Annotated in this window: 59 protein-coding genes, 1 tRNA gene and 2 pseudogenes (2 of these 62 cut by a window edge); 42 read left to right on the plus strand and 20 right to left on the minus strand. The window is 58.5% G+C overall.

Features of this window, described 5'->3' with window-relative positions:
* From atpD to GSF27_RS02210, 10 genes are all read left to right on the plus strand, one after another.
* Positions 1-1,169, plus strand: the 3' portion of a protein-coding gene (gene atpD, locus GSF27_RS02165) for a F0F1 ATP synthase subunit beta (protein WP_160965245.1). 280 nt of this gene lie to the left of the window's left edge; 1,169 of the gene's 1,449 nt are visible here — the last part of the coding sequence; its start codon lies off the left edge, out of view; its stop codon occupies positions 1,167-1,169.
* Positions 1,166-1,591, plus strand: a complete 426-nt coding sequence (locus GSF27_RS02170; protein ID WP_160965247.1) for a F0F1 ATP synthase subunit epsilon — start codon at positions 1,166-1,168, stop codon at positions 1,589-1,591. Before atpD ends, GSF27_RS02170 begins: the two co-directional genes overlap by 4 nt.
* Positions 1,588-1,860 carry an AtpZ/AtpI family protein gene (locus tag GSF27_RS02175; RefSeq protein ID WP_160965249.1) on the plus strand — a complete coding sequence of 91 codons (273 nt, stop codon included), beginning with the start codon at positions 1,588-1,590 and terminating at the stop codon, positions 1,858-1,860. The genes GSF27_RS02170 and GSF27_RS02175 overlap by 4 nt, the downstream gene beginning before the upstream one ends.
* Before the next feature lie 3 nt (positions 1,861-1,863).
* Complete coding sequence (locus tag GSF27_RS02180) at positions 1,864-2,547, plus strand: F0F1 ATP synthase subunit A (RefSeq protein ID WP_160965251.1); 684 nt, start codon at positions 1,864-1,866, stop codon at positions 2,545-2,547.
* Positions 2,548-2,550: 3 nt separating this feature from the next.
* Complete coding sequence (gene atpE / locus GSF27_RS02185) at positions 2,551-2,820, plus strand: ATP synthase F0 subunit C (protein ID WP_160965253.1); 270 nt, start codon at positions 2,551-2,553, stop codon at positions 2,818-2,820.
* 57 nt (positions 2,821-2,877) lie between these two features.
* Entirely contained in the window at positions 2,878-3,624 is a 747-nt protein-coding gene (locus GSF27_RS02190) for a F0F1 ATP synthase subunit delta (RefSeq protein WP_160965255.1), read from the plus strand.
* Positions 3,617-5,110, plus strand: coding sequence for a F0F1 ATP synthase subunit alpha (locus GSF27_RS02195; RefSeq protein WP_160965257.1), 1,494 nt, complete (start codon positions 3,617-3,619; stop codon positions 5,108-5,110). Before GSF27_RS02190 ends, GSF27_RS02195 begins: the two co-directional genes overlap by 8 nt.
* Entirely contained in the window at positions 5,107-6,009 is a 903-nt protein-coding gene (locus tag GSF27_RS02200; RefSeq protein ID WP_160965259.1) for a FoF1 ATP synthase subunit gamma, read from the plus strand. The genes GSF27_RS02195 and GSF27_RS02200 overlap by 4 nt, the downstream gene beginning before the upstream one ends.
* 141 nt (positions 6,010-6,150) lie before the next feature.
* Entirely contained in the window at positions 6,151-7,269 is a 1,119-nt protein-coding gene (locus GSF27_RS02205; protein ID WP_160965261.1) for an efflux RND transporter periplasmic adaptor subunit, read from the plus strand.
* On the plus strand, positions 7,266-10,370 hold the full coding sequence (locus tag GSF27_RS02210; RefSeq protein WP_160965263.1) for an efflux RND transporter permease subunit: 3,105 nt from the start codon (positions 7,266-7,268) through the stop codon (positions 10,368-10,370). The genes GSF27_RS02205 and GSF27_RS02210 overlap by 4 nt, the downstream gene beginning before the upstream one ends.
* A 104-nt stretch (positions 10,371-10,474) precedes the next feature.
* Here the strand turns inward: GSF27_RS02210 and GSF27_RS02215 are convergent, their stop codons facing one another.
* Positions 10,475-11,821 (minus strand): DEAD/DEAH box helicase, encoded by a 1,347-nt coding sequence (locus GSF27_RS02215; RefSeq protein ID WP_202410238.1) that lies wholly within the window; start codon positions 11,819-11,821, stop codon positions 10,475-10,477.
* 87 nt (positions 11,822-11,908) lie between these two features.
* Positions 11,909-12,190, minus strand: a complete 282-nt coding sequence (locus GSF27_RS02220; protein WP_160965265.1) for a hypothetical protein — start codon at positions 12,188-12,190, stop codon at positions 11,909-11,911.
* A gap of 153 nt (positions 12,191-12,343) precedes the next feature.
* Here GSF27_RS02220 and GSF27_RS02225 point away from each other — a divergent pair, with 153 nt between their 5' ends.
* Positions 12,344-13,264: an MBL fold metallo-hydrolase gene (locus GSF27_RS02225; protein ID WP_160965267.1), complete on the plus strand. Its 921-nt coding sequence runs from the start codon at positions 12,344-12,346 to the stop codon at positions 13,262-13,264.
* Positions 13,265-13,333: 69 nt separating this feature from the next.
* Entirely contained in the window at positions 13,334-14,185 is an 852-nt protein-coding gene (locus tag GSF27_RS02230) for a co-chaperone YbbN (protein ID WP_160965269.1), read from the plus strand.
* A gap of 54 nt (positions 14,186-14,239) precedes the next feature.
* Here GSF27_RS02230 and GSF27_RS02235 read toward each other — a convergent pair whose 3' ends face one another.
* Both GSF27_RS02235 and GSF27_RS02240 read right to left on the minus strand, forming a co-directional pair.
* On the minus strand, positions 14,240-15,004 hold the full coding sequence (locus GSF27_RS02235) for a hypothetical protein (protein WP_160965271.1): 765 nt from the start codon (positions 15,002-15,004) through the stop codon (positions 14,240-14,242).
* Positions 15,005-15,155: 151 nt separating this feature from the next.
* Entirely contained in the window at positions 15,156-15,737 is a 582-nt protein-coding gene (locus tag GSF27_RS02240; RefSeq protein WP_370462549.1) for a nucleoside triphosphate pyrophosphatase, read from the minus strand.
* Positions 15,738-15,867: 130 nt separating this feature from the next.
* Between GSF27_RS02240 and GSF27_RS02245 the strand changes: the two genes are divergently transcribed.
* From GSF27_RS02245 to tmk, 10 genes are all read left to right on the plus strand, one after another.
* Entirely contained in the window at positions 15,868-16,404 is a 537-nt protein-coding gene (locus tag GSF27_RS02245; protein WP_160965275.1) for a YceD family protein, read from the plus strand.
* 43 nt (positions 16,405-16,447) lie between these two features.
* Entirely contained in the window at positions 16,448-16,630 is a 183-nt protein-coding gene (rpmF, locus tag GSF27_RS02250; protein ID WP_160965277.1) for a 50S ribosomal protein L32, read from the plus strand.
* Between the two features lie 24 nt (positions 16,631-16,654).
* A complete protein-coding gene (gene plsX / locus GSF27_RS02255) occupies positions 16,655-17,647 on the plus strand; it encodes a phosphate acyltransferase PlsX (RefSeq protein WP_160965279.1) in 993 nt (330 codons plus the stop codon).
* 80 nt (positions 17,648-17,727) lie between these two features.
* Positions 17,728-18,669, plus strand: coding sequence for an ACP S-malonyltransferase (gene fabD / locus GSF27_RS02260; RefSeq protein WP_160965281.1), 942 nt, complete (start codon positions 17,728-17,730; stop codon positions 18,667-18,669).
* 33 nt (positions 18,670-18,702) lie between these two features.
* Entirely contained in the window at positions 18,703-19,443 is a 741-nt protein-coding gene (fabG, locus tag GSF27_RS02265; protein ID WP_160965283.1) for a 3-oxoacyl-ACP reductase FabG, read from the plus strand.
* Positions 19,444-19,632: 189 nt separating this feature from the next.
* Positions 19,633-19,869: an acyl carrier protein gene (gene acpP / locus GSF27_RS02270; RefSeq protein WP_160965285.1), complete on the plus strand. Its 237-nt coding sequence runs from the start codon at positions 19,633-19,635 to the stop codon at positions 19,867-19,869.
* A gap of 202 nt (positions 19,870-20,071) precedes the next feature.
* Positions 20,072-21,313, plus strand: coding sequence for a beta-ketoacyl-ACP synthase II (fabF, locus tag GSF27_RS02275; protein ID WP_160965287.1), 1,242 nt, complete (start codon positions 20,072-20,074; stop codon positions 21,311-21,313).
* Between the two features lie 41 nt (positions 21,314-21,354).
* A complete protein-coding gene (gene pabC, locus GSF27_RS02280; protein ID WP_160965289.1) occupies positions 21,355-22,200 on the plus strand; it encodes an aminodeoxychorismate lyase in 846 nt (281 codons plus the stop codon).
* Positions 22,200-23,225 (plus strand): endolytic transglycosylase MltG, encoded by a 1,026-nt coding sequence (mltG, locus tag GSF27_RS02285; protein ID WP_160967432.1) that lies wholly within the window; start codon positions 22,200-22,202, stop codon positions 23,223-23,225. Before pabC ends, mltG begins: the two co-directional genes overlap by 1 nt.
* 50 nt (positions 23,226-23,275) lie before the next feature.
* Entirely contained in the window at positions 23,276-23,914 is a 639-nt protein-coding gene (gene tmk / locus GSF27_RS02290; protein ID WP_160965291.1) for a dTMP kinase, read from the plus strand.
* Between the two features lie 15 nt (positions 23,915-23,929).
* Here the strand turns inward: tmk and GSF27_RS02295 are convergent, their stop codons facing one another.
* Entirely contained in the window at positions 23,930-24,580 is a 651-nt protein-coding gene (locus tag GSF27_RS02295; protein WP_160965293.1) for a pseudouridine synthase, read from the minus strand.
* 167 nt (positions 24,581-24,747) lie between these two features.
* On the opposite strand from GSF27_RS02295, the gene GSF27_RS02300 reads away from it, so the two are divergent.
* The 3 genes from GSF27_RS02300 (at position 24,748) to GSF27_RS02310 (ending at position 27,133) form a co-directional block, all read left to right on the plus strand.
* Positions 24,748-25,803 carry a DNA polymerase III subunit delta' gene (locus tag GSF27_RS02300; RefSeq protein WP_160965295.1) on the plus strand — a complete coding sequence of 352 codons (1,056 nt, stop codon included), beginning with the start codon at positions 24,748-24,750 and terminating at the stop codon, positions 25,801-25,803.
* A 76-nt stretch (positions 25,804-25,879) separates the two neighbouring features.
* Complete coding sequence (locus GSF27_RS02305; RefSeq protein WP_160965297.1) at positions 25,880-26,233, plus strand: PilZ domain-containing protein; 354 nt, start codon at positions 25,880-25,882, stop codon at positions 26,231-26,233.
* A 117-nt stretch (positions 26,234-26,350) separates the two neighbouring features.
* Entirely contained in the window at positions 26,351-27,133 is a 783-nt protein-coding gene (locus tag GSF27_RS02310) for a TatD family hydrolase (protein WP_160965299.1), read from the plus strand.
* 8 nt (positions 27,134-27,141) lie between these two features.
* On the opposite strand, the gene GSF27_RS02315 is transcribed toward GSF27_RS02310, so the two are convergent.
* Together GSF27_RS02315 and GSF27_RS02320 are read right to left on the minus strand one after the other, a co-directional pair.
* Entirely contained in the window at positions 27,142-28,215 is a 1,074-nt protein-coding gene (locus tag GSF27_RS02315; RefSeq protein WP_160965301.1) for an MJ1255/VC2487 family glycosyltransferase, read from the minus strand.
* Positions 28,212-28,736, minus strand: a complete 525-nt coding sequence (locus GSF27_RS02320; protein WP_160965303.1) for a phosphatase PAP2 family protein — start codon at positions 28,734-28,736, stop codon at positions 28,212-28,214. The genes GSF27_RS02315 and GSF27_RS02320 overlap by 4 nt, the downstream gene beginning before the upstream one ends.
* A 203-nt stretch (positions 28,737-28,939) precedes the next feature.
* Between GSF27_RS02320 and GSF27_RS02325 the strand changes: the two genes are divergently transcribed.
* From GSF27_RS02325 to cysB, 10 genes and pseudogenes are all read left to right on the plus strand, one after another.
* Entirely contained in the window at positions 28,940-29,560 is a 621-nt protein-coding gene (locus tag GSF27_RS02325) for a dUTP diphosphatase (protein ID WP_160965305.1), read from the plus strand.
* A gap of 217 nt (positions 29,561-29,777) precedes the next feature.
* Positions 29,778-30,758, plus strand: coding sequence for a malate dehydrogenase (locus GSF27_RS02330; protein WP_160965307.1), 981 nt, complete (start codon positions 29,778-29,780; stop codon positions 30,756-30,758).
* A 161-nt stretch (positions 30,759-30,919) separates the two neighbouring features.
* The gene (bcp, locus tag GSF27_RS02335; RefSeq protein ID WP_160965309.1) at positions 30,920-31,393 is read left to right on the plus strand and encodes a thioredoxin-dependent thiol peroxidase; all 474 of its coding nucleotides are present in this window, start codon (positions 30,920-30,922) and stop codon (positions 31,391-31,393) included.
* Positions 31,394-32,456: 1,063 nt separating this feature from the next.
* Positions 32,457-32,669, plus strand: a pseudogene (locus GSF27_RS17800) (hypothetical protein); the annotation flags it as partial.
* 63 nt (positions 32,670-32,732) lie between these two features.
* Positions 32,733-33,176 (plus strand): AraC family transcriptional regulator, encoded by a 444-nt coding sequence (locus GSF27_RS17805; RefSeq protein WP_237457401.1) that lies wholly within the window; start codon positions 32,733-32,735, stop codon positions 33,174-33,176.
* Positions 33,177-33,261: 85 nt separating this feature from the next.
* On the plus strand, positions 33,262-33,594 hold the full coding sequence (gene yajC / locus GSF27_RS02345; RefSeq protein WP_160965313.1) for a preprotein translocase subunit YajC: 333 nt from the start codon (positions 33,262-33,264) through the stop codon (positions 33,592-33,594).
* Positions 33,595-33,710: 116 nt separating this feature from the next.
* Positions 33,711-34,724: a 1-aminocyclopropane-1-carboxylate deaminase/D-cysteine desulfhydrase gene (locus GSF27_RS02350; protein ID WP_160965315.1), complete on the plus strand. Its 1,014-nt coding sequence runs from the start codon at positions 33,711-33,713 to the stop codon at positions 34,722-34,724.
* A gap of 59 nt (positions 34,725-34,783) precedes the next feature.
* Positions 34,784-35,770 (plus strand): quinone oxidoreductase, encoded by a 987-nt coding sequence (locus GSF27_RS02355; RefSeq protein WP_160965317.1) that lies wholly within the window; start codon positions 34,784-34,786, stop codon positions 35,768-35,770.
* 22 nt (positions 35,771-35,792) lie between these two features.
* A complete protein-coding gene (locus GSF27_RS02360; RefSeq protein WP_160965319.1) occupies positions 35,793-36,713 on the plus strand; it encodes a 5'-nucleotidase in 921 nt (306 codons plus the stop codon).
* A 276-nt stretch (positions 36,714-36,989) separates the two neighbouring features.
* The gene (gene cysB / locus GSF27_RS02365; RefSeq protein WP_160965331.1) at positions 36,990-37,964 is read left to right on the plus strand and encodes an HTH-type transcriptional regulator CysB; all 975 of its coding nucleotides are present in this window, start codon (positions 36,990-36,992) and stop codon (positions 37,962-37,964) included.
* 189 nt (positions 37,965-38,153) lie between these two features.
* Here the strand turns inward: cysB and GSF27_RS02370 are convergent, their stop codons facing one another.
* Together GSF27_RS02370 and GSF27_RS02375 are read right to left on the minus strand one after the other, a co-directional pair.
* The gene (locus GSF27_RS02370) at positions 38,154-38,489 is read right to left on the minus strand and encodes a hypothetical protein (RefSeq protein ID WP_160965333.1); all 336 of its coding nucleotides are present in this window, start codon (positions 38,487-38,489) and stop codon (positions 38,154-38,156) included.
* 32 nt (positions 38,490-38,521) lie between these two features.
* Positions 38,522-39,247 (minus strand): phosphoadenylyl-sulfate reductase, encoded by a 726-nt coding sequence (locus GSF27_RS02375; protein ID WP_160965335.1) that lies wholly within the window; start codon positions 39,245-39,247, stop codon positions 38,522-38,524.
* A gap of 455 nt (positions 39,248-39,702) precedes the next feature.
* Between GSF27_RS02375 and thrH the strand changes: the two genes are divergently transcribed.
* Positions 39,703-40,320 (plus strand): bifunctional phosphoserine phosphatase/homoserine phosphotransferase ThrH, encoded by a 618-nt coding sequence (thrH, locus tag GSF27_RS02380; protein WP_160965337.1) that lies wholly within the window; start codon positions 39,703-39,705, stop codon positions 40,318-40,320.
* 78 nt (positions 40,321-40,398) lie between these two features.
* Here the strand turns inward: thrH and pabB are convergent, their stop codons facing one another.
* Positions 40,399-41,799, minus strand: coding sequence for an aminodeoxychorismate synthase component I (pabB, locus tag GSF27_RS02385; RefSeq protein ID WP_237457333.1), 1,401 nt, complete (start codon positions 41,797-41,799; stop codon positions 40,399-40,401).
* A 209-nt stretch (positions 41,800-42,008) separates the two neighbouring features.
* Here pabB and GSF27_RS02390 point away from each other — a divergent pair, with 209 nt between their 5' ends.
* From GSF27_RS02390 to GSF27_RS02405, 4 genes and pseudogenes are all read left to right on the plus strand, one after another.
* On the plus strand, positions 42,009-42,947 hold the full coding sequence (locus GSF27_RS02390) for a hypothetical protein (RefSeq protein ID WP_160965341.1): 939 nt from the start codon (positions 42,009-42,011) through the stop codon (positions 42,945-42,947).
* Entirely contained in the window at positions 42,907-43,239 is a 333-nt protein-coding gene (locus GSF27_RS02395; protein ID WP_160965343.1) for a Rieske (2Fe-2S) protein, read from the plus strand. The genes GSF27_RS02390 and GSF27_RS02395 overlap by 41 nt, the downstream gene beginning before the upstream one ends.
* Before the next feature lie 102 nt (positions 43,240-43,341).
* Positions 43,342-43,830: a ribonuclease E activity regulator RraA gene (rraA, locus tag GSF27_RS02400; protein WP_160965345.1), complete on the plus strand. Its 489-nt coding sequence runs from the start codon at positions 43,342-43,344 to the stop codon at positions 43,828-43,830.
* Positions 43,831-43,872: 42 nt separating this feature from the next.
* A pseudogene (locus tag GSF27_RS02405) lies at positions 43,873-44,272 on the plus strand (secondary thiamine-phosphate synthase enzyme YjbQ).
* Positions 44,273-44,278: 6 nt separating this feature from the next.
* On the opposite strand, the gene GSF27_RS02410 reads toward GSF27_RS02405, so the two are convergent.
* The 6 genes from GSF27_RS02410 to rne form a co-directional block, all read right to left on the minus strand.
* Entirely contained in the window at positions 44,279-44,572 is a 294-nt protein-coding gene (locus tag GSF27_RS02410; RefSeq protein ID WP_160965347.1) for a hypothetical protein, read from the minus strand.
* The gene (locus GSF27_RS02415) at positions 44,569-44,868 is read right to left on the minus strand and encodes a hypothetical protein (protein WP_160965349.1); all 300 of its coding nucleotides are present in this window, start codon (positions 44,866-44,868) and stop codon (positions 44,569-44,571) included. Before GSF27_RS02415 ends, GSF27_RS02410 begins: the two co-directional genes overlap by 4 nt.
* A gap of 15 nt (positions 44,869-44,883) precedes the next feature.
* A complete protein-coding gene (locus tag GSF27_RS02420; RefSeq protein ID WP_160965351.1) occupies positions 44,884-45,231 on the minus strand; it encodes a DsrE family protein in 348 nt (115 codons plus the stop codon).
* Between the two features lie 61 nt (positions 45,232-45,292).
* Positions 45,293-45,967 (minus strand): Bax inhibitor-1/YccA family protein, encoded by a 675-nt coding sequence (locus tag GSF27_RS02425; protein WP_160965353.1) that lies wholly within the window; start codon positions 45,965-45,967, stop codon positions 45,293-45,295.
* Between the two features lie 407 nt (positions 45,968-46,374).
* Positions 46,375-46,462 (minus strand) — tRNA-Ser (locus GSF27_RS02430).
* A 156-nt stretch (positions 46,463-46,618) separates the two neighbouring features.
* Positions 46,619-49,804, minus strand: a complete 3,186-nt coding sequence (gene rne / locus GSF27_RS02435) for a ribonuclease E (RefSeq protein WP_160965355.1) — start codon at positions 49,802-49,804, stop codon at positions 46,619-46,621.
* A 1,042-nt stretch (positions 49,805-50,846) separates the two neighbouring features.
* Between rne and rluC the strand changes: the two genes are divergently transcribed.
* Together rluC and GSF27_RS02445 are read left to right on the plus strand one after the other, a co-directional pair.
* A complete protein-coding gene (gene rluC, locus GSF27_RS02440) occupies positions 50,847-51,791 on the plus strand; it encodes a 23S rRNA pseudouridine(955/2504/2580) synthase RluC (RefSeq protein WP_160965357.1) in 945 nt (314 codons plus the stop codon).
* Between the two features lie 12 nt (positions 51,792-51,803).
* Entirely contained in the window at positions 51,804-52,448 is a 645-nt protein-coding gene (locus GSF27_RS02445; RefSeq protein WP_160965359.1) for an HAD-IA family hydrolase, read from the plus strand.
* On the opposite strand, the gene GSF27_RS02450 is transcribed toward GSF27_RS02445, so the two are convergent.
* The 4 genes from GSF27_RS02450 to purB form a co-directional block, all read right to left on the minus strand.
* A complete protein-coding gene (locus GSF27_RS02450) occupies positions 52,445-53,341 on the minus strand; it encodes a hypothetical protein (RefSeq protein WP_160965361.1) in 897 nt (298 codons plus the stop codon). The two genes, GSF27_RS02445 and GSF27_RS02450, sit on opposite strands and share 4 nt — an antisense overlap.
* Before the next feature lie 20 nt (positions 53,342-53,361).
* A complete protein-coding gene (locus tag GSF27_RS02455) occupies positions 53,362-53,877 on the minus strand; it encodes a hypothetical protein (RefSeq protein ID WP_160965363.1) in 516 nt (171 codons plus the stop codon).
* A 184-nt stretch (positions 53,878-54,061) separates the two neighbouring features.
* Positions 54,062-55,234 (minus strand): cupin domain-containing protein, encoded by a 1,173-nt coding sequence (locus GSF27_RS02460; protein ID WP_160965365.1) that lies wholly within the window; start codon positions 55,232-55,234, stop codon positions 54,062-54,064.
* 89 nt (positions 55,235-55,323) lie between these two features.
* Positions 55,324-55,887, minus strand: partial view of an adenylosuccinate lyase gene (gene purB, locus GSF27_RS02465; RefSeq protein WP_160965367.1) — the end only. 816 nt of this gene lie beyond the right edge of the window; 564 of the gene's 1,380 nt are visible here — the last part of the coding sequence; its start codon lies off the right edge, out of view; its stop codon occupies positions 55,324-55,326.

A 55,887-nucleotide genomic window follows, 5' to 3' on the forward strand; every position in this document is an offset into this window, starting at 1 on the left:
CCGATTGTCTCGGCCGTCTGCTCAACGCCTTCGGCGAGCCTCTGGATGGCGGCGAGCCGTTAGATGCCACAGGCTATCGCAATATTCACAGCCGCCTGCCGCCACTCAGCGACGCCGTTGGTGTGGGTGAGGTATTGCCAACCGGTATCAAGGTGGTGGACCTGTTGTGCCCGTTTGTAAAAGGCGGCAAGACAGGTCTCTTTGGCGGCGCCGGGGTGGGCAAAACCGTATTGATTATGGAGTTCATGCACGCAGTCGCCACCTTGCACGAGGGGGTGTCGGTTTTCGCCGGGGTCGGAGAGCGCTTGCGGGAAGGGCATGAACTCTGGCACGAAATGCGCGCGGCGGGTGTTTTGCCCCAATCACTGCTGGTGTTCGGGCAGATGGATGAACCTTCCGGCATCCGCTTTCGGGTGGGGCTGTCGGCACTGAGTTACGCGGAGTACCTGCGGGACACCCTGTCCCGGGAGGTGCTGCTGGTGATGGATAATGTCTTCCGCTTTGTACAGGCGGGCAGTGAGGTCTCCAGTTTGCTGGGGCGCATGCCGGCTACCGTCGGTTACCAGCCAACCCTGATCAGCGAGGTGGCGGAGATGCAGGACCGCATTCTCTCTACCCGCCAGGGTGCCATCACCTCGGTGCAGGCGGTCTATGTGCCGGCCGATGATATGACCGACCCGGCGGTGACCGCCATTCTCAGTCATCTGGACACCACCGTAATTCTCTCCCGTGACCAGGCGGGTAAGGGGATTTATCCGGCGGTGGATCCGCTGCGTTCCGGCAGTCGGCTGATGGATCGTAATACCCTGGGTGCCCGCCACTACGATATCGCTGAAGGGGTGAGGGAGCATCTCGCCCGCTACCGGGAACTGGAAGACATCATCACCATGCTGGGTATGGGCGAGTTGTCCGCTGCCGACCGGCAGATGGTGGCTCGCGCACGCAAGCTGCAACACTACCTGACGCAGCCGTTTGCTGCCGCCGCATCCCATACCGGTATCGCTGGTGTCAGTGTGCCGGTGGCGCAGACCCTGGACGATTGTGAAGCCTTTCTGCTCGGACGCTTTGATGATGTGCCCGAAGCCCGTTGCTATATGCGTGGTGCCATGGGCGATCCCGGCAAGCCCGGTGTCTCTGCCGAAGCGCCAGGCGCGGGAGTCGTGTCGTGAATACATTTACCCTGCAGTTACAGGACGCCACCCACACGGAAACGTTTGCCGAGGTACAGGCCTTTGTCGGCGAGGATGCCTCCGGCAGCTTCTCCCTGCTGGCGGGCCACGCCCGTTTTACCACGGTGCTGGAAACCGGGCTGGCGCGGTTCCGGTTGGCGTCGGCCGGGACCGGTATGGCGGACTGGTACTACCTGGCGGTGCCCGGCGCGGTACTGCATTTTTCCGGCAACTGCCTGACCATCAGCAGCCGGCGCTATCTGCTGGATCGTGACTATCGACGCATCAGTGACGCCCTGCAGCAAAAGTTGTTGCAGGAAGAGGGCGAGCTGCAGGAGATGAAGCACAGTCTGCGGCAGCTGGAAAATGAGTTTCTACGCCGTATGTGGGAAGTGGGCCGCCAGGGTGGATCGCTGTCATGAAGGATGAAGAGGAGCTGCGCCAGCGGGTGGAACAGCAGTCGCAGCGGATGCAAAAGGCGCAGCGCGAACATCCGACCCTGATGAGCCAGACGGTTTATGCCGGAACCCTGGGGCTGTTACTGGTGTTGCCCATTGTGGGAGGCGCTTATCTTGGCCATTGGCTCGACAGCTTGCAGCAGGGTTACTCCAGCCGCTGGACTATCAGTCTGATATTGACCGGGGTGGTGCTGGGTGCGGTTAATGTCTATCTGTTTATCAACAAGGAATAGCTCATGGATGCAGGCGAGATGAGCATCGCGGTAATCTGGCAGCTGGGACCTGTGGCGATCACCAATACCGTAGTCACCACCTGGGCGATTATGGCGCTGCTGGCCCTGGCGTGCTGGCTGTTGTCGCGGCGCCTGCAGCTGCAGCCCGGACCGCTGCAGACAGCGGTGGAGGGGGTGATTGTTGCTATCGACCAGGCCATTCGGGAAGTTGCTCCGGATCACTCGCGGCTGTTGCTGCCGTTTGTCGGCAGCCTGTGGATCTTCCTGGTGGTTGCCAATCTTTGCAGCCTGATTCCCGGGGTGCACTCACCTACGCGCGATCTCTCCACTACCAGCGGCCTGGCACTGCTGGTCTTTTTCTACGCTCACTGGAGCGGTATCCGCGCGCAGGGTGTCGGTGCCTACCTGAAACACTATCTTGCACCCAGTCCGGTTATGTTGCCGTTTCATATTATCAGTGAGTTGAGCCGCACCATCGCCCTGGCGGTGCGCCTGTTCGGCAACATGATGAGCCTGGAGATGGCGGCTTTACTGATACTGATGGTGGCCGGCTTCCTGGCGCCGGTACCCATTCTTATGTTGCATGTGATTGAGGCGCTGGTGCAGGCCTACATCTTCGGCATGCTGGCGCTGATCTATGTCGCCGGCGGCATGCAGTCCATTTCCTCATCGTCCGGCAAGGAGTAAACCATGGCTGATCTCTCTACATTTTCCCAGGCCTCTACAGTGGTCGCCATTATTGGCATCGCGATCGGGGTGTTGGGGCCGGCCATTGCCATGGGGCTGGCCATCAGCCGCGCGCTGGATGCGCTGGCACGGCAGCCGGAAGCGGAGAAATCCATTATGCGCACACTGTTTATCGGGCTCGCCATGATCGAGTCACTGGCCATTTATGTGTTGGTGATTGTCTTGATCATCCTGTTCCGCAATCCGCTGCTCGAGTATCTGCTGCCGCAGTAGCGACACACCAATAAATGGCATGGAAACCGTAATGGCTGACGCGGGGAGTCGATCGGAGTGGAACTGAACTGGAGCACTTTCGTGCTCGAAATTATTAATTTCCTGGTGCTGATCTGGATACTGAAGCACTTCCTGTACCGCCCGGTGCTGGCGATCATCGCCCGGCGGCAGGAGTCAGTGGCACAACAGCAACAGCAGGCCGAGGCATTGCGCACCGAGGCCACTGCTATGCAGGAAGAGTATCAGCAGCGCCTGTCGCAGTGGCAACAGGAGCAGCAACAGGCGCGTAACGAGCTGCAGCAATCCCTGGCCGCCGAACGGCAGCAACAGCGCGACCGGTTGCAGCAGGAGCTGGACGTTATGCGCCATGGCGCCGAGGTGGCGGAGCAGCGCCAGCGGCAGGATCGCCTGCGTCAGCAGGAGCAGGTCGCCATGCAGCAAGGGGCACAGTTCGCGGCTCAACTGCTGCGGCTGGGGGCCGGGCCGGAGACAGAAAAGCGCCTCACGGAGCTGCTGATCCATCAGCTGCTGGAGCTGGATCCGGAGCAGCGCTCAAGACTGCAGCGTCACAATGGAGAGCGCAGTAACGCGGCCACAATTGCCAGTGCCTGGAGCCTCGGCGACGACCAGCGTGAGCGCCTGGGGGCAGCCTTGCAGCAGTGCCTGCCGGAAATCACCGAGTGGGATTGGCAGCGGGACCCTGAATTGCTGGCGGGCGTGCGCATCACGGTTGGTGCCTGGGAGCTGGGATTTAACCTGGCCGATGAATTGAGCGGCTTTGCCGAATTGGGTGAGCATGGCTGACACGGTAAACGAGCGCGGCTTGCTGCAACAGCAACAGGCGTGGCTGCAGGAGTACACGCCGCAACTGCGGCTGCGTGAGCGTGGGCGTGTGGTGTCGGTGGGTGATGGCATTGCCTGGATCAGCGGCTTGCCCTCTGCGGCCATGGACGACCTGCTGTTGTTTGCCGATGGCAGCCGGGGCATGGTGTTTGATATTACCGAGACCATGATTGGTGCGGTGCTGTTGAGTGATACCGAAGCCTTGACGGCGGGCACCGGTGTGCAGCGCAGCGGCTCGGTGCTGAGTATTGGTGCCGGTGACGAAATGCTGGGGAGGGTGGTGGATCCGCTGGGCACGCCACTGGATAACCGACCTCCGCCGGCCGCGGTAAAACAGCAACCTCTGGAAAGCCCGTCGCCGCCAATTATTGCTCGTGAATTTGTTCAGCAACCGCTCTACACCGGCAGCAAGATGCTGGACACCATGGTGCCCATTGGCCGCGGCCAGAGGCAGCTGCTGATCGGCGACGAGGGCACGGGTCGCTCTTCACTTGCACTGGATACGGTGATTCGCCAGCGTGGTCAGGATGTGTTGTGTGTCTATGTCCTGATTGGCCAAAAGCGCTCCACGGTGGTGAATACCATTGAACTGCTGCGCGCGCAGGGGGCCATGGAATACACCACTGTGGTGGTGGCTGAAGCCAGCACTCTGCCTGGCCTGCAACACCTGGCACCGTTCGCCGGTTGCGCACTGGCCGAGTACTGGATGCAGCAGGGGCGGGATGTGCTGGTGGTGTATGACGATCTCTCCACTCACGCGCTGACCTACCGGGAACTGTCGTTGTTGTTGCGCCGTCCGCCGGGGCGGGAGGCTTATCCCGGGGATATTTTTTCCCTCCATGCGCGGCTGCTGGAACGGGCTACCTGTCTGAACGCCAGCCATGGCGGTGGCAGTATTACCGCCTTGCCCATTATCGAGACCCGGCTGGGGGAAATTGCCGCTTATATTCCCACCAACCTTATCTCCATCACTGATGGTCAGGTCTATCTGGACCAGCGACTGTTTGCTTCCGGCTTTCGTCCCGCCATCGATATTGCCCGATCCGTGTCGCGTATCGGCGGCAGCGCCCAGCACCCGATCATCAAAAAGGAAGCTGGCCGCATGAAACTGGATTACCTGCAGTTTCTTGAGCTGGAGGTGTTTACCCGCTTTGGCGCCCGACTTGATCCAGGTATGGAGGCATCTATCCGCCGTGGCCGGATATTGCGTGAGATCCTGAAACAGGATCGACTGGCGCCACTCAGTGCTGCGCAGCAATTGGCGTGGATGGTGGCGTTTAACGACGGGCACTTTGATCAGTTGCCACTGAGCGGGGTGAGCGCGGCGCTGCAGTCGCTGCTGTTGGCGGTGGCCGGGCAGGAGGAGTTGGGGCTCGACAGCCCACGACAACTGTGGGAACAGGCCGTGGCCCGCTGGCTTGGCGCCGGAGAGGTCGCTGAGTCGTGAGCCAGAGGCGTGAGTTGCAACAGCACCGGGAGAGCCTCGGGGAGATTCGTGAAATCATGAACTCCATGAAAACCCTGGCCTATATGGAATCGCGCAAACTGGAGCGTTATATCGAGGCCCAGCAGGCGGTGGTTACCGGCATTGAAACCGCGGCAGCAGATCTGCTTCACAGCTACCCGGGAATGCTGCCGCCGGCGTCTGGCAAACCTGTGCGCGCGTGGTTAGTGATCGGCAGCGAGCGCGGGTTTTGTGGCGACTTTAACCAGCAACTGTTGGCACAGCTGCAAGAGCAACTTGCAGGGCCGGTCGCGGGTATTGCTGATGGCGACGCAGCGGGCGACCTGATACTGGTGGTGGGGCAAAAGCTGCAGTCTCTGTTGCAGGATGACCCGCGTCTTGTGGTTGCAGTTGAAGGTGCCAGCATGGCGGAAGATCTGGCGTCGCTCTTGCAGCAGTTGGTGCCACACCTGCGCGAGCTGCAAGGGGCTCACCCGGGCCTGGAATTGCGCGCGCTGTACCACAGCGGCAAAGGGGATGTGGTGGTGAAGCCTGTGCTACCGCCTTTTGTTGGCCTGGCGCAGACCGGAGTCCTTAATAATATCCCACCGCTGCTGAATCTCTCTCCGCCGGTGGTGCTGGGTGGATTGGCGGAGCACTACCTGTTTGCGCTGATGTTTCAAATGCTTTACGCGTCGCTGCACGCCGAAAATCACCAGCGCCTGATTCACATGGAAGGCGCGGTAAAGCACCTGGACGAGCGTGCTGCCGAGCTGTTACGACAGGGCAATGTTTTGCGTCAGGAGGAGATCACCGAAGAGATTGAGGTAATCCTCCTCAATGCGGCCAACCTGGGAGGTTGTTGTCCCGAGCAGGAGCGGTTGCAACGACAAATGCCCTAGTGTGTCCTGCGGATTTCTTGCCTTCCGGATTGGTGTCAGACTCCTGACATAAGTTTACTTGCCGCCGCCGGCTGCTGACCGATATCATCCTGTTCATTTTGTGCAAATTCCTTTTTTGTACACAGAATACGGATGCTTCTGATGAAAACCCCAACTCGCTGGTTGATCACTGGTGCTGCTTGTCTGCTGCTGGTCAGCGGTCTTGGCCTATATAAATACCTGCAGATACAGGCCATGATCGCTTACGGAAAATCTTTTCCGGAGCCTTCGGAGAGTGTAGAGGCGGTGGAGGCCAGGGTGCAGCGGCTGCCACAAACCGTCACCAGTATTGGTGAGATTGTCGCGCCACTATCCCTGCAGCTTCGCAGTGAAGTAGCCGGTCGTATCGCTGCCGTCAAAGCCGTACCGGGTGCGCGGGTTAAACAGGGCGATCTGCTGGTGCAACTGGATGTCAGCGAAGAGCAGGCGCGTCTGCAGGCCGCCCAGGCCCGTGTCAACCTGGCTCGCGTGGACCTCGATCGGGTAAAGCGGTTGAGCAAGCAAAAAACAGTCAGCGAAGAGACTGTGGACCAGGCGGAAGCCAATTTTGCCATTGCCCAGGCGGATGTTATGGCACTGCAGGCGATCATTGCCAAGAAGAGTCTGCGGGCGCCGTTTGATGCCATTGTTGGTCTGCACGAGTTTGAAGTGGGCGAGTACCTGAAGAGCGATACCGAAATTGTCACCCTGCTGGGGATTACGGATTACCACTGGGTGGATTTTCATCTGCCTGTCTCCCAGGCGCAGGTGCAGATCGGCAGCCGGGTGGAGGTTGAACTGCCCGGAGTGGCGGAGAGTCGCAGTGCAGAAGTGATTGCCAGAGACAGTGTGGCTTCGGCCTCGTCCCGCAACGTAACCTTGCGTGCCCGCCTTGATGGTGACTTGCCGGTGCCGGTTAACTCGGTAGTGCGGGTGAAGGTGGAGCTCGGTTCCATCGAAGCGGTGACGGTGCCACGCACGGCACTCTCATTTGAACCCCAGCGCACCTATGTCTATGTACTTGAGCCCGACAGCGAGCACACTGACGCCTGGCGTGCGCGGCAGCGCACTGTCCTGGTGGGAGAAAGGGGAGAGGAGAGTGTCACTGTGGTCTCCGGGTTGCGTGCCGGCGAACTGGTGGCTGCCAGGGGCTCCTTTAAACTGTTACCGGATATCCTGACCTACGTGCGTGAGCGTCCGCAGCCGGGACAGGCGGCAAAGGTTGAGGGCGCAGCGCCATGAGCGGGCGGGAAGGTCGTCCCAACCTGATGGATATCTTTGTCACCCGGCCGATCCTGGCGGTGGTGCTGTGTGTCGCCCTGGTGCTGGCAGGTCTCAAGGCAGCCCAATCGATTCCTACCCTGCAATACCCGCAGATGGAGAGTTCTTCGCTGGTGATCAGCACCCCGTATCTGGGGGCTTCGGCAGACACTGTGAAGGGTTTTGTCACCGAACCCATCGAACGGGTGGCGGTCACGGTGCCCGGCGTTGACTATGTGGATTCCACCACCATTCCCGGTCACAGCACGGTAACCGTATGGCTGAAGTTAAATGAGAATTCCACCTCGGCGCTGGCGGAACTGACCTCGCGTCTGGGGCAGATCCGCTACCAGTTACCGGCGGGTGCGGAAGATCCCAATATCCGGGTGCAGAGGGCAGATCGCCAGGGCGCAGTCTTCTACCTGGATGTGTTGACCACCAATTTCAGCAGGGCAGAAGTGACAGACTATATGTCCCGTCACGTTACCCCGATTCTTTCTTCCATTCCTGGCGTACAGCGGGTGGGCATTGAAGGTGGGCGCGATCCTGCCATGCGGGTATGGATCGATCCACTGAAGATGGCGGAGTTCAATGTCAGCTCGCAGGATATCCAGGCGGCCCTGGCAGGTAACAACATTATTGCCACCATGGGCGTGAGCGAGAACGGCAAACAGCGCTACAGTCTGCTGGCCAATACCACCATGCAGACCGTGGCAGACTTTGAATCCCTGGTGGTGCGGGAGACACCGGATGGCCTGGTTTACCTGCGCGATGTTGCCCGGGTGGAGCTGGGGGAGGATGAGGGCGAGGTCACCGCCCGTCACAGCCAGAATATCGCCGTCTACCTGTCCATCTGGCCGTTGCCAGGCGCCAACGAGCTGGAAATCGGTGATGCCGTTTACCGGCAATTGGAGGAGATTAACAAAGCCCTGCCGGAGGGGATGCGGGTACACATCGGTTACGACGGCACCCTCTATATGCGAGATGCCATCCGCGAGATTTTCACCACCCTGGCGGAGACCATTGTGTTGGTAGGCATCGTGGTGTTGGCCCTGATGGGATCGGTGCGCACGGCATTGGTGCCGCTGGTGACTATTCCCATTTCGCTGCTGGGTGCCGTGGCGGTTATCACCGTGATGGGCTTTTCCCTTAACCTGCTTACCATTCTCGCCATCGTGCTGTCGGTGGGGCTGGTGGTGGATGATGCCATTGTGGTGGTGGAAAACGTTGCCCGCTATATGCGCGAAGGAATGAGTCGCACCCAGGCAGCGCTGGCCAGCTCACGCCAATTGATGTCTCCCATTATCGGTATGACCATAACCCTTGCTGCGGTTTATGCCCCCATCGGGTTGCTGTCGGGGCTGACCGGCATGCTGTTCAAGGAATTTGCTTTTACCCTGTCAGTGGCGGTGCTGATCTCAGGTGTGGTGGCGTTGACCCTGTCACCGGTGATGAGTGCCTACGCCAATCAGGAGGCGGGGCGTGAGGTGCCCATGACCCGATGGGTCAATGACAGGTTCGACTTCCTGCACCGTTTCTATGGTCGCCTGCTGTTGCACATCCTCAGCTGGCGAACGCAGGTATTGGTGGCAGGCTTGTTCGTCACCTTACTGGCGGTCCCGTTCTACCTTTTCTCCATGAAGGAGCTGGCACCGATCGAGGATCAGGGCTCTATCAACCTGTTTATCGAGTCGCCGCCCAACGCGTCTATCGATTACACCGTCGACTATATGCATGACGGGGTTGAAAAGTTGATGCAGGTGCCCGGGGCCAAATACGTCTGGCAGATCCTCAGACCCAATGCCGGTTTCGGTGGTTTGATTCTGGAGGATTTGTCGCAGCGGGAAAAAAATGTGGTGGCAATGCGGCCGGAGGTGTTTATGGCAACACAGACACTGACCGGCATTCGTGTCTATCCGATTCTGTTTTCCGCGCTGCCCACCGCCGGGCGCTTTGATGTGGAAATGGTGGTGCTCTCCACTGACTCGCCGGGAGAGATGGTGGGTTACGCTGACGAGATCGCGTCGCGCACCTTGCAGACCGGCAAGTTTATGTTTTCCTCCACGGAACTGAAGCTGGATTCACCGCAGGTGGAGTTCCTGCTGGATCGTGAGCGGATTGCCGACCTGGGTATGGACCTGGCCAGTGTCAGTCGCCAGTTGTCGGTATTGATGTCGGGTAATTACGTTAATCGTTTTGATATGGATGGCCGCGCCTACCGGGTAATCCCCATGGTGGAGGGGCAGGACCGGGCCACGCCGGAGGCGCTGCTGGACCTGCAGTTGCGAACGCCCGCCGGTGAGCTGGTGCCGCTGTCGGCCATTGCCACCATCAGGCAAAGCGTGACGCCGCGCCAATACGGCAAGTTCCAGCAGAAAAACTCATTCCGAATCTATGGCGGTGTGTTGCCGGGTACCACCAAGGAGCAGGGACTCAGTATCGTCGAGGAGATTGCGCGGGATGTCCTGCCGCCCGGCTATACCATCGATTACGGCGGTGAGTCACGCCAGATCCGGCAGGAGGGCAACACGCTGGTGGGCGCACTGGGTATCGCGTTGTTGTTTGTCTACTTTGTACTGGCGGTGCAGTTCAACAGCTTCCGTGACCCGCTGGTGGTGCTGGTGGGCTCGGTGCCACTGGCCTTGACCGGCGCATTGCTGTTCCCGTATCTGGGCTGGACCACCATCAACATCTATTCCCAGATCGGGTTTATTACTCTGGTGGGACTGGTGGCGAAAAATGGCATCCTGATTGTGGAGTTTGCCAACCATCTGCAGAGTGCCGGGCTCAGTAAACTGGAAGCGATCCGCGGGGCCGCGGAAACCCGCCTGCGTCCCGTGCTGATGACTACGGCGGCGACAGTGCTGGGTCACTTCCCGCTGGTGCTGGTAAGTGGCGCTGGCGCCGAGGCGCGTAACAGTATTGGTATTATCCTGGTAGCCGGTATGTTTATCGGCACTCTGTTTACGCTGTTTGTATTGCCTTGCCTCTACCTGCTGATTGCCCGCACCCACACCCGTGAAGAGGCAGAAGAGGCGGTTGCCACCGAGCAGCAGTCGCTGGTCAGCTATACCGCAGATTGAATTGGGAAAGATGTTAATTCTGTGCCGGTTGGCAGGGCGCCAGACACCGGAGGAGGGAGGCTGAACCACACGGGTAGCAGTGCTACCGGTGTGGTTCTGGTGTGTTACTTCTTTTTGATGGGTGCAGGGGCAAAGCCGTCACCGAAATTGGTGGCAGGGCTGGTTTCCCGTGTGCCGCTGGGCTGGCGCCGCTTGCCAATGTTTTTGGTATCGCGGTGGCGCTTCTTGACCTTCTCTTTGTCTTTGGCCTTGTCGGCATCGGCCTTGTCCCGTTTCTTCTCACCGGCGCGCTTGCCGGAACTTTTGACTTTTTTCGGCCCCTTGAATTTGGCCTCCAGTCCGGCAACCTTGCGGGTCTCAAAGCGTTGGTCGAGCTCCTTTTGCAGGCGGCACATCAGGTCCCAGTCGCGGTGGGTGACAAAGGAGATGGCCAGCCCGCTCTCGCCGGCGCGGCCGCTGCGGCCGGAGCGGTGAATCAGATCCTCGGCATTGCGGGGGAAATCGTAGTTAACTACCAGTTCGATCCCTTTTACATCAAGCCCGCGGGCGGCGACATCGGTGGCTACCAATAGCTTGACGCGGCCGCGACGCAAACGATTCATCTCCTCGTTGCGGGCGTCCTGATCCATGTCGCCGTGCAATACACCAATGGGGAGATTCATGTAGCGCAGCCAGCCGGCCAGCTTGTTGGCCTGGGCCTTGGTGTTGGTGAAGATGACTGCCTTCTCGTGCGGCTGGGTCTCCAGCAGCTTCAACAGCACCTTGTTTTTGTGCTTCTCGTCATCGGTCAGCACGATCTGCTGGGTGACGTTGCTGCTGGCTTGTTGGGGCTTCGCCAGCGCAATGGTTTCAGGGTCGCGCAGTAGTTGCTGGTCGAAATACTGGCTGTGATCCAGGGTGGCGGAAAACAGCAGGGTCTGACGCTGCGGATTGCAGTGAGAGGCGATGGTTTTCACCTCGTCCATGAAACCCATATCCAGCATGCGGTCCGCTTCGTCCAGTACCAGTATTTCCAGGTCACTGAAATCCGCTGAGCCCTTTTCCAGGTGCTCAATCAGGCGACCGGGGGTGGCGACAATGACCTCCGGGTTTTTGCGGAAAATGGCCTTCTGGTATTTAAAGTCGTGGCCGCCGGCAATGGCGTTGACCTGCAGGTGGGTAAAGGCGCCCAGCTGCTTGCAGTGTTTCACAACCTGCCGGCACAGTTCCCGCGTCGGGGTGAGAACCAGCATGCGGGTACCGGCTTTGGGTGCGTCCTTTTGCAACAGCCGATGCAGCCCCGGCAGCAGGAAAGCTGCGGTCTTGCCGCTGCCTGTCTCGGCGCTGACCAGCAGGTCTTTACCGGTCATGGCGGCGGGGATGGCTGCCTTCTGTACGTCAGTAGGCTCGGTGATTTCGAGTGGTTCGAGAGCTTTCAGCAGGCGCTCGTGCAAATTGAACTGTGCGAACAAGGCAATTCCCCGGAGTGGTATGGTGGGTGGCGTACGGCACGAATTATAGCCAAATAAGGCTGGTGGCGTCGGGCGTTGTGTTGTCCGTCAGGCTTCGAACAGCTGAATCGCCCAGCCGCATTGCAGGGCTTCGGTCAGGGCCTTGTCCGCAGACTGGATGCGAGGATCCTGGCACTTATCCGGTGTCAGCCACTGTCGCTTCTCAATGACCACATCCCGGAAGCCCTCCCGCATGATACGCAGCTTGCAGAGATTCTCGGCGCCGAACAGGTCCTTGAAGTCGATATAGACGATAAACAGCCCCTGTTGACCGCTTTGCAGATGAGCGATGTCTTTGGTGGCTGTGGCACTGGCTGAAAATACGTACATGGTGAGCTACCTCCTGCTGGCGGGGGGATTAGGCCCGATTGCGGGGGAAACTGCAAACCCCATTTGCTACTCTTGTCTGACAACAAAACAGCAAAATAAAGAGTATCGCTGTAACTGGCGGTAGGGGGAAGATATGAAACAGGGAGGCCGTTAATGAAAACACCACAGACACAGGTAGCCATCAGGGTACTCGCAGGCTTGCTATTGGCACTGATGGCGGCGACAGTCCAGTCACATTCAAACGGTGACGGCGATAAGTCCTTCAGGGTCACCCCGGTATTGGAAGGGCTCACCATGCTGCAGGGCGAGGGCGGCAATATTGGTGTGCTCCAGGGTGAGGATGGCCTGCTGGTCATCGATAACGACTATGCCCGTATGGAGGCGGCTCTTGATAAGGCGCTGGCTGCCATAGATGAGGGCGCGCCGCGGTTTGTTCTCAATACCCACTGGCACCTGGATCACACCGGCAATAATGCAGCGCTGGGGGAGTCTGGGAGCCTGATTATCGCCCATGACAACGTGCGGCCAAGAATAGAGCAGGGGGGCAGGATCAGGGCGCTGGGTTATGAGATTCCGCCCGCGGCACCGGCAGCGCTGCCGGTGATTACCTATTCCGAGACCCTGTCGCTGCACTGGAATGGCTTTCGCCTGAGGCTCTGGCACCCACAGCCGGCCCACACTGACGGCGATACGGTGGTGTTCTTCTATAAGGGCGACAAATTGGTGGCGGTGCACACCGGTGATCTCTTTTTTAACGGCTTCTATCCGTTTATTGATGGCAGCAGCGGTGGTAGCGCGACGGGTATGATCAGCGGGGTTGCTGCTGTGCTGGAGCAGTTGCAGCCGGATACGTTGATTATCCCCGGCCATGGCCCCTTGGGCAGGCCCGGGGATTTACGCAGTTTTCATCAATTTCTTACCGCCGCGGTGGGAAAAATCGCGCAGCTGAAAGACAAGGGTATGACCCTGGAGCAGGTGATTGCGGCCAAACCCCTGGCACCCTACGAGAAGGAGTGGGGAGACGGCTTCCTCAGCAGTGAGAAGTGGATTGGCATTGTCTACGACACGCTGTGAGGTTCGCTTTGCAATGCTGGTGGCGAGCTCTACAATGCCTGCGCAGTATCTACCAACCCGGAGTCAGGAATGAACAGCAATATCGTCGATGTAACCGCGCAGAACGCCCAGCAAATTCTGATTGATGAATCCCGCAAGCGGCCGGTGGTAATCGACTTCTGGGCTGAGTGGTGTGAGCCCTGCAAGAGCCTGATGCCGGTACTGGAAAAGCTGGCCAACGAATACGCCGGTAAATTTTTGCTCGCCCGGGTCAATGCGGACGAGCTGCAGCCCATCGCCCAGCAGCTGGGTGTGCGCAGTTTGCCGACAGTAATGATTATGATTGATGGTCAGCCGGTGGATGGTTTCAGCGGCGCGCTGCCGGAAATTGAAGTGCGGGCGGTGCTGGATAAACACCTGCCTGCGGCGTGGCAGGGGTTGATCGAGCAAGCCAATGTGCTGATGGGGCAGGATAATTTTGCAGCGGCGCTTGAGCTGTTGCTGCAGGCCTATCGTGAATCCGGCGAGGACTCCGCGGTGGGGATCGGTGTGGCCCAGGTCTATCTGCACCTGAATCGCTGTGATGATGCGGAGGCGATGCTGCAGAAGGTGCCGATGGTGGACCAGGATGCCTTTTACCAGCAGACCCTGGCCCAGCTGGAGCTTAAGCGGGAGGCTGCTACTTCACCCGAGATGAAGGCGCTGGAGCAGCAGTACGCCACCAACCCCGATGATCTTGCCGTAGCCCACGCACTGGCAGTTCAATACAGTCAGAACGGTAAGCCCCGTGATGCGCTGGAGTTGCTGCTGAAGGTGCTGCGCAAGGATCTCAACTTTGACGAGGGGGCAGCGAAGAAGGCCTATATGGATATCCTGGCCTCGTTGGGCAAGGATCCGCTGGCGGTGGAGTTCCAGCGCAAGATCTATACGCTGCTCTACTGACATCCGGAAGGCCCGCACCGGGCGCGGGTAGTCTTGTGGCCTGACGGGGTGTCGTCAGGCCGGTGCCGGAGTCTCGGGCTGTCGTTGCCGCAGGGGCAGGTGGTCGGCGATGGCGCCGCAGGCGTCAATATAGTCACCGCCCTTGAGGCGGCGAATATGGGCTTTACGGCTCTCAAACCAGTCCACGCTGAAGGCCACTTCCACGCCCGGCAGCAACAGTAGCTCGCTGCTTGGCTGCTCGCTGGAGACCAGAAACCACTCCAGGGCGCGCCCCTCTATACGATATTCCACTCCACGGTCCAGCAGTGCCTCTGCCAGATTGCGCAGAGCCGGGTCGCGCTTCTCTATGGCGTAGTTTTCGATGCTGATCCCTTGCCCGGACAGCCACTCCCGTGCCTGCACCGCAGAGCTGCTTCTGACGCCCAGGATCTGGCGCCCGCTGGCGGAATAGTTGCTGCTGCCATCAATGGCGGCAGTTGCTGCCGTCGTGCTTGCGGGTGCCGGGGCGGCGGGCCCGATCGCTGTGGCCTGCTGGTCGCAGGGGGCGGTCTCTGATGTGGCCTCTTGCTGCTTTTGCGCGGGTGCCTGTTTGCGCGACCTGATTGCCGCAGTGGCTTGCCGGGGATTGCCGCTGCGGCTCTTGTCCCGCTGGATGATTGGCCTGCGAGGCTTAGGTTCCGGAGCCGCCGCCCTCTCCGCTGCTGCCGCTGTATCCGGGGCTTTCTGCTCGGGTGCAGCGGGTGCGGGAGCGGCCGCGCTGAACAGGTCGAGGTTTTCCTGCAAGACGTTCAATTCACTTTGGCTGAGGTTCTTGCTCATGGTCTTCCGGACGTGGTGTGTTTCGCTGGGGCGGGGATTCTAATCAATCTTGGCGGCCTTCTCCAAGGAGAGGAGAGGGCAGTTTTTGCGGAGTGGGCAAAACTGTCAGCGGGGTGCGCAGATTGGCTTTTTTCTGCTCAGCCCCGGGTGCTCAGACAGCCAGGACATCAATGCCCTGGCTGAACAACATTCTGGTAAGTTCGATCAGTGGCAGGCCGATCAGCGCGTTGGGGTCGTCGCCATGAATGGACTCAAACAGGGCGATACCAAGTCCTTCAGAGCGAAAGCTGCCAGCGCAGTCATAGGGTTGCTCCCTCTGCAGGTAGTTTTCGATCTGGCCCTCTGTCAATGGTCGGAAGCGAACCTGAATGGGACTGCAGTGATACTGGTAGTCGCCGGTGAGGGAGTTCAGCAGGCATAGGCCGGTGAGAAACTCCACGGTCTTGCCGCGGCAGGCCAGCAATTGCGCTGTGGCCTGCCGGTGATTACCGGGTTTTCCCAGCAGCTGGCCCTCGACATGGGCCACCTGGTCGGAGCCGATGATCAGGTGATCGGGGTGGGTGGCGGCAAGGGCCCGCGCCTTGGCAATGGAGAGACGCTCGGCCAATGCCACTGGCGTTTCACCGTCGCGAGGGCTCTCATCGATATCCGGGCTGGTACAGACAATACTAATTCCAAGCTTTTCAATAAGTTGTCGTTTATACTTCGAGCTGGATGCGAGGATAATTTGCACGGCGGATTCCGTTTCTCTCATAACTGCGCCGGAGTTTATCGCGCCAGCGGTTTTTTTTCTGTTATTTCATGACCTTAATGGCTGTTTTTCCTTTGACAGCGACCACCTGACTCCCTAGAATTGCGCGCTTATGTCAAGTACCCCTGCCAATCCCCGTTTACCGCGCATGATCGATGTGCGCAAATTCGCTCAGCAGGGTATCCACCTTGCCGGCGATGTGCCGGTTTCCGGTATGGAACGGCTGGCTGCCGAATCACTCAACAGTGACCAGGCGACAGTGGCGGCGGTACTCGAATTCGGAGTCGATGAAGAAAGGCATCGACTCATCCGCGGAACTGCGGACTGCTCAGTGCAAGTAACCTGTCAGCGTTGTCTGGAGCCGGTAGAAGTGGCCCTGCACGCCGATATCAACCTGGCCATTGTCTGGGATGAGGAAAAGGCGAAGCAACTGGTGAAGTCACTGGATCCGTTGATTGTGGGGGAGGGGCCTGCGGACCTCTACGCCATAATCGAAGATGAATTACTGTTGGAGCTGCCAATCGCGTCGTACCACGATCACGACTGTATTGCGCAGACCAGCTTTGGCGAAGAGGTGGAAGACACCGGCGCCAAGAGCAGTAACCCGTTTCAAGTGTTGGAGCAACTTAAGGGCTCGCCGAAATCCTGAGGCGCCCCGGTTCCGACGAACTTTGAGTAGATAGGAGCACACGATGGCTGTTCAACAAAATAGAAAGACTCGCTCTAAGCGTGGTATGCGTCGCTCTCACGACGCGCTGACTGGTCCTACTTTGTCAGTAGATCCAACCAGCGGCGAGAAGCACCTGCGTCACCACGTGACTGCAGACGGCTTCTACAAGGGCCGTAAAGTGATCGAGAAGGCCAACGACGAGTAACCGATTGCCACAAGCGTTTTTCGTTTGTCGACTCGGCTGACTATCGCAGTTGATCTTATGGGCGGGGACTTGGGTCCCCGCTCTACGTTACCGGCTGCGCTGGGCTTCGCTCAGCAGCATCCGGAAACGGAACTCCTCCTGGTGGGCGCTCCCGGCGTACTGCCCGCTCAATACCCCCCGAATATCACCTTTCTCGAAGCCTCTGATGTGGTTGCCATGGGCGATCGTCCGGCGTTTGCGCTGCGACATCGTCGTGAATCCTCCATGTGGAAAGCATTGGCCGCCGTGGCTGAAGGGCGTGCTGACGCCTGTGTCAGTGCCGGCAATACCGGTGCCCTGATGGCCATAGGTAAGTATCTGCTGGACACCTTTGACGGGGTGGACCGGCCGGCTATCTGTAAGCCGGTGCCGACCAGTCGTGGTGTCAGCTATGTACTGGACCTGGGTGCCAATGTTGAATGTTCAGCCCGGCAGCTGCTGCAGTTTGGCCTCATGGGCAGTGTGTTGGCCGCTACGGCTGGTGCAGACTCCCCCACAGTTGGCCTGCTGAATATAGGTTCCGAGGAGACCAAGGGTAACGACGAAATTCGTGAGGCTGCAGCCCTCATGGAGGCCAGCCCTTTCATTAACTACCATGGTTATGTGGAGGGCGATGGCATCTTCGCCGGAGTGGTGGATGTGGTGGTTTGCGATGGTTTTGTTGGCAATGTGGCTCTCAAGGTGAGCGAGGGTGTGGCTCGCCTGCTAAACGAAATCATGAAAAAAGCGGCGGCCGAGAGTGTCTGGACGAGGCTTGCTGGCTATTTTGCCATGCCTTTGTTGCGAAAATGGCATACACAATTCGACCCTGCTCGCTATAATGGCGCGAGTTTAGTGGGATTGCAGGGGGTGGTCGTGAAAAGCCATGGTTCTGCCGACAGCACCGGTTTTGCCAGTGCTATGGAGGTCGCCAGGGCGCAGGCCAGCGCCGGAATCCCACAGCAGATTAATCAGCGGGTAACTGACAGTCTGCGGTAACAGAAACTCCCTCATCTATATAAATAACAGTTTGCGTGACAGCCCGGGCTGACAGCAGACCAATTGGATAACATTACTTTATGGCCAATGAGCAATTAGCGTTTGTTTTCCCCGGTCAGGGATCACAGAAGGTGGGCATGCTGGCAGAGCTGGCAGAGCAGTACCCCGTTATTCAGGACACCTTTTCCCAGGCATCCGCCGTCCTGGGTTATGACCTCTGGAAGCTGATCCAGGAGGGCCCCCAGGAAGAGCTCAATCTGACCGAGCGTACTCAGCCCATGCTGTTGACTGCCAGCGTCGCTCTCTGGCGTGTATGGCAGGAGAAGGGCGGTGCCCAGCCTGTATTGATGGCGGGTCACAGCCTTGGTGAGTGGTCAGCGCTGGTGTGTTCAGGCGTGGTGGCGTTTGAGGATGCCGTCAAGCTGGTGCAGTTGCGCGGCAAGTTTATGCAGCAGGCAGTCCCTGCCGGTGAGGGTGCCATGGCGGCAATCATTGGCCTGGATGATGAGATCATCAATAAGGCCTGTGCCGAAGCCAGTGGTGACCAGGTGGTTGCGGCCGTGAATTTCAATTCTCCCGGCCAGGTGGTTATTGCCGGTCATGCGCCGGCTGTAGAGCGTGCGATTGCAGCCTGTAAAGAGGCGGGTGCCAAGCGCGCGCTGCCGCTGCCGGTGTCTGCGCCTTTCCATACCTCTCTCATGAAGCCTGCTGCCGATCAGTTGGCCGAGCATATCAATGCTACAGTCTTCAGTGCGCCCCAAGTGCCGGTGGTGCATAACGTCAACGCCAGGACCGAGGCGGATCCGGAGCGCATCAAGGCATTGATGATTGAGCAGATCTACACCCCGGTTCTGTGGGTTGATTGTACCAATGCGCTGGTAGCTGCCGGTGTTGCGCAAGTGGTTGAGTGTGGTCCTGGCAAGGTGCTTTCCGGACTTTGTCGTCGAATTGAGAAGTCTCTGGCGGCTCAGGCTACCGAGACTCCGGCGGATCTGGATAGTGCTTTGGCGGCACTGGCCTGATACGGAATATTTACAAACAGGCATAGGGATACTATGAGTATTAAAGGTAAAGTGGCGCTGGTAACCGGCGCCAGTCGCGGCATTGGTGCGGCGATCGCGGATAATCTGGGTGCCCAGGGTGCCATCGTTATCGGTACCGCCACCAGCGCGGGTGGCGCAGAAGCCATCAGTGCCCGTTTCGCCGGGAAGGGTGTAGAGGGTTGCGGCAAGGTGTTGAATGTTACGGATGCGGACTCCGTCGCCACATTGCTGAAAGAGGTGGGTGATCAATACGGGGCGCCAGCAATCCTGGTTAATAACGCCGGTATTACCAAAGACAACCTGCTGATGCGCATGAGTGATGAGGAGTGGTTTGACGTGATCAATACCAACCTCAGCGCCGTCTATCGACTGAGCAAGGCCTGCCTGCGGGGCATGATGAAGGCCCGTTGGGGTCGCATTATCAACATCAGCTCGGTGGTTGGCTCCATGGGTAACGCCGGTCAATCCAACTACGCGGCGACCAAAGCCGGTGTGGCTGGCTTCGCCCGCGCCCTGGCCAAGGAAGTGGGTTCCCGCGGCATTACCGTTAACACGGTTGCGCCGGGCTTTATCGACACTGACATGACCCGTGAGTTGTCCGAGGATCAGAAGCAGGCGATGCTGGGTCAGATTGCCCTTGGTCGACTGGGTCAGCCGGAAGAAATTGCCGCCGTTGTGGCTTTCCTGGCGAGTGATGCGGCGGCCTATATTACGGGCGATACACTGCACGTAAATGGTGGTATGTATATGTGATAACTCTCTGATTTTTAGAGAGTTATGGCCCTTTGGGCAAGTTTTTTACCCGGATGCGTTACAACTCGGAATTTTCAATGTAGAATGCCTTCCGAGTTGGCCGTACCTCAACTGAGCCGTTTGACTGAGGTTAGGAAACACGGCTCAAACTGCTAACTTTTTTATACCAATTAGGAGTTTTAGACCACTATGAGCAGCATTGAAGAGCGCGTAAAGAAAATCGTTGCTGAACAACTGGGCGTTAAAGAAGAAGAAGTAAAGAACGAAGCTTCCTTCGTGGAAGATCTGGGCGCAGACTCCCTGGACACCGTTGAGCTGGTAATGGCTCTGGAAGAAGAATTCGAAACCGAGATCCCTGACGAAGAAGCTGAGAAGATCACCACTGTTCAGCTGGCTATCGATTACATCAACGCCAACCTGGGTTAATCCCGGGCTGTGGCTTGAGTAAAAAGCCTACCGTTTCGTCCTTGGACTAAGCGTTTCTCAAAAAAGCCGCTCTATCACCGTATAGGCGGCTTTTTTGTTTCCTGTAGCACTATTTCTTATTACTCTTAACAAAAGCAGAAAGTCGCACGCGTAATGGCGATGGTTGCACTTGGTTGCGGACAGAATAATTTTAGGAGGCAGCGTGTCGCGTCGTAGAGTTGTGGTAACAGGTTTGGGGATGGTCACGCCGTTAGGCAACGATGTGGCATCTACCTGGGAAGGTATTCTGGCAGGGCGCAGCGGTGCAGCGCCCATTGAGACATTTGACGCCTCAGCCTACACCACCACCTTCAGTGCCGCAGTCAAAAACTTTTCACCTGAGCCGTATCTGGCCGCCAAAGACGCCCGCAAGATGGATCTCTTTATCCAGTACGGCATGGTGGCGGGAATCCAGGCCATTGAAGATTCCGGCATTGAGATTACCGAAGAGAACGCACCACGCATTGGTGCTGCCATCGGTGCCGGTATCGGTGGTATTGCCTCTATCGAAGAGGGCAAGCACGTCATCGATACCAAAGGTCCACGCAAGATGTCGCCGTTCTTTGTACCGGGCGCCATCATCAACATGATCGCGGGTAACCTCAGTATTCGTTACGGCTTTAAAGGTCCTAATATTTCCATCGTCACGGCATGTACTACCGGTACCCACAATATCGGCGTAGCGGCACGCATGATTCAGTACGGCGAAGCGGATGTGATGATTGCCGGCGGTGCCGAGATGGCCTGTACGCCGGTTGGCCTGGGTGGCTTTGCTGCAGCCCGTGCGCTCTCCAATCGCAACGACAATCCTCAGGCGGCCAGTCGCCCCTGGGACCGGGATCGCGACGGCTTTGTGCTGGGCGACGGCGCCGGTGTGCTGGTGCTGGAAGAGTACGAACAGGCGAAGGCCCGCGGCGCAAAGATTTACGCGGAACTGGTTGGTTTCGGTATGAGTGGTGATGCCTATCACATGACCTCTCCACCTGAAGATGGCGCTGGTGCAGCCATGTCCATGCGCAATGCCATTAATGACGCCGGCATTGATCTGGCCAGCATCAACTACATTAATGCCCATGGCACATCCACGCCTGCGGGTGATGTGGCCGAGTGCAAGGCAGTCAAGAGTGTGATGGGCAGTGCCATCGATCAGGTGGCGGTCAGCTCCACCAAGTCCATGATCGGTCACTTGCTGGGCGCTGCCGGCAGTGTGGAAGCAATTTTTAGTGTACTGGCTATTCGCGACCAGGTTGCACCACCGACTATCAACCTCGACAACCCGGATGAAGGTTGTGACATTAACCTGGTGCCGCACACCGCGCAGGAGCGTGTCATTGACGCTGCGCTCTCCAACTCGTTCGGGTTTGGTGGCACCAACGGTTCACTCCTGTTCCGCAAACTCTCCTGATCTGCAGGCGGCAACCGGGATAAACCGGTTGCCGTAGTACCATGCCTGTCTGCGTTAACGGTCGTTCCACAGAACAGCTGTCTGTTTATGACCGCGCGGTTGCCTATGGCGACGGCGTTTTCGAAACCTGCCGCCTGATCGACGGGCAGTTGCCGCTCTGGTCTTATCACCGGGCGAGGCTGTTGGAAAGTAGTCAGCGGCTCGATATCCCTCTCGACATTGCTCAGGTCACCGACGCTATTGCGCGGGTGTTGCGGCGTTGTGAAGCCAGTCAGCGCCTAAGCGGTGTTATCAAATGTATTGTCAGTCGTGGCAGCGGCGGTCGCGGTTACGGTTATACGGACGATATGGATCCTACCGTGGTGGTGTTCTGGGCACCGATGCCGGTGGTTGATCATAAACCGCTTAAGCTCGTGATTTGCGATCAGCGACTGGGTCTTCAGCCTGCGTTGGCGGGAATGAAACACCTGAACCGACTGGAAAATGTCATGCTCAAAGGCGAATGCCAGAAGAAGGGCGTAGAGGATGGTGTCGTCGTCAGTATTGAGGGCAATATCATCGAAACGACACACAGTAATCTGATTGTGCAGCGCGAAGGCAAGCTGCTAACGCCGAGGCTTGATCGTTGTGGTGTCTCCGGAGTCATGCGCCAGTACCTGATGGGCAGCGTGGCCCCGTCAGCCGGGCTGGCTATCGAGGAGGCAGACCTGTCGCTGGCAGAGCTGGAAAGCATTGCAGGCGCACTCACCTGCAACAGCATTCGTGGTGTGCATGAGGTGGCACAGATTGATACGGTAAAACTGACGACTGGTGATCTGTTGCAACAACTGTTGCAGGCGTGGCGATCAAAACCCTATCCGGATGCCAGCGGAGGATATCCGTGCTGATGCGACGCGTGTGGCAATTTCTGGGCTTGCTGATAGTTCTCGGTGCTGTGGGCGTGGCTCTGGCGCTGCTGGCTGCCCGCAACTGGTTGTCTGAGCCGGTAGTCATGGGAGTGGATACTTTTATGCTGCAGCCCGGCGACAATCTCTACAGTGTAAGCCGTCGCTTGCCAGCCATCGATGGTGAAATCACTCGTCGCATATGGATAGCCCATGCAAGGCTTTCCGGCGCGACCAACATCAAACAGGGCGAGTATGAATTGCCGCCGCTGATCAGTCCTGCTGAGCTGCTGCAGTTGTTTAACGATGGCAAGGTGAAGCAGCGTACGTTTACCTGGGTGGAAGGGATAACCGCTTCCCAGGCGCTGGCAGTTCTACGTGCACAGCCCTACCTCGCGGAGGCGCAACCTGCACTGACGGTGGAGAGTTTGCGTGCGGAACTGCAGCTGGATTACCCCAGTGCAGAAGGGTGGCTGTTTCCGGATACCTACCACTACAGTCGCGATGCCAGCCCCTGGGAATTGATCCGCCAGTCTTACCAGCGGATGCAGTCTGCGCTGGATGCGGAGTGGGAGGGCAGGGCGGCGGGTTTGCCTTACAACTCGCCTTACGAGGCGCTGGTTATGGCATCCATTATTGAAAAAGAGACCGGTGCACCGGAAGAGCGGGCAGAAATCGCGGGTGTGTTCGTGCGCCGCTTGCAAAAGGGGATGCGCTTGCAGACAGACCCCACGGTTATCTACGGCCTCGGTGAGGAGTATCAGGGTAATATTCGGCGCAAACACCTGCGCCAGCCCACCCCCTACAATACCTATGTGATCAAGGGATTGCCGCCAACGCCGATTGCGCTACCCGGTCGCGATTCCATTCACGCTGCGTTGCATCCGGCCGCAGGCGAGACGCTCTTCTTTGTGGCCAAGGGTGATGGTACTCATCAGTTTTCCGTCACCTTGCAGGAGCATGAAGCCGCCGTGCGGGCCTACCAGCTCAAGCGCGCTGAAAACTACCGCTCGAGCCCGGCGCAGTAAATCCGGTTGCCAATCAGGCTGCACGTGCGGCCACCTGACAGGAGAGCCCAGTGCCACAGAAAGGAAAGTTCATTACCCTGGAGGGGACCGAAGGTGTGGGCAAGAGCACCAACCTGGAGTTCATCCGCCATTGGCTGCAGTCTCAGGGTATTCCTCTGGTGGTGACGCGGGAACCTGGTGGTACACCATTGGCAGAGGAGGTGCGGGAGTTGTTGCTGAGCCCGCGGCAGGAACGCGTCGATCATAAAGCCGAACTGTTGCTGGTATTCGCCGCCCGGGCCCAGCACCTGGCGCAGGTGATTCGGCCGGCGCTGGAGCGCGGCGACTGGGTACTTTGCGACCGCTTTACCGATGCCACCTTTGCCTATCAGGGCAGTGGTCGCGGCTTGCCTTTGTCGATGATTACCGAGCTGGAAACCATGGTGCAGGAAGGTTTACAGCCGGACCTCACCCTGTTGCTCGACATAGACGTCGAAACCGGCCTGGCCCGGGCCAGTGCCCGCGGTGATATGGATCGCTTTGAAAGCGAGGCGGTTGAATTTTTCCAGCGCGTGCGCGGCGGTTACCGTGCGCGGATGGAGGCATCTCCGCAGCGTTTTGCGTTGATCGATGCCGGTCAGGAGTTACCTGCGGTGCAGGCGGATATCGAACAGGTGCTGCAGCGACTGGTAGCTACTGTCGCGAGCTGATGTATTGCGTCGATATCAGAACGGGACGGCACTCTGCAGATGAATTTCCTGCTGGCTGTAAGGGTCGGTAAAGCGCAGTTCGCAGGCGTGCAACAGCAGCCTTTCTGATGCACTGCGTACGGTGGCAGTAGCGTAAAGTTCATCCCCGACAATGGCGTGACCCAGGGCCAGCATGTGTACCCTCAGCTGGTGTGACCTGCCGGTTACCGGCACCAGGCTTACCCGGGATTGATCGCGGGAGGCGTTATAGTCCAGCAGCTGATAATGGGTCAGGGCTGCCTTGCCGTGGGTGAAACAGACTTTCTGTTTGGGGCGCTGTGGCCAGTCACAGATTAATGGCAGTTCCACGGAGCCGTTATGGGTCGGGATGCGGCCACCGACAACCGCTTCATAACGCTTGCTGATGCGGCGTTCCTGAAACAGCCTGCTGAACTCCCTCAGGGCGTCGGCGTTCCTGGCCACCAGCACCAGGCCGGAGGTAGCCATGTCGAGGCGATGGATGACCCGGGCATTGGGGTAGAGCCTTTGCACGCGGCTAATCAGGCAGTCCTGTTTGTCCGGTCCCTTGCCGGGTACCGTAAGCAAGCCGGAAGGCTTGTTTACCGCCAGCAGCTGGTCGCTCTGGTAGACAATGTCGGGTTCCTGCAGGTGCATGGCAGCGGTCATGGGATTTGTTACTCATCGGTTGAGGGGCGGATTATGGCAACCGGCCGGCTGCGCCTCAAGCGCTTGGTCAGGTTTGGGCGGCTTGCTAAGCTTGCTGCGGGCAACAAACGGCCCGCGGTCGGCAAACAATGTTTAAAGGCCCTGACAAGAGGGCGGTGGGATCAAGTATGACTACAGAGACTGAAGCCGCATCGGTGCGTCCCAGCGTCGCCTACAGCTGGCAGCAGGCCCAATGGCAGCGGTTGGCGGACCTGCATCGTGACCGGCGTTTGCCACACGCGTTGATGCTGGCTGGTCCCGCAGGCACCGGCAAGCGTCATTTTGCGGATTGTCTCGCCGCGCTGCTGTTGTGCCTGTCACCGGTTAACCAGGTGGCCTGTGGCCGCTGCAAAGGGTGCGACCTGGTGCGCGCCGGAACCCATCCGGACCTGCTGATGCTGCAGCCGGAGGAGAAGAGCCGGGTGATCAAGATCAGCCAGGTGCGTGAGGCAACCGATTTTCTCGCCAAAACCGGGCAGCAGGGCGGGCGCAAGGTGGCGCTGATTCAGCCTGCCGAGGCCCTCAACGTCAATGCCGCCAATGCGCTGCTGAAAAGCCTTGAAGAGCCGGCGGGCGATACCACACTGATACTGGTCTCCCATGCTCCCAGCCAGGTGATGGCCACCATCCGCAGTCGCTGCCAGCTGGTGGACTTCCCCATCCCCGAGACGAGTGTCAGCCTGGCGTGGCTGGCACCGCTGGTCACAGGGCACAAACCTGAATATCTGCTGCACTGCGCGGGTGGTGCACCTGTCGCGGCCCGGGACCTGCTGCAGGGGGATGTCCTGGAGCAGCGTCAGGAGCTGGCTGGCTGGCTGCAGGCCATAGGGCAGGCACGAATCAGTCCGCTGGATGTGGCGGCAAAGTTGTCCGGTGATCCGCTACAAACGGTAGAGTGGATGTTGCAGTGGGTTCAGGCGGGCATTCGCGCGGCAGTAACCGGCGTGGATGAGGGGCTGAATGAGGTGGAGGCACCCTTGCTGGAGGCGCTTGCCGCAGTGCCGGAGCAGATCGGCTTCCGGTTTATGGACAAGCTGATGCAGTTGAAGCGTCAGCTGCTGTCCAACGTGGCCCTCAATAAGCAGCTGTTGCAGGAGGAGCTGATGCTCGACTGGCAGGCGTTGATGAAACAATCGGCACTGCTGCAGCAAAGTAGACAGCAGATGGTGAATGGATTACTTTAACGACGTCTTTTCGCTCTGACAGCGGGGTAGCTTACCTCTCTGTACATGCTCCCACAGGATATAGGCTGGACTCCATATGCAAGGACTCGGTGGCGGTGCCCGCAGCGGCATTCTCTCCCTGACCATTAAAGACAAGGCGGTGTTGTACGCGGCCTACATGCCGTTTGTGCAAAATGGCGGTCTGTTTATCCCCACCAGCAAGACCTATCAGCTGGGGGATGAGGTATTTATGCTGCTCAACCTGATGGATGAGGCTGAAAAGTTACCGGTGGCCGGCAAGGTGGTGTGGATCACTCCCAGGGGCGCGCAAGGTAATCGTGCTGCCGGTATTGGTGTGCAGTTCACTGGCCAGGATGACACCGCAGCCAAAAAAATTGAAACCTACCTGGCCGGCTCGCTGGAGTCAGATCGCCCCACCCATACCATGTAAGGCTTCCGTGCCCGGATTCAGCCGGGCACCGCGGCTGCCATCGCCGCCGCTTCCTGCTATCATCCCGCTTTCTTCTCCGCCAACAGCAGCCGCTGTGCCTATCAGTTGTAGATTCCTATGCTCGTCGATTCCCATTGCCACCTTGATCGTCTGAAACTGGACAAATATGAGGGTAACCTCGATGCCGCTGTTGAGGCAGCGCGGCAGGCCGGTGTTGGCCAGATGCTGTGTGTGGGGATCAGTGTTGAAAACCGGGAGCAGGTGGTTGCCCTGGCCGAGCGCTACGACGAGGTGGTGGCATCAGTGGGAGTGCATCCGTTGGATGTCGATAAAGGGCTGGCGGCAGAGGCGCAGTTGCTGCAGTGGGCGCAACACCCCAAGGTGGTTGCCCTGGGAGAGACCGGTCTCGATTACTACTACAGCGATGAGAGTCGTGAACTGCAGCAGGAGAGCTTTGCGGTCCATTTGCGCGCGGCGGGGGAGGCCGGCTTACCGGTTATTGTCCATACCCGCGACGCGCGTCAGGATACGCTGGATATGATTCGCGAACACGGCAACCCGGAGCACGCCGGTGTGCTGCACTGTTTTACGGAAAGCTGGGAGATGGCGCGCGCGGCGTTGGATATGAACTACTACATATCCTTGTCCGGCATCGTCACGTTCAAAAACGCCGAAGAGTTGAGGGAGGTGGCCCGGCTGGTACCGCTAGAGCGGCTGCTGGTGGAAACCGATTCGCCTTACCTTGCGCCGGTCCCGTTTCGTGGCAAGCCTAATGAGCCGGCATTTGTGCGCGAAGTAGCGCAGTTTGTCGCCGTTCTCAAAGGACTGGATTACCACAGCTTTTGTGAGGCAACCGGAGAGAACTTCCGGCGCCTGTTTCCCAAGGCCGCCGGACTCTGACGGCCAGATCAGGAATACCCGGGCATTGCCTCAATAGCAGTAGCGGGGCCTCGACGCTGCAGGCGGGACGCTTGCCACAGCTGACTGGAGAGGTCTTCTACGGAGCTGCGCTGCTCTGACAAAATCCACTTCACGATAGCCGCGGCCACATCCGGGTAGTGGCACAACGGGTGGCGGCGATCTTCCAGCCACTCCTGCAACCTGGCGGCATCCAGCCGGTTCATACGACAGCCCAGGTCCAGCTCTTCCAGGGCGGCGGCATTGGAGAGCTGCTCCATCTGTCCCTGCAGGGGTTTCACCAGTACTTTCTTGCCCAGCTGCAGTGCCTCGCTGACCAGTTCAAAACCGGCGTTACACACCACGCCGCGACAGCGATGCAGGTCCTTGCGGAAGCCCTCAACGCTGAGCGGCCGCAGGGAGACGTTACCTTCCTCACTCGGGCCAGCGAACTTGCCGTAGTAGACAAAGCGGGTGTCCGGGCATTGGTGCAGCAGTTGCAGCACGGCCTCTGGCGCTTCAAATCCCAGGTACACCAGAATTACTTCTTCGCGCTGCACCGGGATTGACTCATCAAGGTGCACAATGGGCGGCAGTATGGTCTGGCCAAAGTGGTGCCAGTGCAGGCCCAGGTGGACATCGGCCGGGGCGAAGTGGCGGATCAGGGCCCTGGACATCAGCGAGTCTCCTTCCGTCGGGATGGCGGAGCTGAATGCGTATTGATGGCCAATGCCAATGGTGGGGATCCCCTGACGGCGGGCGGCCCAGGCAGTCACCGGCTCAAAGTCGTGAATCACCAGGTCGTAGCCGCTCAGGTCCAGCTCGCGCACGTCACGCCAGAAGCGCAACAGCTGGTTGTCACGGAAGGTTTTCAGGGGCTGGATGCGGCCGTTGGCGGTGGCAAAGGTGAGGCCGGGCAGGCAGCGCCAGTCACCGAACTCATCCATATCGAAGAAGTCACCGGGCTCGCGGCCACTGAACAGAAATTGGGTGCTGGCTGCGCTGTTGCGCAGGTGGTGGTTCATGGCCCGGGCGCGGCTGATGTGGCCATTGCCGGTGCCCTGTACGCCGTAAAATATCTTCATAGTGCGGGGTTCAGTAGTTCAAAACTCAGTAATGCCATGGTGCAGCCCAACAGGGCGCCGGCGAGGGTGTCGGTGGGGAAGTGCACCCCCAGCAGTACCCGGGATGCAGCCACGCTGCCGGCCCAGGGGAAGAGCAGCCAGCCGCTGCTCGGGAGCAACAGAAACGCCAGTGTCGCAAACAGGAAAGCGGCGGAGGTATGCCCGGAGGGAAAGCTGAACTGGTCGCTGGGTTGAATCACGCTCTGGAAGCCGGGAATTGCCTGGGGTGGCCGGTTGCGTTTGAACTGGGATTTCAGCAGCGCGTAGAGCGGTCGTTCCAGCAGCAGTGCCAGCAGCAGGCAGAGGGACCAGTCGCTGAACTCGGTCAGGGCCAGCAGCAGAATGGCGAGGATATAGAGGTGACCGTCTGCGGTGGCCGATATTTTGCGGCTGGCCCGTGTCAGGGTTGGCAGGCTCTTGCGCCGCAGGCACCAGCCAAAGGTAGAGAGATCACAGTGGTGGAGGACTTGCAGCAGCTTCATGGGGACCTGCCTTTGCTGATTGTTTTTTGTGCTCATGGGGTGAAGGCTAGGCGCTTTATGTGACAGCTGTATGGCCGGGGCGTGACATTTTCGTGTCATCAGTAATCTCTTCGGGCAGCCGTCGTGGTCGGCGCTTACGGCTCTCTGTTACTATCACCCCTTTAAGCCAATCTTTAAGTCATTCTTTCGACGACAGGTGCAAGATGCAGCAACAGATCAAGACCATGCTCGAGTTACAGGACAGCATGAACACACGGGTTAATAACGACTGGCGTGCGCAGGGGTTCGAGTGGTACCGGGCCATCTGGATTGAGTGTGGGGAGCTGCTGGATCACTACGGCTGGAAGTGGTGGAAAAAGCAGCAGCCGGATCTTGAACAGGTGGCCCTGGAGCTGATCGACATCTGGCATTTTGGCCTGAGTATCCTGCTGCAGGGTGGCGAAAGCAGCGACGCCATTGCAGAGCAGGTGGCCTCCGAGCTGTCCATCGCCACGGATGAGGCTGACTTTCGCCTTGATCTGGAGGCCTTTGCCGCTGACGTGCTCAGTCGCCGGAGTTTCTCCGTAGCTGCCTTCGGCCGCCTGATGGCCGGCATTGATATGAGTTTCGAGCAGTTGTTCGGCGGTTATGTGGGCAAAAATGTGCTCAATTTCTTCCGCCAGGATCACGGCTATCAGGATGGCAGCTACCAGAAGCTGTGGGGCGGACGCGAAGACAATGAGCACCTGGTGGAGTTGACCCAATCCCTGGACACCTCCAGTCCGGCGTTCAAGGATGAGCTGTATCAGGCACTGGCGGAGCGTTACCGCAGCCTCTGCGCCTGATTCGGCCCCTCGGCGCCGCTTGTTATCGGGTACGCCGGGGGCGGCCATCGCGCCTACCAATTAGTCGTAAATTGCGCGTCGATGGATGCATTTTTCTCGCGATTGCCTATAATGGCCCCCCGCCAAAAAGGTGATTCAGCACGCGTCAGGGATATTCGTTGGCAAGGCTGAAAGCCACTCCCACTTTCATACAAACGAGCGTAAACGGAGATTTATTGTGAAAGCACCCGTACGTGTTGCAGTGACTGGCGCCGCCGGTCAGATCAGCTACTCCCTGTTGTTCCGCATTGCTTCCGGCCAGATGCTGGGCGCTGACCAGCCAGTTATTCTGCAAATGCTGGAAATCACTCCCGCCCTGGAAGCCCTGAAGGGTGTAGCCATGGAGCTGGATGACTGCGCGTTCCCGACACTGGCTGGCATGGTGTGCACCGACGATCCTAACGTTGCCTTCAAGGATGCCGATTACGCACTGCTGGTTGGTGCTCGTCCTCGTGGCCCGGGTATGGAGCGTAAGGATCTGCTGGAAGCCAACGCCGCGATCTTCTCCGTTCAGGGCAAGGCCATCAACGACCACGCTTCCCGCGACATCAAGGTGCTGGTAGTCGGTAACCCGGCCAACACCAACGCCCTGATTGCCCAGCGCAACGCTCCTGACATTAACCCACGTCAGTTCACTGCCATGATGCGTCTGGATCACAACCGCGCCATGACCCAGCTGGCCCAGAAAACCGGCAAGACCGTTAATGATGTGAAAAACGTCATTATCTGGGGTAACCACTCCGCTACCCAGTACCCTGACCTGCACAGCGCCTCCGTTGACGGTGCCGATGCCATGGGCCTGATTGACCAGGCGTGGTACGAAAGCGACTTTATCCCGACTGTACAGCAGCGCGGTGCGGCTATTATTAAAGCCCGTGGTGCTTCTTCAGCGGCTTCCGCTGCCAACGCTGCCATCGATCATATGCGCAACTGGGCGCTGGGCTCCGATGCTGACAACTATGTCACCATGGGCGTCTACTCCGATGGTTCCTATGGCATCGAAGAAGGCCTGATCTATGGCTTCCCATGTGTCTGTAAAGACGGCGACTGGAGCATTGTTCAGGGTATTGAGCTGAACGACTTCTCCAAGTCCAAGATGGCTGCTACCGAGAACGAGCTGAAAGAAGAGCGTGATGGAGTGAAACACCTGCTCCCTTAAGCCCGGACTTCTAAAGCAGTACCGAAAACGCGGCCATTGGCCGCGTTTTTTTTTGGCTGCGCCAATGTGAGGGGAGGGCGCCGCCGCTGGATCCATTTTTCGGAGCCGGTGCACGCGGGTTATAATCCGCCACAATTTTTCAGTTCAGAAATGGAGTCGCTATGGCACACCCCAAAATCGGCAATCTCGCCCCCGCATTTACCCTACTGGATCAGGAAGGCAACAAGGTTAGCCTGAAGGACTTTCGCGACTCCAAAAACGTAGTGCTCTACTTCTATCCCAAAGCCATGACGCCCGGATGTACTGTGCAGGCCTGCGGCATTCGTGACAGCAAGAAAGAGTTCGAAAAGCGTGACACTGTGGTGCTGGGCGTTAGTCCGGATGCCGTGGCGCGTTTGCCGAAATTTATCGAGAAGCAGGAACTGAACTTCACGCTGCTCTCCGACGAGGATCACGCCATCGCCGAAAAGTATGGCTGCTGGGGCATGAAAAAGTTTATGGGTAAGGAGTTTATGGGCCTTATCCGCACCACATTCATTATCGGCAAGGATGGCAGGCTCCTGAAGGTAATGGACAAGTTCAAAACCAAGACCCATCACGAGGATGTACTGGCGGTTCTCGACGAGCTGCTCTGAGGGGTTTTGCCTGGTAGGTCCTGCTAAAGATGGCAGGACCTGCCGGCTTTCTCCCTGACCGCTTTTGCGGGTATTTCCCTCGTCTATTCCCCCCCCCATTCGCTCCCTGCGAGTACCTAAGGAACAGGCCTGCCTCTGGCACCTGTTGCGGAAATACTGAACTTCCTTTTCAGGGGCGTGAGTCTTTCACTGTCTTCAGGGGCTCTTGTCCTGTAAATCATCCGGCATTAAACCGGTCTCCTTTTGGCGCGAAAATTACTATTTTGGCGTCTCAGGAGGCTCTATTGTCAGCTGGATTAACACTTGAGGCGGCGAATTTCACTTCTGCCGTCTCCAGTCGACGCCAAACGGATACTTTCCACGTCTTAATGAGTGATTTTTGCGAACGGGTTCTCGCTGGGCGGGGATCTATTGTCGATCTTTTTTACAGCTGCATCAGTTTCAGGGGGTGGTAACTGAACCACCTTCGGGGTGTGACTGAGGTCTGCGAGTTCCCGCCGCGGTTGCTATATGGTTACGCCAGCTCAAATGGAAGAGGGCTTGGTCGCCAGGAATGCCGGGTGGCATTCAGATTCCGGTTGTCGTCAGCTATTCGTCCCTGACACAGGAAGAGGCGTCGCCGGGAATTTCAGCTCTCCATCAATATGGGTGTTAGTCATTTGTGATGGCGCCCTGTCGCCGTTACGGAATTGTTTTCTTTTATCGTCACATACAGCGGTTAGTTGGCGAACTGGTCAAGCTTTGTCCTGTAAGTATCTGGAATAAAGGAAAAATTTGACCATCAGGATTGGTGTGGAAAGCTATGGATACAGACGCAACAAGGCGGGACGGGGCTTCGGCTGGTGGCGGGAACGCAAGCGCAGGCAGCCGGAAAAACCGCAAACCCGGTTTGGTGGAGCGATTAAAAATCCTGCACCAGCTGCTCACGGACAGGTTCGCTACTCACGCCGAGCATCAGGAGGCCTATCTGCAGGCCGGGTTGGGCATGTTCGCGGCGCAGATTGGAATGCTGCTGCGGGTGCGTTTGCTGCAGCCATCCGCAGAGGTGGATGCGGTTTGTGGAATGGATCTTGCTGGGGCAGTAGAGGTGGATCAGACGTTGGAGTGGTGCTCTGCACCCATTGCACACCGAACCACTACCCTGTGGAACTGCCCAGAACCAAATATCAGTCGGGAGGTCTACAACGGGGTTGAAATTCGGGGATACCTCTGCACCCCGGTCTTTGTGGCAGGCCATATCTACGGGTTGCTGTGTTTCTTGCAAAGCGCCGGTGGACAGGGAGGCTTCACGGATGAAGATGCTGAAACCGTCGAAATTATGGCAAAAGGAGTGGCCAAAATGATTGAGCTCCAAAGGGTACCACCAGTAGATCAGGCCAGGCTCAGGGCCGGGTTTGTCACCGAGGGCGTGAAAACCTTCGAAGAGTATATCTATCAGGCGCGACTACCTGAGGTTTACGGTGTGCCCGGGCGCGTCGTAGAGGTATTGCAAAAGCGCATTGGCAAGGCGTCACTGTCAATCGACTTTATCGCTGAGGAGATGAACCTCTCCAAACGCACCCTGCAGCGCCGCCTGCAGCAGCAGGGCATCAGTTTTGCCGAGCTGCGCGATCAGGTTCGTTTTCACTATTCCATCAACTACCTGGTGGAGAACAACATGAGCATTGACAGTATTTCGTCAACGCTGGATTTCTCCGATCGCACCAGCTTTACCAACGCCTTCAAACGTTGGACAGGACTCTCCCCCAGCACCTTCCGCAAGCTGTTCCGGGACTACGCCTGAATGGCCTGAATCCATTGCCCCACTGCAGTAAAAACGGTAGAGTTTCACCCTTTTGTGAAACTCTACTTTGCAGTGAGGAACCTTAATGGAATTCTTTATTCCTGCCGCCATGGCACAAGCTGAAGCCCAGGGCCCCCAGGGCAACCCCATGATCACCCTGATCATGTTTGGCGGTCTGTTTGTCTTTATGTACTTCTTTATGATTCGCCCCCAGCGCAAGCGTCAAAAAGAGCATCAGGAGCTGGTTGGTAACCTGGGCAAGGGCGACGAAGTCGTTATGAACAGTGGCCTGCTTGGCAAGGTGCTGAAGGTAGACGAAAATTACCTGGTTATTGAAACCGGCACCAACGTCGAGTTGAAATTCCAGAAAGTGGCGGTTCACGCTGTACTGCCTAAGGGAACCATTAAGTCCATTTAATGGCTCGCAGCAGTTACGTTATAGTTAAAAGGCAGCTGAGGCTGCCTTTTTTCTGCCCGCCATTCTGTCGCCGCCGGTTGGCGGCAGTGCTGAACCTGGAGCCAAAAGGATAAGCTATGCCCACCCTGGGATTTCCTCCCCGTATTCCCCTGGCCCATACCCCTACGCCCCTGCATCTGTTGCCCCGTGTGTCCGAGGCCCTTGGGGTGCGAGTGTGGGTTAAGCGGGATGACCTTACAGGCTCCGCCCTTACTGGTAACAAGGTGCGTAAGCTGGAGTTTTGCCTCGCCCAGGCCCGGGCTCAGGGCTGCGATGCGCTGGTGACTTGTGGCGGGCTGCAATCCAATCATTGCCGGGCCACTGCACTGGCCGGCGCCCGGCTGGGGTTGCGGGTGCGGCTGGTATTGAGGGGCGAGGAGGGTGCCGGCACGGCGGATGGTAATCTGTTTCTCGATTATCTGGCTGGCGCCGAAGTAACCACCTTTCCCCTGGCGGAATACCGCTCGAACCTGCAGGGGCTGTTACAGGACGCGGCCCGGTCGCTGGAGGCGGAAGGCCTGTCGCCCTTTGTCATTCCAACCGGAGCCAGTGATGGTATCGGTATCTGGGGCTATCTCGGTGCAGTTGACGAGTTGGCCAATGACTTTGCGGCTGCCGGTATCGAACCGTCCCACATTGTTTCGGCAACCGGTTCGGGGGGCACCCAGGCGGGATTGAGTCTCGGTGCCTGGCTCAAAGGCTGGCAGGCAAAGGTGGTTGGCTTTGCGGTTTGTGATAATGAGGCCTACTTTCAGAACAAGGTCAGGGCGGATATGCGGGAGTGGCAGCAGCGCTTTGGCGGTATCTGCGAGGGTGTGGCTGAGGTGGATGTTGAGGCGGTGCCGGTCAGCGTTGATGATCGCTTTATTGGCCCCGGCTATGCCCGTGCCGATGCCGGGGTTTTTGATCTGATCCGCTGGCTGGCGGCGAATGAGGGCATAGTGCTGGATCCGGTCTATACCGGTAAGGCCTTCTATGGGCTCTGGCAAACACTGGAGCGTGGTGAGTGGCCGGATGCCCGCGATGTGGTGTTTGTCCACACCGGTGGTATTTTTGGCACCTTTGCGCAGCGTGAGCAGTTTGCATTCTGAGTGTTCGCGGGCTGGTTTGGCGAAAAGGTTTTAAGCTGCATTGGCTCGGAGGAGCGGCGATGAAAGGCACGGAGATTCAGGGTTTCAGGCTACACGATCACGGCGGTCCGGAGGTGTTGCAGTGGGGGGCGATAACACTGCCTGCCCCTGCAGGGCGGCAGGTGCTGGTTCGCAATCGTGCAGTGGGAGTCAATTTTATTGATATCTATCACCGTGAGGGTCTGTACCCTATGGCGCTGCCCAGTGGATTGGGGGTCGAGGGCGCTGGTGTGGTAGAGGCGGTCGGCAGCGAAGTGACGGAGTTCAGAGCGGGTGACAGGGTGGCCTATTGCATGTGCACTCCCGGAGCCTATGCCGAAGCGCATCTGGTGGACGCCTCCAGGATTGTGAGGCTGCCGGATGCGATTGATGAGGAGTCCGCAGCTGGAGTATTGCTGAAGGGTTTAACGGCGGCGTTCCTGTTGCACTCCATGGCGCCACTGCAAGCGGGTGATGCCATTCTTGTGCATGCGGCGGCCGGCGGTGTCGGGCAGCTGTTGTGTCAGTGGGCTGCCCACAAGGGCCTGACGGTCATTGCTGTCGTCAGTACGGAAGCCAAGGCTGAGCAGGCCCGCTCTGCCGGGGCCACCCACGCCATTGTTGGCGGTCCGGACGGGCTGGCGGAGCAGGTGAGGGCGCTTACCGGGGGGCAGGGCGTGCGCATGGCGCTGGATTCTGTCGGAGCGTCTACCTGGGAGGCTTCACTGGATTCGCTGGCACGTCGTGGGTGGTATGTAACCTACGGCAATGCCAGTGGGCCGGTTCCGCCGATAGCGCCTCTGGAATTGCAGAAGCGCGGTTCACTGGTAATGACCCGCCCCGGGCTGGCAGACTTTGTGGCTTCCAGGGAGGAGTTGGATTATCTCTCAGGCTTGTTGTTTGACGTATTGGGTCAAGGGGTGGTGAAGCCAGCCATTGGCCTGCGCCTGCCGCTGGCAGAGGCGCCCGAAGCCCAGCGCCGCCTGCAGGCGCGTGAGACCTCAGGCTCAATTGTGCTGCAGGTGTAAACAGGATTCATAAGGGGAAGTTATGCCGGCCGTGTACAGCCGCAAACTGGTGATCGCCATATCGTCGCGGGCACTGTTTGATATGAGTGACAGTCACCACGTCTATGAACAGGAAGGGCTTGAAGCCTATTCCCATTACCAGATCGCTCACGAAAACGATGTGCTCGCGCCTGGGGATGCGTTCAATATTGTTAAAAAGTTGCTGCGACTCAACCAGCTGCTGGAGGGGGAGCCCCGGGTAGAGGTGATTCTGCTCTCCCGCAACAGCGCCGATACCGGTTTACGGGTCTTTAATTCCATAGAGCACTACGGCCTGACCATCAGCAGGGCCGCTTTTTGTGGCGGCGAGAGTCCCTACCGATACGTCACTCCCTTTGGCTGCCATCTGTTCCTGTCCACCGATGCCGACGATGTTCGCAACGCCCTCAATAATGGTATCGCTGCAGCCACCCTGATTGCCTCCAGCCAGAAATCCGAACACGGGGATCAGCTGCGATTTGCCTTCGATGGCGATGCGGTGCTGTTCTCCGACGAGTCCGAGCGCGTGTTCAAGCAGAAAGGGCTGGAAGCCTTTACCGAAAAGGAGAAGGCCGAAGCGCACAACCCCCTGATGGGAGGGCCTTTCAAGCAGTTTCTGGCGGCTTTGCAAGGGTTGCAGAAGGAGTTCGGCGAAGATGCCTCACCCATTCGTACCGCACTGGTGACGGCCCGATCGGCGCCGGCCCACGAGAGGGTAATCCGCACCCTGCGGGATTGGGATATCCGCATTGATGAGTCACTGTTTCTTGGGGGGCTGGAGAAGGGGGCGTTTCTGAAAGCCTATGGGGCGGACGTATTCTTTGACGACCAGCAGTCCCATTGCGAGTCCGCGAGAAGCCATGTCGCTACAGGTCATGTTCCACACGGTATTGCTAACGAGCCCCTGCTGCAGTCCCGGGAGTAGGGCTCACGTACCCTTGGTTTCGGCTTGCGAAAATACAATAACTAACTGATTTATATTGAGCATCTACCGTTCCGGCTGGCTTGCCTGGTGACCCGTTGAGCGTTTAGTGAGCACTGTTGCAGCGGCTCTATATAGGCGTGAGTTATAGTTGCGCCCTGGAACTATGTGAAAGTGTGTTAAATACTTGGCAAACCGGAGCGATTCCATCTATTCTTCAAAAGAATAGCTCGGTATATTTTTATAATCGACTAACGTGTCAGGCCATCTGGAGGGCTTATGAAGCTGCAGCAACTGCGGTATATCTGGGAAGTTGCACACCACGATCTGAACGTATCGGCTACCGCCCAAAGCCTCTATACCTCGCAACCGGGGATCAGTAAGCAGATCCGCTTGCTGGAAGACGAACTGGGCGTTGAGATCTTCTCCCGCAGTGGCAAACACCTGACCCGTATAACACCCGCCGGTGAGGCCATCCTCAAAACGGCCGGTGAGATCCTGCGCAAGGTCGACAGTATCAAGCAGGTGGCCCAGGAGTTCAGCAACGAGAAGAAGGGCAGCCTCTCCCTCGCTACCACTCATACCCAGGCACGTTACGCCTTGCCCCCGGTGATCAAGACCTTTATTGAGCGCTACCCCGAGGTTTCCCTGCACATGCATCAGGGTACCCCGATGCAGATTTCGGAAATGGCTGCCGACGGCACCGTGGATTTCGCTATCGCCACCGAGGCGCTGGAACTCTTCAGCGATCTGGTGATGATGCCTTGCTACCGCTGGAACCGTTGCATTGTGGTTCCCAAGGACCATCCGCTTTGCCAGATCTCACGCCTTACCCTGGAAGATGTGGCCAAACACCCGCTGGTGACATACGTTTTTGGCTTCACCGGGCGTTCCAAGCTGGATGAGGCCTTTATTGAGCGGGGACTGGCGCCGAAGGTGGTGTTCACAGCCGCCGATGCTGACGTCATCAAAACCTATGTGCGTCTGGGCCTGGGCGTGGGCATCATTGCCCGCATGGCCTACAACGAAGAGCTGGATGATGATCTGGTGGCCATTGATGCCAGCCACCTGTTCCAGTCCAGTGTGACCAAAATCGGCTTCCGACGTGGTACCTTCCTGCGGGGCTACATGTATGAGTTCATTGAGCTGTTCGCGCCACACCTGAGCCGCGATATTGTCACTGAAGCCTACAGCTGTTCTTCCCGTGTGGAGGTGGAAGAGCTGTTTGCCAATATTGAACTGCCCGCAACCTGAGGCGGGTGGTATAGCCCCGGCTCGGCTCGGGCTGACTGAATTGGGGTAAATTGGGGTAAGCTGTCGCCGCAATGGCAGGGATGGTGTGCCCGGCGTTGCAGGCGCTAAATTGCAGGTGCTAATAGGAAAGCTGTAAAAGAAGGGTTGAGCCATCACTGGTGTGATGGCTGCAGCCTGGCCGCGGAGGTATCAGAGGAAGTCCAGGTCCGGGTTGTCGTTCATAATCTCTTTCAGTTCTTCCCTCTCACTGGTTTTCTGGTCCAGCACTTCCTTGACGAACTTGAAATACACCGTGTAGATGCGCGGCTCCTGATCGTCCTCTTCAACCACAAAGAACGGCGCCCGGCTAACGTCATAGCGGCGTGCCAACTCCATGCCGGCGCTGTTGAGATCACCCTCATCGGCTACCACAATCTCGTCGATGTATTGCATCTGGCCGCTGCTTTCCAGCTTTTCCAGAACGTCACCGCACTTTTTACAGGGGCTGCCGTCGGCGAGAATTTTCTTTACCAGGGTGATCTTCACTGTGTCAGTTCCTTAATACTGCTGCGGTGCGCTCAGGACTTGATGTTGGTACTGTGCAGCCCGCACTCTTTCTTGGTTGCCTCTTCCCACCACCAGCGGCCCTCACGCTCGTGCTGGCCTGGGCCAATGGGGCGTGTGCAGGGCTCGCAGCCGATGGAAACGAAGCCGCGATCGTGCAGGGCATTATAAGGGACGTCGTTGCTGCGGATATAGTCCCATACCTGCTGCGAGGTCCAGTTCGCCAGTGGATTGTATTTGGTCAGGCTGCCGTTGGGGCGGGCAAAGACGCGGTCATCCTGAATGACAGGGATCTGGGCGCGGGTCCCAGGGCTCTGGTCGCGGCGCTGGCCGGTAATCCAGGCCTCCAGCTCGTGCAGCTTGGTGCGCAGTGGCGCGATCTTGCGGATACCGCAGCACTCCTGGTGGTTGTCCTGATAGAAGCTGAACAGGCCTTTCTCCTGCACCAGCTCGCGCACCGCCTGGCCATCGGGGCTGACGACATCGATGTAGATGTTGTAGTGATTACGTACAGTTTCGATGAACTGGTAAGTCTCGGCATGCAGGCGACCGGTATCGAGACAAAATACCTCAATATCCGGATCAATCTTGTGGGCCATGTCGACCAGCACTACATCTTCCGCGCCGCTGAAGGATATGGCGATGTTGCCATGCTGCTTGATGGCAAATTCCAGAATTTCCTGTGGTGACTGTTGCTGGAGTGCGTTGTCCAGGTCAACCAGATCCAAGAGTTGCGACATGATCTTATCCTGCTGTCAGGGGGCCGGCACGTGGGCCGGCGGCTAATACGGAAAGAGGAGCGGTAAATGGCCGCGCAGCATAACAAAGGCTGATCAATCTTAAAAATAATCAACGGTGATAGCCTTATAACCAAACATGTACTGCTTATAGGATCGGGCTTTTCGTCGCCCGCGGTTGCCCGGAATTACGATTGGCCGGTGTGATCCGTTCGTCTCTGTGATTTCCGGGTGGGCGGTGATATTTGAGATCAAGGAAAATATGCTGATATCTGGTAAAAACAATATGTTACAGGTTAAATCTAATGTTATTTATTGGTTGTGGTTACTGGTCTTGGGTGTGGTTCTCAAACTCAAATTGCCAGAGCCGTCGTTAAAGGGTAGATTGCCTCCCTTTGATTGGCGCAGTGTCTTTCTGTGCCAGCCCGATGGTGCCTGGAATAGCGTAGGAGAGTAGTGTGGAACTGGCATGTTTGGACCTGGAAGGGGTACTGATCCCGGAAATCTGGATCGCGTTTGCGGAGAAAACCGGAATTGAGGCTCTGCGCGCGACCACCCGTGACATCCCGGATTACGATGAGCTGATGACCATGCGTCTGGCGGAGCTGGACAAGCACAAGCTGGGCCTGAATGAAATTCAGGAGGTTATTTCCACCCTGAGCCCCCTGGAGGGCGCCGCTGACTTTGTAAACTGGCTCAGAGAGCGTTTCCAGGTCATCATCCTGTCAGACACCTTCTATGAGTTTGCCGGTCCGCTGATGAAGCAGCTGGGTTACCCGACCCTGTTGTGCCACAACCTGACTGTGGACGCGACTGGCCGTGTGACCGACTACAACATCCGCCAGGCTAACCCCAAGCGCCAGTCCATTGTGGCCCTGAAGTCGATCTATTATCGCACCATCGCCGCCGGTGATTCCTACAACGATACCACCATGCTGGCTGAGGCCGACGCCGGTATCCTGTTCCACGCGCCGGAGAATGTGATCCGCGAATTCCCGCAGTTTCCTGCGGTGCACACCTATGAAGACCTCAAAAAAGAGTTTATCAAGGCCAGCGTGCGTGACCTGACGCTTTAAACAGCGCCCGGTTATCCACAAAAAAGCCCGCACGAGCGGGCTTTTTTGTGGCTGCAGGTTTTGTAAATTCCGCAGCGCTCAGGCAGGTCGAGCCCCGCACTGCTCCAGGGTGTCCATAATCAGCCGCACTTTGGTGAGGCTTTCCTGATACTCCTGTGTCGGGTCCGAGTCGGCGACGATACCGCCCCCGCCCCATACATAGAGCTGGCCTCCGCTGGCGACGGCAGTACGAATGGCAATATTGGTGTCCATTTTACCGTCAAAGCCCAGATAACCGATGGCGCCGCAGTAGGCGCCGCGGCGACGGCTTTCCAGCTCTTCGATAATCTCCATAGCCCTGATTTTTGGGGCCCCGGTGATAGAGCCACCGGGAAAGCTGGCGGCGAGCAGGTCCACAGCCGTCATGTCCGCTCGCAAGGTTCCTGTGACCGTGCTGACCAGATGATGCACATTGGCGTAACTCTCCAGTGCGAAAAGCTGCGGTGTGGAAACGCTGTGTGCCGTACACACTTTGCTGAGGTCATTGCGCAGCAGGTCGACGATCATCAGGTTTTCGGCCTGATCCTTGCTGCTGTTAAGCAGTTGTCGGGCTAGCCCTGCATCCTCCTGCGGGTCAGCGCCACGGCGAATGGTGCCCTTGATGGGCTGCGTCATGACATGGTTCTGGTGGCAGCGAATGAAACGTTCGGGCGAGATGCTCAGAAGGGCGATCTCATCGGTTTCAAAGTAGCAGCTGAACGGCGAGGGCAGAGCCTGGCGCAGCTGCTGGTAGGCCGTGAAGGTGTCGCCGGAATAGTGGGCATGGAAGCGTTGCGCGAAATTCACCTGATAGCAGTCGCCGGCCTGGATGTACTCCTGAATGCGTTCGATGCAGTCGTGGTAATGCCCGGCGCTCATATCGGGGGTAAAGGCGTCGCAGGAAAATGTGGCGGGGGAGTCTGCTTGTTGTGGTTGCAGCAACAACTCCTGCAGCAGGCGCCGCAGTACCTCCGGAGTGTCGTCCCGCAGCAGCAGCCAGCTGCGTTGCTGGTGATGATCCTGGATGATGGCCCAGCGATAGATACCCAGCTGGGCCAGTGGCAATTGAGCATCGTCAGCTATCTGCCGGGGGAGCCGCTGTTGTTCCTTGCCACAGTCATAGCCGATAAAACCCAGTGCACCGCCACAAAAGGGTGTGTCGGGAAGCTGTACAGCTTCACTGGGCAACAACTGTTCCAGTGCCTGCCACACATCAGCATGTTGTGTGCGCTCGCCGGCGCGATCGAGGCTGTAACAGTCGCCGTCGCTGCTGCAGAAAATCCGGCTGCAGGGGGCAGCGCTGAGAATGTCGTAGCGATTGCTGTGAGCGGAACGGGTTGCGCTGCCACTGTCGAGCCACACCGGCCACGGGAGGGTGCGAATGCGGCGATAGTAGTCGCTGGCGTCCTCGACATAGGGCAGTGGTTGCAGGTCAATAGTCGTGCTGCTGGAGGCGTTCAACGGCGTTCCATGATGAGGGGCTGGAGGGCGCATTGTAGAAGTTACGTCCTTCTATTTCCACGTTTGCTGCGACAGGCCGGGATGCAGAATTTTCAATTGCACGAGAGAATTTGTGGAAGGCTTGCGGCGCTGAATTATAATGAGCTTTGTAATGCATGGTTCGGGAGAAAGCAGTGAAAAGCAGCAGTCGTTATTTTCCGGTGCGGTTAATGGTTGCCGAGCAAAGTGACGGGCTGGCTGAAGATGTTTATCTGCTCAAGCCCAACAACAGTGATGATAAATCAGTGGAGCTGGCAGTGACTCACTTGTCTCCACTGAATGTACCGGCTGCGATCCTCAGAAACCGGCCGGTGTTGATTCTGCTGCACGGTCAATACCAGAATCGAAACGCCTTTTGGCGCGGTGCCGAACAGAGTGTGAGCCGGCAGCTGGTCAGCGCGGGCATTGATGTCTGGTTGATGGAGATGCGCGGCCATGGGCTTTCCGCCGTTAACACGGATTTTGATACCGATACGCTTGCCGATACCGCCCGTTATGACATTCCGGCTGTCACCCGCTTTGTTGCCGAGATGACAGGTGAGCGCCCGGTCCACTGGCTGGGTAAGGGTATCGGAGGTGGCGCTCTTTTGATGAGTCAGGGTGCAGGCGCACTGCTGGATCTTCCCGTCGCCTCCCTGATTGGCAGCGGCGACCCGTTTGGCTGCGCCGGGTGGTCGCGCCTGCCGGGCCTGACTTCGCTGGTAGCGGGCAGGAAGTGTCGCGACGAGCTGGCAGGGCCGGAAATGGAGTCCTGTGCCCTGATCAAAAACCTGATTGTTGAGAGCCGCAAGCTATCCCGCCGGGGGGCTGCCATGGGTATTGACCTTTGGTACCAGCTGCGTAAAGCCTCTGTGCCGTTAGCCTGGATCAGCGTAGATAAAACCCGTGACTGGAGTGAGAGGGGCTTGCGCAATTTGCTTCAGCAAGGCAATTTAAGTGTGCTGGATGTGACCGGCGAAAGCCTTGATGCCGTGATGTCCGGCAGATCCGGCGGGGGAGACCCATTACGCAGCTTGCCGGCATTGCTGGATGGCTGGATGAATCAGGATTACGGGCAGGAGATGGGGGATGGCATTTCAGCCGCTGGAGAAGTTGCACCGTTTGCATGACGGTTACCGGAAGGTGATTCGGCTCGGACGTGGCGAGTTGCTGCTGTTACAGGAAGAAGGCCGGGTTCACATCGTCTCCAACCAATGTACGCATATGAATGCCCCCCTGCACAATGGCACGGTAACCCAGGGTTACCTGCGTTGTCCGTTACATGGTCTTGAATTCAGCCTCGACAGCGGTGAGCCCAGGGTCTCAGGCTGTATGCAGGCGCTGCAAGTGTACCGGCCGGTCTACGAGGGCAATACCATCGGTATTGATGTTCCTGATGGGGACAGCGGCCGCCCTTATTGATTTATACGTTCTCCTGCCTTTCCCTGCGCGTAGAGCGGTCTGGTGACCGCGTCTGCCTATCTATCGACCTATAGACTAACGACCTTACGAAAGGGACCCGAGATGACCTATTGCACTCCGGATTTGAGTGATGCCTATCCCGACGACGTCCAGGCGCTGGAGCCGATGTTCCGCAGCTATGGCGGCCGCAGCAGTTTTGGTGGCGAAATTGTCACGATCAAATGTTTTGAGGACAACTCCCTGGTGAGGGAACAGGTCAGCCAGCCTGGCACAGGCAAGGTATTGGTGGTTGATGGTGGTGGCTCGCTCAGGCGGGCATTACTGGGTGATATGCTGGCAGAAAAGGCCGTTGCCAATGGCTGGGAGGGTGTCATCGTGTATGGCTGCATCCGCGATGTGGATGCCATTCGCAGCATGGACCTGGGGGTACAGGCGTTAAACACACACCCGTTTAAAACTGATAAACGGGGTATTGGTGATCACAATGTGGCGGTCACTTTTGGTGGTGTAACCTTGCGGCCGGGCGAGTATATCTACGCTGACAACAATGGTGTGCTGGTGTCTGCCCGTGCGCTGTCGATGCCGGAGTAGGGGTCAGATCCCTTCATTGCCATTCATGGATGTCATTAGAATATGATCCGCACTATCCAGGCGCGGCCCCGGGGACAGGGGTTGCACGACATTACCGACGCCGTTTGCGCAGTGGTGGAGGCCCATGGAGTCCGCGAGGGGCTCTGCACCCTCTACATCCAACACACGTCTGCCAGTCTGTTGATCCAGGAAAATTACGACCCATCCGCCCGGCGTGACCTGGAGTCCTGGTTAAACCGGTTGGTGCCGGAAAACGATCCTTTGTATACCCATACGTTGGAGGGGGCGGATGATATGCCCGCACATATCAAGGCTGCACTCACTGCCTGTAGCCTGTCGATACCGGTGCTGGATGGGCGTGGGCACCTGGCAGGGGATCTTTCTCTGGGAGCATAGGCACGGCGCCCAGCAGCGTCAGGTGATAATCCACCTCAGTGAATAGCTGCGCCTACCAGGAGATGACCGTTTCAAACTCGCAGCAGAGCCTTACCCACCCCGGATAATCGATGACCCGAACCGCGGCGGGGGGCGGGCTTTCCGGCATCGCGCCTGTCTCAGCCAGCCAGCAGACGTTGTCGGTGCTGGCGAGCGCCCGCAAAGTCACCTCGGCGATGTTGGCAATGTCATTGGTATCGGTGATCAGAATCGCGTCGAGGTCCCCGACGTTTTCCAGGCACCATCGGGTCGCCCCCGCGCTGGTACGACTGCTGATGATGTGCAGCGTGGCTGATGGCATATTCATGGGCTCAGGCAGTGGCGGGCGGTTTGCAGGAGCTCACGGGCGGCGTTGCTGTCGAGTAATTCTATCCCTTCAAACGCCATTGGGGTTTCATTGCGATGCTCCGGCCGGTGGACGGCTGTCAACCGTACTCCCATATCCCGGCACATGGCCAGCTTATCCCGCAGCCCCTCTGCGGTGGGCGGGTTCAGAAACAGTATGGCGGTCTCGATTCCCATCAGGGCATGGGTGAGGGCGCCGTTCAGTGCGCTGTCGCAGCTGTCACCGTTGCGGTCGTCGAGCAGAAATAAAACCTGCATTACCGGAGCTGTCCCTTAGCGGATGGTGATCAAACGGTCGGAACAGTGGCTGGCGTCTGCCAGCTGTCCCATCCCGGAGAGGGTAAAGCCGCTATTGCAGGGCTCCTTGCCGTAGCGCTGCTGATAATCCGTGACACACACCACCAGGTCCAGTTGGTGCTGTTGCTGTATTTCAACCCAGGCCTGTGTGGTGGCGCTGCCGGTGCATCCAGTCCCTGGACAGGCGGTGCTCACGCCACTGGCAACAAAAAACACCCGGTACAACCGGTGCTTGTCATTGAGGATCGCCGTGGCCAATTGCAGGGCCTGATCGTATTGGGGATCGGGGGAAGGGGGGCGTGAGACCAGCAGGGAGAAGAGCATGGGTACTATCAGGAGGGCTGTAAAACAAAAAGCCCCCGGCGGGCGGGGGCTTTGGCTGTTATCAGTCTTCAGCGGCGCCAATCAGGTGCAGCAGGGAGACAAACAGGTTGTAGATATTCAGGTAGAGAGACACGGTGGCCATCACGTAGTTGGTCTCTCCGCCATTCACGATGCGGCTGGTGTCGTAAAGGATAAAGCCGGACATCAGCAGCACAATGGCCGCGCTCAGGGCCAAGCTGACGCCGCTGACGTTAACGCCAAAGAAACCGGCGATCATAAAGCCCAGTGCGGCCAGCACCACCACGATCAGGCCGGTCATCAGGAAGCCGCCCATGAAGCTGAAATCTTTCTTGGTGGTGAGGACGTAGCCGGACAGGCCAAAGAACACAAGTGCGGTACCGGCCAGCGCCTGGAAGATGACCTGTGAGCCGTTCTGCATGGCCAGGTAGTGGTTCAGGGTTGGGCCGAGAGAGGCACCCAGCAGAGCAGTAAACGCGAAAACAACGTAGATGCCGGAGGCGGAGTTGGCCGTGCGTGGCAGTACAAACCAGACCAGTGCGAGGGCTACCAGGTTCATGAGCAGGGCGGCACCCTGACCCAGGCCAATGGTCATGGAGGCACCACAGGCGACCGCACTGACGCCCATGGTCATGGCGAGCAGCATGTAGGTGTTTTTCAACACTTTATTGGTGGAGACAACAGCTTCCTGTTGTGCCTGTGAATAAATCTCTTGCATGGTATTTCTCCGTTGCAGGTTAATCCCGAAATCTTTGACCAATCATACAAAGCAGCGGTTCAAAAGCAAGCGAATTAACGCTTCAAAACTTTGCGCTTAACCCTGTAAAAACAAGGGATTAGTGCCTGATTTGAAACGCCTCTGCCACACTGGGAGACAGTAAAAAGAAGGGGAAGTTCAGGTGTTTGGGGGGAGGGTGGCGGTGGGGCGCGGTTTCGGTCGCCCTGACAACTGCTGTGGCGCGCGGCCCGGAGACTCTTTGTGGGCTCTCGACATCGGTTCGCTCCGGGAGCTCCGGCAATTTTCAAGGCTTGGAGGCGGGTGTATGCCAGAACGTAAAAAGCCCCGATTTACGGGGCTTTTTAGGGGGTAATTACGATCTCCAGGGATTCCAAATTACCGAGATATGGCGGTGGGCTAGGGATTCGAACCCCAGGACCTGTTACAGTCAACGGTTTTCAAGACCGCCGCTTTCGACCACTCAGCCAGCCCACCGGAACGAGCGCATTATACATGGCTTTTAAGGCGCAGCAAGCCCATAAGCCGTTATTTTTAAATGGAAAAAAACAGGGCGGGCAAGGTTTGCGGACACAAAAAAAGCCCGCCGGTAGTTACCGGCGGGCTTGAGGGTTGCCAGGCTTTGCGGTGCGATTATTCCGCGCTGCCAGAGTCAACCCCGGTGCGCTTGTGGCGCGGATCGTTGGCGGGGCGCGCCAGTGGGCGCGGGTTGTGGCTGATGCTGGCGGGCACTGAGGTGTCCAGTGGCGCGCTCATGCTCAGCTCGCGAACTTCACTGCCAATCTGCAGCCCGGTTACAGGCTTGGGATTAACCCGTGGGTCATTGGCGGCACGGCTGCCCGGGGCAGCTGCAACCGGCTCGGCGGGCGAGGGGGCTGCCGCAACCGCTTCCGCGGGCTGTGCGGCTGTCTCTTCACCGGTCTCTTCAGTCGCTGTTGCCGGAGCTGCCGCGGCAAACAGGTCAGTTTGGCCGGTGGACTTCGGTGCAGCCTCTGCTTCCTCTGCGGCGCTGGCTTCAGCCTCGGCCTCTGCAGTTACTGCCGGGGACGCGTCTTCGGCGACTGGCGCTTCGGGTGCCGCTGTATCTTCTGCCTTCACTTCCTCTGCCGCTTCAACAGTGGCAGGGGTGGCTTCCGTCGCTTGAGGCTGCTCCTCAGTGGCATTGGCCATTGGCGCTTCGGTGGCGGTAGTGTCTGCGGCCTGACTGCTGGCTGGCTGTTCAGCGACAGTGGCTTCTGGCGCAGCAGTGGTGGCCTCAGCTTCCACGGCGGCTACGGGCTCTGCTGGCGCTTCTGCAGTCGGCTTATGCTCTTGCTCTGCACTGGAAACTTCCGCCGCGGCAGCTGTTGCTGCGGAGACAGGGGCTTCGCTGACTGGTGCCGCCGGTGCAGACTCTTCAGTGCCGGCAGCGCGGGTCACAGCAGGAGCAGCCTGTTCAGCCGGTGCTGATTCTGCGCGCTCCGGGCGCTCCTGACGCTGGCGCTGACGGCGTTCGCGAGGTTCGCGCTGTGGCTGCTGGCGCTCAGCGGATTCGCTGCGCTCAGTGGGCTGGTCCTGGCTGCTGTCGGCATCGGTATCAGTGGTGCTTTCAGCGTTGTCGCCATCGCGACGACCACGGCGGCGGGGCTGTGGACGACCGCGCTTGCCAGCAGGGCGCTTGCTTGGGCGCTGCTCGTCGCTACCGGTCGCATCGGAGGCCTCGGTGTTCCGGGTCTCCAGCTCGGCGTCTTCCTGTGGCTTTTGCTCCTTGCGGGCGTCGCGGTCACGGTCACGGCGACGATTGCCACGCTCATTACGATCACCGCGCTCATTACGCTCCCCGCGTTCGCCGCGTTCGTTACGATCACCGCGCTCGCTGCGCTCATTGCGCTCATTGCGATCACCTCGCTCGTTACGATCGCCACGCTCTTTGCGATTGTCGTCGCCCTTGTTGCGGCTCTCGCTATCTTTGCGGCGGTTGTCGTCGCGGTTGCGGTCCTGGTTGCGATCACGGTCGTTGCGCGAGCGGTTGCCGCCACGACGGTTGCGCTGCTGGGAGTTACGGTTTCTCTGGCTACGTTGTTTGCGCTGCTCTTCCCGCTCTTCCTCTTCCTTCTGACGAGCCTTTTCCTGCGGATCGCCGAACAGGGCGTGCATCAGGCGGGTCAACAGGCCCGGCTTGGCGGGTTCCGGCGCAGGTGCCGGTGCAGGGGTCGGTGCTGGCGCAGGGGCCATTTCGGACGGCTGCAGCTGCTGTACGGCAGGCTGAGGCGCCGGCGGCAGGGCGGTGCTGGTTTCCAGGGTTTCAATCTGGCTTTCGTCCGGCTGGGTAACGATCTTGTAGCTGGTTTCGCTGTTGGAGGCTTCGTCATCACGCAGGCGCTGGACCTCGAAATGCGGCGTCACCATGTGTTCGTTAGGAATAACCAGTACGCGGGTATTGTTGCGTGCTTCGATGCTGGAGATCGCTTTGCGCTTCTCGTTCAGCAGGTAGGTGGCAACCGGTACCGGGGTAATGGCCCGAATCTCGGCGCTGCGCTCTTTTTGCGCCTCTTCTTCCACCAGACGGAGGATGGAGAGGGCAATGGATTTGGTGCTGCGGATGGTGCCCTGGCCGCTGCAGCGGGGGCATACCTTGGAACTGGTCTCTTCCAGGGATGGGCGCAGGCGCTGGCGGGACATCTCCAGCAGGCCGAAACGGGAGATGCGGCCTACCTGTACCCGTGCACGGTCCATGGCCAAGGCATCACGTACGCGGTTTTCCACTTCGCGCTGGTTGCGGACCGGCTGCATGTCGATGAAGTCGATGACCACCAGGCCACCGATATCACGCAGGCGCAGCTGGCGGGCGATTTCGTCGGCCGCTTCCAGGTTGGTGCGCAGTGCGGTCTCTTCGATGTCGCCGCCCTTGGTGGCGCGGGCGGAGTTGATGTCGATGGAAACCAGGGCTTCGGTGATGTCGATGACAATGGAGCCGCCGGAGGGGAGCTTGACCTCACGCTCAAAGGCGGTCTCGATCTGGCTCTCGATCTGGTAGCGATTGAACAGCGGGGTGTCATCCTGGTAGAGCTTCACCTTGCTGTTGCTGCCCGGCATCATCTGCGTGATCAGGGCTTGTACCAGATCGTAGGCTTCTTTCTTGTCGACGATGATTTCGCCAACATCCAGACGCAGGTAGTCGCGGATAGCGCGGTAGAGAACGTTGCTCTCCTGGAACAGGAAGGCCGGGGCGGAGCGCTCGGCGGAAGCGGCTTCGATGGAGGTCCAAAGCTTCAGCAGGTTGTCCATGTCCCACTGCAGCTCTTCGGCGCTGCGACCAACACCGGCGGTGCGGACGATAATGCCCATGCCCTGTGGCACTTCGATCTTGCTCAGGGCGTCGCGCAGCTCGGAGCGGTCTTCGCCATCAATGCGGCGGGAAATGCCACCAGCACGAGGGTTGTTGGGCATCAGTACCAAGTAGCGGCCAGCCAGGCTGATGAAGGTAGTGAGGGCGGCACCTTTGTTGCCACGCTCTTCCTTGTCGATCTGGACCACAATCTCCTGGCCTTCCTTGATCACGTCCTTGATTTTGACGCGGCCTTCGGAGTCTGAGGAGCCTTTGGTGAAATACTGGCGGGAGATCTCTTTCAGTGGCAGGAAGCCGTGGCGCTCGGCGCCGTAGTCGACGAACGCGGCCTCAAGGCTGGGTTCGATACGGGTAATTTTACCCTTGTAGATGTTGGCTTTTTTCTGTTCGCGGGTGCGATTTTCAATATCGAGGTCGTAGAGCCACTGGCCATCGACCAGTGCTACGCGCAACTCTTCGGGTTGAGTTGCATTGATGAGCATTCTTTTCATGCGTTACCTGAATGGTTTTACGCATAACGGCAGGAGCAGGAAAAGTCTGTGGAGATCAGCCTCACGCAATCCCGGACGCTACCCACCGATGGGTGAGCTCGCCAGGGCGGCTGTTGGGTTGCTGCAGCACCTGATGCACCCGGGCCCGGGCAGGGAGGGCTTGCGCCGTGTCCTGTGGGGCCTGGGGTTGCCGGTGCGGTGGCAACCATGGACTCATTGTAAAGCTGTCGCCGGACAGTGCCCATTGGCAATAGTCCGACGCCAGTTACCGGATCCGGGTGGTTTCAAGGGAGTGCTGACCTGAACAGACACATTTTCCGGGTTTGCCGGGAGAGGCGGGCTTTTTGGGTCGCGTCTCCGTTGAGTACGGGCAAACTGTGGTTGGGGATTGTCTGTCGCCTGTGTCGTTCTCTTTTCTGTCGGTTTCCGGCCGCGCCATATAGGGATGGGGCGGCGGGTCTGCACAGGGTCAGTGTTTCTCTCGCGCCTCGTGACAAGGCGCACCTCAATACTACTCGGATCAGGAGCATCTCTGATCACAATACTTTTCGATGATCCGGCTGTCGTGCGCGGTTTTCATCGGTGCCCCGGTCATGAAGTCCTTGGTACTTTGCCGCCCTGTACTGCACACAGGTGGAGTTACAGGCTGCGGGGACTCAGTCGGCGGGGCCGTTAATAATGTTGTCTGGCTCTGGAGGGGCGATGTGAACGGGGTGCCCCAAACAGGCTCCTGTCATTACTGGGCACAGGGCGTAAACCGGGTAGTGTTCTGCGCGCTGTGTATAGTCATCAGTCTGACAATCGGGCCGTCCAGAGATTCCAAACCCTGTCGGTCAGCGGTATTTCCTCGCAACATGCCTCTCAAATTACGCAATGTCCGGAAACCAGCCTGATCAGACCGGCCGAATATAGCAACATTTCCGTAACTCTTCAAATTTTGTCTCTAGCTGCCTGATCTCAAACGAGATTTTCACTGATTGGCAGGTCAAAGGCGGGTATAATTCGCACTTTAACGTACCTGTCTCCCACGGAACCCCCGGTTATGTCCTCTTCACCCAGTGTGCAATGGGTCGAAATTGATCAGGAGCGCGCTGGCCAGCGCATCGACAATTTCCTGATTACCCACCTCAAAGGGGTTCCCAGAACCCTTGTTTACCGCATCCTGCGCAAGGGTGAAGTGCGGGTGAATAAGGGGCGGATCAAAGCCGACTACCGCTTGCAGGCCGGCGACGTCATCCGCATTCCACCGGTTAGGGTGGCAGACGAGAAGGCGCCGGTTCAGGCCAGTGAGCAGCTGCAGGAGTTGCTGTCACGCTCCATCCTGTTCGAAAACAAGGGCCTGATCATTATCAACAAGCCCTCGGGCCTGGCTGTGCACGGTGGCAGTGGCATCAATCTCGGCCTGATCGAGGCCCTGCGCACCCTCTATCCGCAGGAGAAGTCACTGGAGCTGGTGCACCGTCTCGACCGGGATACTTCCGGCTGCATCATGGTGGCAAAGAAACGCAGCATGTTGCGCTATCTGCACAATGAGTTGCGGGAGGGGCGGGTACAGAAGTACTACCAGGCGCTGGTGCAGGGGCGCTGGCCCAATCGCGCCACCCACGTGGATGCGCCATTGAAAAAGAATGAGCTCAGCAGCGGCGAGCGTATGGTACGTGTCAGTGCCGATGGCAAGCCCTCCCTGACCGAGTTTCGTGTCCTGCAGCGTTTCCGGGACTGTACGCTGGTAGAGGCCAAGCCCATCACGGGGCGCACCCACCAGATCCGCGTGCACGCCCAGTTCAAGGGGCATCCGCTGGTGGGTGACCCCAAATACGGCACCGATGACTTCAACAAGCAGATGAAAGCGGCGGGTTTTAACCGGCTATTTCTGCATGCCGCGGCACTGGAGCTGACCCTGCCGGATGAGAGGGCGCCCATTCGGGTTGAGGCGCCGCTGGATGAGCGCCTGAGTGAGCCATTGGCTCGATTGCAGGCCGAGTAGCAGGGCGGGGCTATGCTGGTTATTTTCGACTGGGATGGAACCCTGTGCGACTCCACAGACAAGATTGTCACCTGTATGCGGGAGGCCGCAGCGGACCTGGGGCTGGCGGTGCCTGAGGTGGAGGCGGTCAAAAACATCATTGGCCTGGGCTTGCCGGAGGCGATCCAGACACTGTTTCCCGGATTGGAAAGCGAGGGTGTGGAGGCCATGCGCCAGGGCTACGCTCATCAGTACGTGGTCGCCGACGCTGTGCCCTCAACGTTCTTCCCGGGAGTGGAGGAGACGCTGGATGCGCTGCTGTCCGGCGGGCACCAGATTGCGGTGGCCACAGGTAAAAGCCGGGCGGGTCTCAACCGTGTCATGGCAGCGCTGGGCGTGCAAACCCTGTTTCACGGTTCACGATGCTCCGACGAAACCGCTTCCAAGCCGCACCCGTTGATGTTGCACGAGTTGTTGCAGGAGTTCGCTACTCCCGTAGAGCGCGCGGTGATGGTGGGGGATACGGAGTTTGATATGGAAATGGCCCGTCGCGCCGGCATGGCCCGGGTGGCGGTGGATTATGGCGCCCACCGTATCTCCCGTCTTGTACCCTATGAGCCGGTGGCCTGCCTTTCCCTGATGACCGGCCTGCTGCCTCTGGTGGCGGAGCCGGATTAGTTGCTGCGCTCAATCATCAATTCAATGCGGTAGCTGTTGCTGCCGTTGCCGGATCTGTAGCTGGTGTATCCACGGCCATCGTCAGTCTGCTGTTGTACGCTGCTGCCCAGATCTATCCACTGCCCCAGCGGGGCCCGCACACTGGTGCCCATACCGCGACTCTCAATATATTCCTGGTGCTGGTCCTGCCGGTAACGATCGTCCCGAACGCTGATCTCCAGTTGTACCTGATTGTTCCAGGCAGGGGTCGGGGTGACGTAAAAGCCGGTTACCACAGGCTCATACTGTTGCTGGCTGCCATGGCCCTGGGGGCCCGGGTAGAGAGACAGGAAAGGAATCTCGTGACCGGTTTCGATGTAGGCCGGCATACCTTCCAAAGCCCGTACCTGCTGGGTTGATCCACGGCTGCTGTTGTTGCTGAACTGGCCAACCGTGGTGGTGACGCTGTGATGGGTTGAGGAGGAGTGCAGGGTAAAGGTGCCGGCCTTGCGGTCGCCGGTGGTGGTGCGGATCTTTGTGCCGGGTTGGGTGGTGGTGCGCAGCTGGCCGCTGGTGTTCCACTGGTTACCCTGCTGGCTGTTGTTGCCGCTCTGGCGCACATGGATGCGAAATTGGGCCAGGGGCTGGTCCAGCTCCTGTATCAGCCCTGTCAGTTCCTCAATCTCACCGGGGTCGCCGCTCAGCACAAGGCGATTGCCGCTGGCGGCCACGGTGGTGGCTTGTGCCACGGCCTGTAACTCGGGCAGCAACAGGCCTGGTGGGCGGTGACGCAGTTCCACCACTTCCATGGTGGCGGCCGCCACACTGCCGGCGCAGAGACACAAGAGCAGGGTAATCAACCTGGCAGCGGGCTTCCAGTTTGGTATCGCATTGAGGATGTGACGATCATTCATCGGGTCGGTGGTGCAGGGGATCAGAGTGTGAAGGTTCGAAGGTCAGAAATTTCCGTGCTCTGGCGTTCCCACATCTCCCTGAACTCGTCCAGCAGGCTGGCGGCCTCCGCGCGTGCTTCAGTGTTACAAAAACCGTCAAACTGGCCGTCGTCGTGCTGCAGCAATACGCTGCTGCGATCGACAATCATATAGCCGCGCTGCTGGTGCTCGGGTTGCAGTGTGGCCTGGCGGATTTTGACTTTACTGGAGAGTCTCTGTTGCAAGCGCAGCAAGGGGTGTCGGCCCGAGAGCAGGGGTTCGGTGTCCAGCACCAGAATGCGGATTTCCGCCAGTCGATGGCCGCGGGCGAGGGCGCTGAGGGCCGAGCAAAAATCCTCGTCGCCGTAGAGGGCTTTGTTGAGACTGGTGGAGAAGATGCTCACTTCGCGGTGCCCGGCCCGCAGGTTTTCGCAGGCGTAATGCACAAACGTAGCGGGGCCTTGCAGCAGGGTGAGTGTATCGCAGGATTCTGAAGGGGTTGCTCTCAGCTCGCTCATGTCCTTGCCCTGATGTTGCCGCTATTAATCACGTGATTGTTTCCGGTCCCGTGACCAAGTTTAGCAGCCGGGAATTCCTGGTGGTCTGCTGGCGGGTCGTTAGACAGTGATCACGGCATGGTTACCGGAGCATTATGCCAATTGTGGCTACCTGTCGCCAAAAGCCGGTCACGAAAAGCGTTATTTACGCTTCGTCGTCCTCCAGCGCTTCTTCGTCATCCGGGTCTTCCAGGTGCCCCTGAAACCAGAGCAGGTTCAGCAGGCACCGATCGGTCTCCGAGGTTGCCAGGGCCAGCAGGGCGTCGATCTGGTAGTGGTGTTCCGCGCAGAGCGCAGTGGCCAGTTGCGTGCTGCAGTCGTGACTGGTGCCCGCGACGAAAAAGCGGGCCTGATCAGTGCCGGAGGGTAGCCAGGCAAAGCGTGACGCCGGATGCTTTTGCAGTTGCTGCGGCAGCTCGTTCAGGTAGTCGTCTTCCGGTTCGGTTAGTGCGCTGTCATCGGAATATTTGGGACGGGTCATATGGCGACCCAGCCAGTCGCCTGCCGACTCGCGATTTATGTGTGATCGCCACAGCTCCAGTACTTGTTCGATGGCGTCATTGTCCAGCAGTCCCGGATTGACCGGGGCGTCGCGCCCGCCGTCATTAAAGCGTTCAAACTCGGTCAGTTGTTGCAGTGAGTCCTGTATCAGACCCTCGAGGATTTCACTGTGGCTGGGGGCACGAAAGCCGATGGAGTAGGTGATGCAGTCGTCATCCAGGGCTGTTCCCCAGTGGGCCAGTCGTGGTGGCAGGTAGAGCATGTCGCCCGGCTGGAGCACGTATTCGGCTTCTGCCTGGAAGTCGCTCAGGATGCTCAGCTGGGTGTCTGGTAACAGGGCAGAGTCCGGACCGCAGAGTTGGCCCAGTTGCCAGTGCCGCTCGCCAGCACCTTGCAGCAGAAATACGTCGTACTGGTCGAAGTGGGGGCCGACACTGCCACCGTTGACGGCATAGCTCACCATGATGTCGTCCAGGCGCCAGTCCGGAAGGAAGCGGAATGACTCCAGCAGGGCAGTGAGCTCGGGGATATAGTGATCCACGGCCTGCAGCAGCAGGGTCCAGTTGCTCTCGGGCAGCTCGCTGAAGTCCGCTTCGCTGAAGGGGCCGCAACGAAGTTCCCAGGGGGTTTTGCCCTGCTCGAGAATAATCCGCGATTCAATCTCTTCCTCCAGCGCCAGGCCCGCCAGTTCATCCGGTTCCAGCGGCGATTCAAAGCCGGGAAAGGCCTGCCGGATCAACAGCGGTTTCTGCTGCCAGTAGTCACGCAGGAAGGTGTTTATATCGATGTCGCCGAGGCGGGTCAGGGGTGCAGGCATGGTGGGCAGCGTCTGGTTGAGGTGTTGGGCGGGGATGGGTTGGCGCTGAAAACAAAAACGCCCGCAGGAGCGGGCGTTTGGGCTCAGGCTCAGATGTCTTTTGCCTGGGAGACTGCGTTGCCGATGTAGTTGGCCGGAGTCAGCTCGCGCATGGCCTGCTTGGCCTCTTCCGGAATATCCAGCGTCTCTACAAAGTTGGCCAGGATCTCGCGGTTGATGGTCTGGCCACGGGTCAGGGCTTTCAGCTTCTCGTAGGGCTCAGGAACATCGTAACGACGCATGATGGTCTGGATAGGCTCAGCCAGTACTTCCCAGCTGTTGTTGAGATCTTCTTCCAGGCGCGCGCGGTTGATCTCCAGCTTGCCAATCCCTTTCTGGGTGGAGGCGTAGGCGATAGAGCTGTAGCCGAAACCAACGCCCATGTTGCGCAGTACGGTGGAGTCGGTCAGGTCACGCTGCCAGCGGGAGATGGGCAGCTTTGCAGTCAGGTGTCCGAACACGGCGTTGGCCAGGCCCAGGTTGCCTTCGGAGTTTTCGAAGTCGATGGGGTTGACCTTGTGCGGCATGGTGGAGGAGCCCACTTCACCGGCAATAGTCTTCTGCTTGAAGTAACCGAGGGAGATGTAGCCCCATACATCGCGATCGAAGTCGAT

Origin of the sequence: Pseudomaricurvus sp. HS19 (genome assembly GCF_009857815.1) — a bacterium.
In the GTDB taxonomy this organism is placed as follows: Bacteria; Pseudomonadota; Gammaproteobacteria; order Pseudomonadales; family Cellvibrionaceae; genus Pseudomaricurvus.

Excerpts from the sequence above, each read along its gene's own strand:
- GSF27_RS02175 (WP_160965249.1), top strand. The coding sequence starts at position 1,588 with ATGAAGGATGAAGAGGAGCTGCGCCAGCGGGTGGAACAGCAGTCGCAG.
- GSF27_RS02180 (WP_160965251.1), top strand. The coding sequence starts at position 1,864 with ATGGATGCAGGCGAGATGAGCATCGCGGTAATCTGGCAGCTGGGACCT.
- atpE (WP_160965253.1), top strand. The coding sequence starts at position 2,551 with ATGGCTGATCTCTCTACATTTTCCCAGGCCTCTACAGTGGTCGCCATT.
- GSF27_RS02195 (WP_160965257.1), top strand. The coding sequence starts at position 3,617 with ATGGCTGACACGGTAAACGAGCGCGGCTTGCTGCAACAGCAACAGGCG.
- GSF27_RS02205 (WP_160965261.1), top strand. The coding sequence starts at position 6,151 with ATGAAAACCCCAACTCGCTGGTTGATCACTGGTGCTGCTTGTCTGCTG.
- GSF27_RS02210 (WP_160965263.1), top strand. The coding sequence starts at position 7,266 with ATGAGCGGGCGGGAAGGTCGTCCCAACCTGATGGATATCTTTGTCACC.
- GSF27_RS02220 (WP_160965265.1), bottom strand. The coding sequence starts at position 12,190 with ATGTACGTATTTTCAGCCAGTGCCACAGCCACCAAAGACATCGCTCAT.
- GSF27_RS02225 (WP_160965267.1), top strand. The coding sequence starts at position 12,344 with ATGAAAACACCACAGACACAGGTAGCCATCAGGGTACTCGCAGGCTTG.
- GSF27_RS02230 (WP_160965269.1), top strand. The coding sequence starts at position 13,334 with ATGAACAGCAATATCGTCGATGTAACCGCGCAGAACGCCCAGCAAATT.
- GSF27_RS02235 (WP_160965271.1), bottom strand. The coding sequence starts at position 15,004 with ATGAGCAAGAACCTCAGCCAAAGTGAATTGAACGTCTTGCAGGAAAAC.
- GSF27_RS02245 (WP_160965275.1), top strand. The coding sequence starts at position 15,868 with ATGTCAAGTACCCCTGCCAATCCCCGTTTACCGCGCATGATCGATGTG.
- rpmF (WP_160965277.1), top strand. The coding sequence starts at position 16,448 with ATGGCTGTTCAACAAAATAGAAAGACTCGCTCTAAGCGTGGTATGCGT.
- fabD (WP_160965281.1), top strand. The coding sequence starts at position 17,728 with ATGGCCAATGAGCAATTAGCGTTTGTTTTCCCCGGTCAGGGATCACAG.
- fabG (WP_160965283.1), top strand. The coding sequence starts at position 18,703 with ATGAGTATTAAAGGTAAAGTGGCGCTGGTAACCGGCGCCAGTCGCGGC.
- acpP (WP_160965285.1), top strand. The coding sequence starts at position 19,633 with ATGAGCAGCATTGAAGAGCGCGTAAAGAAAATCGTTGCTGAACAACTG.
- pabC (WP_160965289.1), top strand. The coding sequence starts at position 21,355 with ATGCCTGTCTGCGTTAACGGTCGTTCCACAGAACAGCTGTCTGTTTAT.
- mltG (WP_160967432.1), top strand. The coding sequence starts at position 22,200 with ATGCGACGCGTGTGGCAATTTCTGGGCTTGCTGATAGTTCTCGGTGCT.
- GSF27_RS02295 (WP_160965293.1), bottom strand. The coding sequence starts at position 24,580 with ATGACCGCTGCCATGCACCTGCAGGAACCCGACATTGTCTACCAGAGC.
- GSF27_RS02300 (WP_160965295.1), top strand. The coding sequence starts at position 24,748 with ATGACTACAGAGACTGAAGCCGCATCGGTGCGTCCCAGCGTCGCCTAC.
- GSF27_RS02305 (WP_160965297.1), top strand. The coding sequence starts at position 25,880 with ATGCAAGGACTCGGTGGCGGTGCCCGCAGCGGCATTCTCTCCCTGACC.
- GSF27_RS02310 (WP_160965299.1), top strand. The coding sequence starts at position 26,351 with ATGCTCGTCGATTCCCATTGCCACCTTGATCGTCTGAAACTGGACAAA.
- GSF27_RS02315 (WP_160965301.1), bottom strand. The coding sequence starts at position 28,215 with ATGAAGATATTTTACGGCGTACAGGGCACCGGCAATGGCCACATCAGC.
- GSF27_RS02320 (WP_160965303.1), bottom strand. The coding sequence starts at position 28,736 with ATGAAGCTGCTGCAAGTCCTCCACCACTGTGATCTCTCTACCTTTGGC.
- GSF27_RS02325 (WP_160965305.1), top strand. The coding sequence starts at position 28,940 with ATGCAGCAACAGATCAAGACCATGCTCGAGTTACAGGACAGCATGAAC.
- bcp (WP_160965309.1), top strand. The coding sequence starts at position 30,920 with ATGGCACACCCCAAAATCGGCAATCTCGCCCCCGCATTTACCCTACTG.
- GSF27_RS17805 (WP_237457401.1), top strand. The coding sequence starts at position 32,733 with ATGATTGAGCTCCAAAGGGTACCACCAGTAGATCAGGCCAGGCTCAGG.
- yajC (WP_160965313.1), top strand. The coding sequence starts at position 33,262 with ATGGAATTCTTTATTCCTGCCGCCATGGCACAAGCTGAAGCCCAGGGC.
- GSF27_RS02350 (WP_160965315.1), top strand. The coding sequence starts at position 33,711 with ATGCCCACCCTGGGATTTCCTCCCCGTATTCCCCTGGCCCATACCCCT.
- GSF27_RS02355 (WP_160965317.1), top strand. The coding sequence starts at position 34,784 with ATGAAAGGCACGGAGATTCAGGGTTTCAGGCTACACGATCACGGCGGT.
- GSF27_RS02360 (WP_160965319.1), top strand. The coding sequence starts at position 35,793 with ATGCCGGCCGTGTACAGCCGCAAACTGGTGATCGCCATATCGTCGCGG.
- cysB (WP_160965331.1), top strand. The coding sequence starts at position 36,990 with ATGAAGCTGCAGCAACTGCGGTATATCTGGGAAGTTGCACACCACGAT.
- GSF27_RS02375 (WP_160965335.1), bottom strand. The coding sequence starts at position 39,247 with ATGTCGCAACTCTTGGATCTGGTTGACCTGGACAACGCACTCCAGCAA.
- GSF27_RS02390 (WP_160965341.1), top strand. The coding sequence starts at position 42,009 with ATGGTTGCCGAGCAAAGTGACGGGCTGGCTGAAGATGTTTATCTGCTC.
- GSF27_RS02395 (WP_160965343.1), top strand. The coding sequence starts at position 42,907 with ATGGCATTTCAGCCGCTGGAGAAGTTGCACCGTTTGCATGACGGTTAC.
- rraA (WP_160965345.1), top strand. The coding sequence starts at position 43,342 with ATGACCTATTGCACTCCGGATTTGAGTGATGCCTATCCCGACGACGTC.
- GSF27_RS02410 (WP_160965347.1), bottom strand. The coding sequence starts at position 44,572 with ATGAATATGCCATCAGCCACGCTGCACATCATCAGCAGTCGTACCAGC.
- GSF27_RS02415 (WP_160965349.1), bottom strand. The coding sequence starts at position 44,868 with ATGCAGGTTTTATTTCTGCTCGACGACCGCAACGGTGACAGCTGCGAC.
- GSF27_RS02420 (WP_160965351.1), bottom strand. The coding sequence starts at position 45,231 with ATGCTCTTCTCCCTGCTGGTCTCACGCCCCCCTTCCCCCGATCCCCAA.
- GSF27_RS02425 (WP_160965353.1), bottom strand. The coding sequence starts at position 45,967 with ATGCAAGAGATTTATTCACAGGCACAACAGGAAGCTGTTGTCTCCACC.
- rne (WP_160965355.1), bottom strand. The coding sequence starts at position 49,804 with ATGAAAAGAATGCTCATCAATGCAACTCAACCCGAAGAGTTGCGCGTA.
- rluC (WP_160965357.1), top strand. The coding sequence starts at position 50,847 with ATGTCCTCTTCACCCAGTGTGCAATGGGTCGAAATTGATCAGGAGCGC.
- GSF27_RS02445 (WP_160965359.1), top strand. The coding sequence starts at position 51,804 with ATGCTGGTTATTTTCGACTGGGATGGAACCCTGTGCGACTCCACAGAC.
- GSF27_RS02450 (WP_160965361.1), bottom strand. The coding sequence starts at position 53,341 with ATGAATGATCGTCACATCCTCAATGCGATACCAAACTGGAAGCCCGCT.
- GSF27_RS02455 (WP_160965363.1), bottom strand. The coding sequence starts at position 53,877 with ATGAGCGAGCTGAGAGCAACCCCTTCAGAATCCTGCGATACACTCACC.
- GSF27_RS02460 (WP_160965365.1), bottom strand. The coding sequence starts at position 55,234 with ATGCCTGCACCCCTGACCCGCCTCGGCGACATCGATATAAACACCTTC.